Source organism: Ruegeria sp. HKCCA4812 (assembly GCF_013034245.1).
Taxonomy (GTDB): Bacteria; Pseudomonadota; Alphaproteobacteria; order Rhodobacterales; family Rhodobacteraceae; genus Ruegeria.
The window spans coordinates 1-55,956 of sequence record NZ_WQFQ01000009.1; the positions used below are offsets into that span (position 1 = coordinate 1).

At 53.5% G+C, this 55,956-nt stretch carries 57 protein-coding genes and 1 pseudogene (1 of these 58 only partly in view); 23 read left to right on the forward strand and 35 right to left on the reverse strand.

Going from position 1 to position 55,956, the window contains the following annotated elements:
- Positions 1–415, forward strand: a 415-nt coding sequence (locus GOW04_RS21815) for a hypothetical protein (RefSeq protein WP_217356953.1), incomplete at its 5' end; no start/stop codon positions are given.
- A gap of 37 nt (positions 416–452) precedes the next feature.
- Here the strand turns inward: GOW04_RS21815 and GOW04_RS18635 are convergent.
- Positions 453–737 (reverse strand): helix-turn-helix domain-containing protein, encoded by a 285-nt coding sequence (locus GOW04_RS18635; RefSeq protein ID WP_253286204.1) that lies wholly within the window; start codon positions 735–737, stop codon positions 453–455.
- 214 nt (positions 738–951) lie between these two features.
- On the opposite strand from GOW04_RS18635, the gene GOW04_RS18640 reads away from it, so the two are divergent.
- From GOW04_RS18640 to GOW04_RS18660, 5 genes are all read left to right on the forward strand, one after another.
- Positions 952–1,560 (forward strand): NAD(P)H-dependent oxidoreductase, encoded by a 609-nt coding sequence (locus GOW04_RS18640; RefSeq protein WP_171233591.1) that lies wholly within the window; start codon positions 952–954, stop codon positions 1,558–1,560.
- A complete protein-coding gene (locus GOW04_RS18645; protein WP_171233592.1) occupies positions 1,547–2,266 on the forward strand; it encodes a glutathione S-transferase family protein in 720 nt (239 codons plus the stop codon). Before GOW04_RS18640 ends, GOW04_RS18645 begins: the two co-directional genes overlap by 14 nt.
- Positions 2,267–2,269: 3 nt before the next feature.
- Entirely contained in the window at positions 2,270–2,923 is a 654-nt protein-coding gene (locus tag GOW04_RS18650) for a DsbA family oxidoreductase (protein ID WP_371814423.1), read from the forward strand.
- Positions 2,924–3,121: 198 nt separating this feature from the next.
- Positions 3,122–4,312 (forward strand): low temperature requirement protein A, encoded by a 1,191-nt coding sequence (locus GOW04_RS18655; protein ID WP_171233593.1) that lies wholly within the window; start codon positions 3,122–3,124, stop codon positions 4,310–4,312.
- Positions 4,305–5,264, forward strand: a complete 960-nt coding sequence (locus GOW04_RS18660; RefSeq protein WP_171233594.1) for an ion transporter — start codon at positions 4,305–4,307, stop codon at positions 5,262–5,264. The genes GOW04_RS18655 and GOW04_RS18660 overlap by 8 nt, the downstream gene beginning before the upstream one ends.
- Positions 5,265–6,055: 791 nt before the next feature.
- Here the strand turns inward: GOW04_RS18660 and GOW04_RS18665 are convergent.
- The 3 genes from GOW04_RS18665 to GOW04_RS18675 form a co-directional block, all read right to left on the reverse strand.
- Positions 6,056–6,592: a hypothetical protein gene (locus tag GOW04_RS18665; RefSeq protein WP_171233595.1), complete on the reverse strand. Its 537-nt coding sequence runs from the start codon at positions 6,590–6,592 to the stop codon at positions 6,056–6,058.
- Complete coding sequence (locus tag GOW04_RS18670; RefSeq protein WP_171233596.1) at positions 6,576–7,346, reverse strand: hypothetical protein; 771 nt, start codon at positions 7,344–7,346, stop codon at positions 6,576–6,578. Before GOW04_RS18670 ends, GOW04_RS18665 begins: the two co-directional genes overlap by 17 nt.
- Before the next feature lie 75 nt (positions 7,347–7,421).
- Entirely contained in the window at positions 7,422–7,937 is a 516-nt protein-coding gene (locus GOW04_RS18675; protein WP_171206323.1) for a DUF805 domain-containing protein, read from the reverse strand.
- Between the two features lie 556 nt (positions 7,938–8,493).
- On the opposite strand from GOW04_RS18675, the gene GOW04_RS18680 reads away from it, so the two are divergent.
- The 7 genes from GOW04_RS18680 to GOW04_RS18710 all read left to right on the forward strand — a co-directional run bounded on the left by GOW04_RS18680 (position 8,494) and on the right by GOW04_RS18710 (position 13,848).
- Complete coding sequence (locus tag GOW04_RS18680; protein WP_152456658.1) at positions 8,494–8,793, forward strand: hypothetical protein; 300 nt, start codon at positions 8,494–8,496, stop codon at positions 8,791–8,793.
- 364 nt (positions 8,794–9,157) lie between these two features.
- On the forward strand, positions 9,158–9,457 hold the full coding sequence (locus GOW04_RS18685; RefSeq protein ID WP_152456656.1) for a hypothetical protein: 300 nt from the start codon (positions 9,158–9,160) through the stop codon (positions 9,455–9,457).
- A 55-nt stretch (positions 9,458–9,512) separates the two neighbouring features.
- Entirely contained in the window at positions 9,513–10,127 is a 615-nt protein-coding gene (locus GOW04_RS18690; RefSeq protein ID WP_171233597.1) for a hypothetical protein, read from the forward strand.
- 53 nt (positions 10,128–10,180) lie between these two features.
- Entirely contained in the window at positions 10,181–10,486 is a 306-nt protein-coding gene (locus tag GOW04_RS18695; RefSeq protein WP_152456654.1) for a hypothetical protein, read from the forward strand.
- Positions 10,487–10,528: 42 nt separating this feature from the next.
- The gene (locus GOW04_RS18700) at positions 10,529–10,702 is read left to right on the forward strand and encodes a hypothetical protein (protein ID WP_170755412.1); all 174 of its coding nucleotides are present in this window, start codon (positions 10,529–10,531) and stop codon (positions 10,700–10,702) included.
- Positions 10,703–11,483: 781 nt separating this feature from the next.
- Complete coding sequence (locus GOW04_RS18705) at positions 11,484–12,917, forward strand: hypothetical protein (protein ID WP_171233598.1); 1,434 nt, start codon at positions 11,484–11,486, stop codon at positions 12,915–12,917.
- Complete coding sequence (locus GOW04_RS18710) at positions 12,907–13,848, forward strand: metallophosphoesterase (RefSeq protein WP_171233599.1); 942 nt, start codon at positions 12,907–12,909, stop codon at positions 13,846–13,848. The genes GOW04_RS18705 and GOW04_RS18710 overlap by 11 nt, the downstream gene beginning before the upstream one ends.
- Here GOW04_RS18710 and GOW04_RS18715 read toward each other — a convergent pair whose 3' ends face one another.
- A complete protein-coding gene (locus GOW04_RS18715) occupies positions 13,849–14,571 on the reverse strand; it encodes a hypothetical protein (protein WP_171233600.1) in 723 nt (240 codons plus the stop codon).
- A gap of 217 nt (positions 14,572–14,788) precedes the next feature.
- Here GOW04_RS18715 and GOW04_RS18720 point away from each other — a divergent pair, with 217 nt between their 5' ends.
- Entirely contained in the window at positions 14,789–15,721 is a 933-nt protein-coding gene (locus GOW04_RS18720; RefSeq protein WP_171233601.1) for an SdiA-regulated domain-containing protein, read from the forward strand.
- A gap of 166 nt (positions 15,722–15,887) precedes the next feature.
- Here GOW04_RS18720 and GOW04_RS18725 read toward each other — a convergent pair whose 3' ends face one another.
- The 5 genes and pseudogenes from GOW04_RS18725 to GOW04_RS22050 form a co-directional block, all read right to left on the reverse strand.
- Positions 15,888–17,381 carry a cryptochrome/photolyase family protein gene (locus GOW04_RS18725; RefSeq protein WP_171233602.1) on the reverse strand — a complete coding sequence of 498 codons (1,494 nt, stop codon included), beginning with the start codon at positions 17,379–17,381 and terminating at the stop codon, positions 15,888–15,890.
- A gap of 3 nt (positions 17,382–17,384) precedes the next feature.
- Entirely contained in the window at positions 17,385–18,629 is a 1,245-nt protein-coding gene (locus tag GOW04_RS18730) for an FAD-binding domain-containing protein (RefSeq protein ID WP_171233603.1), read from the reverse strand.
- On the reverse strand, positions 18,626–18,766 hold the full coding sequence (locus GOW04_RS18735; RefSeq protein ID WP_171233604.1) for a DUF2256 domain-containing protein: 141 nt from the start codon (positions 18,764–18,766) through the stop codon (positions 18,626–18,628). Before GOW04_RS18735 ends, GOW04_RS18730 begins: the two co-directional genes overlap by 4 nt.
- Positions 18,763–19,836, reverse strand: a complete 1,074-nt coding sequence (locus GOW04_RS18740) for an FAD-binding domain-containing protein (RefSeq protein ID WP_254430209.1) — start codon at positions 19,834–19,836, stop codon at positions 18,763–18,765. Before GOW04_RS18740 ends, GOW04_RS18735 begins: the two co-directional genes overlap by 4 nt.
- A 111-nt stretch (positions 19,837–19,947) precedes the next feature.
- A pseudogene (locus GOW04_RS22050) lies at positions 19,948–20,304 on the reverse strand (deoxyribodipyrimidine photo-lyase); the annotation flags it as partial.
- A 725-nt stretch (positions 20,305–21,029) separates the two neighbouring features.
- On the opposite strand from GOW04_RS22050, the gene GOW04_RS18745 reads away from it, so the two are divergent.
- Positions 21,030–21,482, forward strand: coding sequence for a thiol-disulfide oxidoreductase DCC family protein (locus tag GOW04_RS18745; RefSeq protein ID WP_171233605.1), 453 nt, complete (start codon positions 21,030–21,032; stop codon positions 21,480–21,482).
- Positions 21,483–21,657: 175 nt separating this feature from the next.
- On the opposite strand, the gene GOW04_RS18750 is transcribed toward GOW04_RS18745, so the two are convergent.
- The 3 genes from GOW04_RS18750 to GOW04_RS18760 form a co-directional block, all read right to left on the reverse strand.
- A complete protein-coding gene (locus GOW04_RS18750; protein ID WP_371814424.1) occupies positions 21,658–22,728 on the reverse strand; it encodes an ABC1 kinase family protein in 1,071 nt (356 codons plus the stop codon).
- Positions 22,729–22,983: 255 nt separating this feature from the next.
- Entirely contained in the window at positions 22,984–23,457 is a 474-nt protein-coding gene (locus GOW04_RS18755) for a DUF427 domain-containing protein (protein ID WP_171206335.1), read from the reverse strand.
- Between the two features lie 183 nt (positions 23,458–23,640).
- Complete coding sequence (locus tag GOW04_RS18760; RefSeq protein WP_171233607.1) at positions 23,641–24,765, reverse strand: pyridoxal phosphate-dependent aminotransferase; 1,125 nt, start codon at positions 24,763–24,765, stop codon at positions 23,641–23,643.
- A gap of 80 nt (positions 24,766–24,845) precedes the next feature.
- Between GOW04_RS18760 and GOW04_RS18765 the strand changes: the two genes are divergently transcribed.
- Positions 24,846–25,562 carry an N-acyl homoserine lactonase family protein gene (locus GOW04_RS18765; protein WP_174830501.1) on the forward strand — a complete coding sequence of 239 codons (717 nt, stop codon included), beginning with the start codon at positions 24,846–24,848 and terminating at the stop codon, positions 25,560–25,562.
- Positions 25,563–25,611: 49 nt separating this feature from the next.
- Here the strand turns inward: GOW04_RS18765 and GOW04_RS18770 are convergent, their stop codons facing one another.
- The 4 genes from GOW04_RS18770 to GOW04_RS18785 all read right to left on the reverse strand — a co-directional run bounded on the left by GOW04_RS18770 (position 25,612) and on the right by GOW04_RS18785 (position 28,799).
- The gene (locus tag GOW04_RS18770) at positions 25,612–26,340 is read right to left on the reverse strand and encodes an SDR family NAD(P)-dependent oxidoreductase (RefSeq protein WP_171233609.1); all 729 of its coding nucleotides are present in this window, start codon (positions 26,338–26,340) and stop codon (positions 25,612–25,614) included.
- Positions 26,341–26,653: 313 nt separating this feature from the next.
- Positions 26,654–27,919, reverse strand: coding sequence for a DUF2254 domain-containing protein (locus tag GOW04_RS18775; RefSeq protein ID WP_171233610.1), 1,266 nt, complete (start codon positions 27,917–27,919; stop codon positions 26,654–26,656).
- Positions 27,920–27,963: 44 nt separating this feature from the next.
- A complete protein-coding gene (locus tag GOW04_RS18780; protein WP_171171697.1) occupies positions 27,964–28,248 on the reverse strand; it encodes a coiled coil domain-containing protein in 285 nt (94 codons plus the stop codon).
- A 50-nt stretch (positions 28,249–28,298) separates the two neighbouring features.
- Positions 28,299–28,799, reverse strand: a complete 501-nt coding sequence (locus GOW04_RS18785) for a Dps family protein (RefSeq protein WP_171233611.1) — start codon at positions 28,797–28,799, stop codon at positions 28,299–28,301.
- Between the two features lie 259 nt (positions 28,800–29,058).
- Between GOW04_RS18785 and GOW04_RS18790 the strand changes: the two genes are divergently transcribed.
- Positions 29,059–29,229 (forward strand): hypothetical protein, encoded by a 171-nt coding sequence (locus tag GOW04_RS18790; RefSeq protein ID WP_170791963.1) that lies wholly within the window; start codon positions 29,059–29,061, stop codon positions 29,227–29,229.
- Positions 29,230–29,468: 239 nt separating this feature from the next.
- Here GOW04_RS18790 and GOW04_RS18795 read toward each other — a convergent pair whose 3' ends face one another.
- The 8 genes from GOW04_RS18795 to GOW04_RS18830 all read right to left on the reverse strand — a co-directional run bounded on the left by GOW04_RS18795 (position 29,469) and on the right by GOW04_RS18830 (position 37,492).
- Positions 29,469–30,443: an adenylate/guanylate cyclase domain-containing protein gene (locus GOW04_RS18795; RefSeq protein WP_171233612.1), complete on the reverse strand. Its 975-nt coding sequence runs from the start codon at positions 30,441–30,443 to the stop codon at positions 29,469–29,471.
- A 725-nt stretch (positions 30,444–31,168) separates the two neighbouring features.
- Entirely contained in the window at positions 31,169–31,810 is a 642-nt protein-coding gene (otnC, locus tag GOW04_RS18800; RefSeq protein ID WP_171233613.1) for a 3-oxo-tetronate 4-phosphate decarboxylase, read from the reverse strand.
- Positions 31,807–33,084 (reverse strand): 3-oxo-tetronate kinase, encoded by a 1,278-nt coding sequence (otnK, locus tag GOW04_RS18805; RefSeq protein ID WP_171233614.1) that lies wholly within the window; start codon positions 33,082–33,084, stop codon positions 31,807–31,809. Before otnK ends, otnC begins: the two co-directional genes overlap by 4 nt.
- Positions 33,081–33,878: an N-acyl homoserine lactonase family protein gene (locus tag GOW04_RS18810; RefSeq protein WP_152456633.1), complete on the reverse strand. Its 798-nt coding sequence runs from the start codon at positions 33,876–33,878 to the stop codon at positions 33,081–33,083. Before GOW04_RS18810 ends, otnK begins: the two co-directional genes overlap by 4 nt.
- Positions 33,875–34,162 (reverse strand): putative quinol monooxygenase, encoded by a 288-nt coding sequence (locus GOW04_RS18815; protein WP_152456632.1) that lies wholly within the window; start codon positions 34,160–34,162, stop codon positions 33,875–33,877. The genes GOW04_RS18810 and GOW04_RS18815 overlap by 4 nt, the downstream gene beginning before the upstream one ends.
- Positions 34,162–35,673: a tripartite tricarboxylate transporter permease gene (locus GOW04_RS18820; RefSeq protein WP_171233615.1), complete on the reverse strand. Its 1,512-nt coding sequence runs from the start codon at positions 35,671–35,673 to the stop codon at positions 34,162–34,164. Before GOW04_RS18820 ends, GOW04_RS18815 begins: the two co-directional genes overlap by 1 nt.
- Before the next feature lie 4 nt (positions 35,674–35,677).
- Positions 35,678–36,427, reverse strand: a complete 750-nt coding sequence (locus tag GOW04_RS18825; RefSeq protein ID WP_171233616.1) for a hypothetical protein — start codon at positions 36,425–36,427, stop codon at positions 35,678–35,680.
- 57 nt (positions 36,428–36,484) lie between these two features.
- A complete protein-coding gene (locus GOW04_RS18830) occupies positions 36,485–37,492 on the reverse strand; it encodes a tripartite tricarboxylate transporter substrate binding protein (protein WP_152456629.1) in 1,008 nt (335 codons plus the stop codon).
- A gap of 136 nt (positions 37,493–37,628) precedes the next feature.
- On the opposite strand from GOW04_RS18830, the gene GOW04_RS18835 reads away from it, so the two are divergent.
- The 4 genes from GOW04_RS18835 to GOW04_RS18850 all read left to right on the forward strand — a co-directional run bounded on the left by GOW04_RS18835 (position 37,629) and on the right by GOW04_RS18850 (position 42,521).
- Complete coding sequence (locus tag GOW04_RS18835; RefSeq protein ID WP_171233617.1) at positions 37,629–38,717, forward strand: isocitrate/isopropylmalate dehydrogenase family protein; 1,089 nt, start codon at positions 37,629–37,631, stop codon at positions 38,715–38,717.
- The gene (locus GOW04_RS18840) at positions 38,714–39,745 is read left to right on the forward strand and encodes a Gfo/Idh/MocA family protein (protein ID WP_171233618.1); all 1,032 of its coding nucleotides are present in this window, start codon (positions 38,714–38,716) and stop codon (positions 39,743–39,745) included. Before GOW04_RS18835 ends, GOW04_RS18840 begins: the two co-directional genes overlap by 4 nt.
- Positions 39,742–40,419 (forward strand): GntR family transcriptional regulator, encoded by a 678-nt coding sequence (locus tag GOW04_RS22305; RefSeq protein ID WP_171233619.1) that lies wholly within the window; start codon positions 39,742–39,744, stop codon positions 40,417–40,419. Before GOW04_RS18840 ends, GOW04_RS22305 begins: the two co-directional genes overlap by 4 nt.
- A 191-nt stretch (positions 40,420–40,610) precedes the next feature.
- Positions 40,611–42,521 carry a DUF3604 domain-containing protein gene (locus GOW04_RS18850; RefSeq protein ID WP_254430206.1) on the forward strand — a complete coding sequence of 637 codons (1,911 nt, stop codon included), beginning with the start codon at positions 40,611–40,613 and terminating at the stop codon, positions 42,519–42,521.
- Positions 42,522–42,729: 208 nt separating this feature from the next.
- On the opposite strand, the gene GOW04_RS22310 is transcribed toward GOW04_RS18850, so the two are convergent.
- Entirely contained in the window at positions 42,730–42,876 is a 147-nt protein-coding gene (locus GOW04_RS22310; protein WP_171233704.1) for an adenylate/guanylate cyclase domain-containing protein, read from the reverse strand.
- Positions 42,877–43,375: 499 nt separating this feature from the next.
- Between GOW04_RS22310 and GOW04_RS18860 the strand changes: the two genes are divergently transcribed.
- Complete coding sequence (locus tag GOW04_RS18860; RefSeq protein WP_254430207.1) at positions 43,376–44,686, forward strand: phospholipase D family protein; 1,311 nt, start codon at positions 43,376–43,378, stop codon at positions 44,684–44,686.
- Between the two features lie 106 nt (positions 44,687–44,792).
- On the opposite strand, the gene GOW04_RS18865 is transcribed toward GOW04_RS18860, so the two are convergent.
- From GOW04_RS18865 to GOW04_RS18890, 6 genes are all read right to left on the reverse strand, one after another.
- Positions 44,793–45,308 carry a CIA30 family protein gene (locus GOW04_RS18865; RefSeq protein WP_254430208.1) on the reverse strand — a complete coding sequence of 172 codons (516 nt, stop codon included), beginning with the start codon at positions 45,306–45,308 and terminating at the stop codon, positions 44,793–44,795.
- A gap of 50 nt (positions 45,309–45,358) precedes the next feature.
- On the reverse strand, positions 45,359–45,811 hold the full coding sequence (locus tag GOW04_RS18870) for a TspO/MBR family protein (RefSeq protein WP_171171727.1): 453 nt from the start codon (positions 45,809–45,811) through the stop codon (positions 45,359–45,361).
- Positions 45,812–45,824: 13 nt separating this feature from the next.
- Complete coding sequence (locus GOW04_RS18875; RefSeq protein ID WP_171233623.1) at positions 45,825–46,328, reverse strand: aggregation factor core; 504 nt, start codon at positions 46,326–46,328, stop codon at positions 45,825–45,827.
- Positions 46,329–47,049: 721 nt separating this feature from the next.
- Positions 47,050–48,030 carry a GTP-binding protein gene (locus GOW04_RS18880; protein WP_171233624.1) on the reverse strand — a complete coding sequence of 327 codons (981 nt, stop codon included), beginning with the start codon at positions 48,028–48,030 and terminating at the stop codon, positions 47,050–47,052.
- 14 nt (positions 48,031–48,044) lie between these two features.
- Positions 48,045–49,511, reverse strand: coding sequence for a guanitoxin biosynthesis MBL fold metallo-hydrolase GntH (gntH, locus tag GOW04_RS18885; RefSeq protein WP_216600366.1), 1,467 nt, complete (start codon positions 49,509–49,511; stop codon positions 48,045–48,047).
- A gap of 10 nt (positions 49,512–49,521) precedes the next feature.
- On the reverse strand, positions 49,522–49,755 hold the full coding sequence (locus tag GOW04_RS18890) for a hypothetical protein (RefSeq protein WP_217356955.1): 234 nt from the start codon (positions 49,753–49,755) through the stop codon (positions 49,522–49,524).
- Between the two features lie 99 nt (positions 49,756–49,854).
- On the opposite strand from GOW04_RS18890, the gene GOW04_RS18895 reads away from it, so the two are divergent.
- Positions 49,855–51,189 (forward strand): hypothetical protein, encoded by a 1,335-nt coding sequence (locus GOW04_RS18895; protein WP_171233626.1) that lies wholly within the window; start codon positions 49,855–49,857, stop codon positions 51,187–51,189.
- Between the two features lie 599 nt (positions 51,190–51,788).
- Here the strand turns inward: GOW04_RS18895 and GOW04_RS18900 are convergent.
- From GOW04_RS18900 to gyrB, 3 genes are all read right to left on the reverse strand, one after another.
- Positions 51,789–52,895 (reverse strand): alkene reductase, encoded by a 1,107-nt coding sequence (locus GOW04_RS18900; RefSeq protein WP_171233627.1) that lies wholly within the window; start codon positions 52,893–52,895, stop codon positions 51,789–51,791.
- Positions 52,896–53,017: 122 nt separating this feature from the next.
- A complete protein-coding gene (locus GOW04_RS18905) occupies positions 53,018–53,614 on the reverse strand; it encodes a TetR/AcrR family transcriptional regulator (protein WP_171233628.1) in 597 nt (198 codons plus the stop codon).
- A 110-nt stretch (positions 53,615–53,724) separates the two neighbouring features.
- Positions 53,725–55,956, reverse strand: the 3' portion of a protein-coding gene (gene gyrB, locus GOW04_RS18910) for a DNA topoisomerase (ATP-hydrolyzing) subunit B (protein WP_171233629.1). Its footprint extends 186 nt past the window's final position; the window shows 2,232 of its 2,418 coding nt (coding positions 187–2,418); its start codon lies off the right edge, out of view — the gene reads right to left on this strand; it ends in the stop codon at positions 53,725–53,727.

Genomic DNA, 55,956 nt, shown 5'->3' on the forward strand with positions numbered 1-55,956 from the left:
AAATTGGCCAAGATATTTCCTGCACCGCAGCAAACGCGCAAAGCCTGATCAGAAAAGCACTCGCGCTCTATTCAGCGCATCACTTTCTGCGTCAGCAACACGTTGTTTTTCAACAGAATCCGAACAAAGCGGGCGTTCGCTGCGGATGCGAGAACTTGATTTGGCAGAACTAGCAGTCTGCGGGCCGGCTGCTACGGCACGTGTCAGTCCAAATGTCATTGAACGGCCCCGTAGAAAGTCGTTCCAAAACACACTGCTGCACCAAAGCTTTGCTTTGGTATATTTCTATCATTTTTTGTCAAAACTGGCGCAATTAGCTTTCTTAAACAACAGTCTCGCGGAATTCTGTTCTGCGTCGCCAAGCCCCTTCATCTGCAGTGTTGAAGAAATTACAAGTTTGTCGCGGGGTCATTAAAAAATTAGGCTATAAGCTAAGAGCAAGCATTTAAAAGTCATCGCTGTAAATCGTTAGGCAGCTCTTCACTCCACTTTCTTAGCTCATCGAGGAATCCAAGGGCTGTGCTGCCAAACTCGGTGATGGAATATTGAACCGAAACAGGGGAAGTATCCATCACTTGTCTTGCAACCAAACCCTGCTCCTCAAGTTGGCGTAATCTCTCAGCGATCATCTTCTTACTAGCCCCACCGATCATACGCGATAGATCGTTAAAACGCACGGGACCATCTTTGAGGTGCCACAAAATCGAGCCGGTCCATTTTCCGCCAATGATCCGCATACCTCTTTCGATTGCGCATGGCTCCAGACAAGCCTCCGAGACCTGTCGACGGCGTTTGGCGTCCTCTTCAATCCGCGCTCGCATTGTCATCCTTCCGCTCAGATAGCCAGGTTACCAAAAGTATACTGGTTGATTTCTCATACCTACACTCTCAAATGCTCTCTGAACCCGGCGAAAGTCAAGGGTTCAGAGACTGCACAAATAGGATATGGACATGAGCAAAATCCTGATCGTGAATGGCACCCAGCCCTACGAATTCGCCCCCGGACAGTTGAATGCAAGCCTCGTTGAACGTGCACGGAATACGCTGACAGCAATGGGGCACGACGTGCGCGTGACCACTGTCGCTGATGGATATGACGCGAATGCAGAGGTCGACACGCACCTGTGGGCCGATACAGTCATCATGCAGTTCCCGGTGAACTGGATGGGCGTTCCGTGGATTTTCAAGAAATACATCGATGAGGTGTACACGGCCGGTATGGACGGCCGCTTGTGTGCAGGTGACGGTCGAACGACCGACGCGCCCAAAGTCAATTACGGTACCGGCGGCACGCTAAACGGTAAGAAATACATGCTGTCAGTTACCTTCAACGCCCCGAAAGAAGCGTTCGATGACGAGTCCGAGCCTTTCTTTGCGGGCGCCAGCGTCGACGACCTGCTAGCGCCGATGCACCTGAACGCAAAGTTCTTTGCCATGCAGCCTCTTACGACTTTTGCTGCATTCGATGTTATGAAGAACCCGGAAATCGAGGCCGATTTTGCTCGATTTGACGCACATCTGAAAACCACATTTGCCGAGGTTGAACATGTCCCAGCCTGATATTCACCTGTATACCGCAGGCACGATGAACGGCTACAAACCGGTCATTTTTCTGGAAGAGGCAGGTATCCCCTACGACCTGACCCATATCAACTTTTCCAAACACGAGCAGAAGGCACCAGACTATTTAGCGCTTAATCCGAACGGAAAGATCCCAACGATTGAGGACCGTTCGGAAGGCCGCGCGATCTTCGAATCCGGCGCGATCCTGTGGCATCTGGCCGAGAAATACGGAAAATTTCTGCCTTCGGACCCGGCAAAGCGGTCCGAGGTAATGCAGTGGATGCTGTTTCAGGTCGGTCACGTCGGGCCGATGATGGGACAAGCGATGTATTTCCAGCACATCGCTGCGCCTAATGGCCATGAAGAGCCCTTTTCAATCCGTCGCTACGTGGACGAAAGCCGCCGGTTGATGGAGGTGATGAATACGCGTCTGGACGGGCGGGACTGGATCGCAGCGGACGAATACACCATTGCCGACATGATGTTGTACCCGTGGGCGCGTGCTTATGTCTGGGCACGGGTGGATGTGTCGGACCTACCGCATCTGAACGCCTGGTTCGACCGTATGGATGCGCGACCTGCCGTCCAGCGAGCGCTGACCATCCCCAAGGCCAACCCACAGTTCTGGGATGCTGACGCAGATTCCAGCGCCTTTGCCAAGGAAAACGCGGCGCGTTTTTCCGGCGACGTGAGAGGAACCTGAGCCGTGCAAGCTGCTCTGCCTATTCGCGTCGATATCGTGTCAGACGTTGTTTGTCCTTGGTGTGTGATCGGCTATCACCAACTTGCCAAAGCCGCGCGCGACACTCAGACCGAACTGGATATCCATTGGCATCCATTCGAGTTGAATCCGCAGATGGCCGAGGGTGGTGAGAACCTGCGCGACCACCTGGCATCGAAATACGGGACGACGCTGGAAGGGTCGATCAAGGCACGAGCCCGCCTGACCGTGATGGGCGCGGCACTGGGGTTCACGTTCAATTACGCCGATGACATGCGGATGTATAACACCTTCCGCGCGCATCAATTGATTGACTGGGCCGCCGAACAAGGCAAAGGCCATGAAATGAAGCAGGCCCTTTTTTCGGCGTTCTTTACACGCCGCGAAAACGTCTCGGACATACAGGTTCTGGCCGATGCGGCTGCTGGCATCGGGCTGAACTGCGCGGATGCGCTGGACATGTTGCAAAGCCAAGATCGGGCCAATCACGTGCGCCAGAAAGAGCAATTCTGGATCAGCCGAGGAGTTCGGGGTGTGCCCGCAATGGTGTTCGACGAACGTCACCTTGTGACCGGCGCGCAGGGCAAGGAAAACTACGCCCGTATCCTGCTGCATCTACGAGACGACAGGGCCGCGTGACATCCGTGAATACCGGGCCCTTCCGGCGCAATACCCCCACGATCAGGCGGGTGTTGCCCGGCATGCCCTCGCTGAACAACAATTGTGGGGGTTGCATGACGAAAGTCTCCGCGACAACCTTCATCTTATAGTGAAACACAATCTGGGTGGCCGCTGGTCGGCCACTACAGCCTTTCAACCTTGAAGAGTTCCCAATTTATGGCATTGCATGACCACCCCATGTGGCGAAAGCCCCAACATCACCAGGACCTTGACCATGCACATGATCATGTCCACTGGGCCGAGCTGTTCTACGACCTGATCCATGTCGTGACAATCTTTCTGCTGGGCAATTACTTGTCGCATCATCTCGATCTGCATGGGTTTCTTGTGTTCGCTGGTATCTTCATCACGCTCTGGTACGCGTGGGGCGAACTCAGCATATTCAACTCGATCTTCGTCAGCACCGATTTCTGGCACCGGCTGATTATGGCCGTGATGATCTGCACGGTGATGTTCATGGCAGCGGCGATCCCGGCTATTGACGGCAAGGGTTGGGTTTTCTTCGCGTTAGGATTTGCAGCGAACAGGGCCATGCTCGCGGCGCTGTACTATCGCGCCCGGCGGGTCAATTCTTCAGGCGAGTCCATGTCGACGGCCCAGATCCGGAATTTTTCGGTTTTTGCGGTGATCTTTGTCATCACGGCATTTCTGCCAACACCCTTGGCCTATTGGGTGTTTGCTGCCGCAATGGCGGCCACACAGGCGATGTATATGATCCCAGGCCTCACTGTATTGCGCTTCGAACGTTTCGTCCCGCGCCTTGGCCATATGGCGGAACGGTTTGCTCTGCTGACACTGATCGTTCTGGGCGAAGGGTTCTTCAAACTCGTCGTTACTTTGTCCGAGAAAGGCATCTACAAAGTCTCACTTGATGTGCTTGTTAATTTCGTCATCGGTGGCGTTTCGATGTTCGTCATGTGCTGGATTTATTTTGACTTTGTCGGCAACGCCAAGCCCAACGACAAGAAGGTGTCGACGTTGGTGATCTGGTGGCTTGCGCATCTGATCTTGATGTTATGCGGCGTCATGGTAGGCGTGGCCCTAGCTGCCGAGGTCAAAGTCGGTTTTTGGGAGCCATACCCGACCGAATATGCCGCCATTGGCTGTTTCGGCCTTGCAGGATATATCGCCATGCTTTGGGTGCTCCAGAACGTTATTGAACACCGTCTTGCATCGGACTTTGGGCGCTGGGATGTAAGGGTATTTGGGATCGTTCTGGCTATTGCCTGTTTCTTCATCGTCCCCCATGTTCCCTCGTTGGTTGGCAATCTGATCTGGGGCACAGCCTTGCTATCGCAAATCGCGATCCCCCTGATGCGCGCCTGGACGCAGTTTCGACATGAGTGAGGCAGTTACAAATTCGGGCTATCTAAAAAGGAAAGTCTATTGGTGGCTCGAGCGCCCGGACAGGGCGGCCACCGGTCCATGGTTGCTTGAAATAGCTCTAATTGTCCTCATCACACTGAACGTGGCCGCCGTTATCCTGGAGACGGTCGACTCCATATATACCCGTTGGGGCCTGGCGCTGAACCTCTTTGAGGGTTTTTCTCTGTTCGTATTCGTAGTCGAATACGCGGCAAGGCTGTGGGTCGCCACCGAAAATCCAAGTTACAAAACGCGGGCTGCCTGGGCCGTCTCCCCGATCGCCATCATCGATTTATTAGCGATTTTACCTGCGCTGCTCTATTTGATCTTCCCGGTTGATCTGCGTCTGTTGCGGACCTTCCGTATGTTGCGGCTCCTCAAACTCACTCGGTACTCGCCTGCACTCGGCATGCTGCTCGCTGTGTTTGAGGAAGAGGCCGGCGCCTTTTTTGCAGGTTTTTTTATCCTGATGGTGATGCTGATCTTTGCTGCCAGCGGTGCATGGCTGGCAGAGCACGAAGCGCAACCGGAGGCATTTGGATCGATCCCAGCGGCGATGTGGTGGGCGATGGCAACGCTTACGACCGTTGGTTATGGCGACGTAACGCCCGTGACAGTTGCCGGTAAGATCTTCGGCGCTGCGATCACGGTGATTGGCATTGGGATGGCCGCATTGCCCGCAGGGATCATTGCCAGCGGCCTGAACGACCAGTTGCACCGCCGACGGGCCAGCCTGGAACGTGAATTTCGAAAGGCCTTGGAAGACGGCGATATCTGCGACGCGGACGAGGCCGTTATTGAAGCCGTTCGCAAGCAATTGGGTCTCTCGCGTCGCGCTGCCGATCATATCCGAAACCGCGTGCATGCTGAGACCATGTCACAAGCCGATCACTGCCCTACCTGCGGGCAAACTGTGCAAAAGGGCAAGCCCTAAGCGTGCGTAATTGGCCTGCCACTGATCAGGTGCCGAGCTCCCAACTGGATCACAGCAGATCTGTGAAAATGTGGGATTTCGAATAGAGTATTTCGCGTGCTTGGATGTTTCGCTGCTGTCCTTCGCGATCTGTGTTGTCGACGGCATCCACGCAACTTGCTGTCGATAGCACGATGGAACAGAGCAAGCTTTCTCAGGTTTTTGCGAGCTCAAGCCGGGGGTGAATGACCCAAGCCTGCTTTGGCTGCAATAGCCGCTTCTGTACCAACAGCCTTCCCTTGTTCCAGGGGCGCGACGTGTTGCGAAAACGGGAACTTGGTTTTTGAACATTGTGGAACCTACATCCATTCCCGTCCTTCCCAAAATCGGCAAGTTGCCAATGGCTGTGGTCTGGTCGCTGCTCGCGTGCCTTCCCTTCGCGCAAAGTCGCCCATGATCGCTGAATTGAAAGCCAGAAGAGCTGCCGATCAGCTCGATTAATACTGGTACCACCTGAGGTGTCGTGACGCAGAACTTGCGGGGAAGCACATGCTGAAGCTTCAAAATGCAGCGGGAGCCGACCACTCTGAACTGCTGCTTGTTGCCTCTTTGTCATCTGTTCTTTTGTCTGAGGTCGTGGGGATTTACCTGCGGTTGAAGCGTATAGGCCGCCCTGTGACTTAAGAAAAACCGCAGAACCTAACCCATAAATCTACGCGGTGTTTGGTCACAGCTTTCCCATAGATCTGCATGCCACAGAGAACCCCAGGAACAAAGGGTCCTCTGACACAGTTGCTAAACACAAAAACAGTTTACTCCCAGCTTCCAGAAGTCGAGCGCCAAGTCTTGGCTTCGGCATCCCAAACACTGGCGCTGACGCATGGCGTCGGATTTATTCCCTCGCAATCGGATCCATGGACGTCCGCAAGGACAATACGTTGGCTCCCAAAATCAACGACCGTCCAGCCTTGGTTGAGCAAGGAATGCACCTCTTCGCTAATCCAAAAGTGCGACATGCATCCGCCGGTACTACAGTAAAGGGATGCGGCGCTCGAACACGCAAAACCAGACTCATTCAGAACCCAGTCGCGTTGTAGATCTCCGTCGAGATCGACCCTTTCAACCGCGCCCCAGGCTATGTCAAACTGGCCGTCGTTGAACTCCGCGCAGGCTCGTGCCGCCAGATCAACCTTCGCCTGCAAACCGGGCGGAAGTTGCGATACATCAGCCGCGACAGCTGGTGAGGTCCAAACTAGTCCCGAAACAAGTACGATCCCGGAAACCAAATACTTCAGCTGGTGCTCTATTGGGGAAACTGATTGGAAGGCGGCGTCAATTGCATTGATCATATCTGAAGTCCCCGTATTCCAGCCAGTTTTCCGCGCCTTCGTTAAAAATCAGAAACTCGGACCTGTCTTCCCCAAGCAGGGCGACGACAAATCCGGCCGGCGGCTTAGAGTTTCCAAAATAACTATAGGCGGTCATGGCTCTGATCGACTCGCCATTGACCGATACTCGCGCGTCCCACTCCCCGTCCGGAGTGTCCAAAATTACGGGTTCGATCACGCGCTCTACCACTCCGCCACCACAATAGACGATGCCTTCAGGGGGTTCGTAGGAGGCCCCCTGGCTAGCACCTGAACCGCAGGCGGAACGAAGGGACTGAATTGCCGCGCTGGAACCTTTCAAGTCAAAGATTCCGTAGCTGACAACTTGATCAATCATGGACAGATTAACCAATGCATTGGCCGCAAGCTGGTCCAGTACAAAACCATAGTCCTCTTGACTATTGAAACTGACTTCGACGGGATAGTTGTCGACGATCTGCACGGCAGCGTTTTCTGCGCCAACCTGAAATGCCCCAACTTCGGTGGTGCCGTTCTTCAAAAATCGAATGGAAAGCCCCTGCTTCTGCACAATGTCCTGGCTGTCCTCATATCCAGCCGGAGCAAAGCGGATACGGTTACACTGAAGTTCCAGCGTCATGTTTCCGGTCTGAATAAATGCATTGGGACTAGGCCCGGAACTGAACGACCACTCCGCCGATGCTGTGGTTGCCATTGCCATCATCAGCGCTCCAACGGAAATCGGCTTGAAATTCATTCTTTCTCTCTCCACGGCGTTGCATTTGGCTCTTTCTTTCAGCAGAGCGTCGGGCCCACCGCCCGGGTAACCAGATCAGGAAACAGGTGCGCCGTATTCGTTTGCGCCTTCTTGAGAAGGGCGCGTTAGCCACCAGATCATCAGGATGGACAGAACCAATTGAAGAATTGAGAAAACAACAATGCCGGTTGCGCCCAAAACTGCCGCGGGTCCACGTAATGTATCGGGGTTTTCCGTTCCTTGCTCCAATACCGAAAAGAACGCCACCCCGCCCAGCATAACAAAAAGCGTTGTAATGCTAAGCGCCATCGGCAGCAGCAAATACCAGCCAGGTCGCCCTGTATCATGCAGCCTCCGCCAACCGGCGGCCAGCATGGGTATAAGAACGGCCAGTTGGAAAACAGAGGACAGAACCCGAGATCCCTGCCCCGTTTCGGGATTGGTTCCGAATATGATCGTATCCAGCACAGCTAATACGGCACTCACGAGAACCACGAACAAGAAGAACCACCAGTATTCTGATCGTAAAGCCCGACCCGAGAACTGGAAGTATTTCGAAAAACACGTTTTTACTGCTTCAACGAATCCCATGTTTTTGTCCCTTCGTCGTTTCTTGGCGGCGTCAAAAACGCTTGGCCGCGTAGGGAACACTCGCTCTTGCGAAAATCCCCACATTCTTTTTGTTTGAAAGCAAAAGCCTTTCGCACGAAAGATTAGGGAAATTTACGCGCGGAAAAAATATTGATTTATGAAAAATTAGATTCAAATATGAGAATTCGACGCAACTTTATTTTACCTCCGTTGTTGTCGCTGTCGCCCGTTTTACCGGGCCCTTCCGACTGTCGGAGTGAGTGCTGGCAGTCGGAAGGCGTTTTCAATGACCGAGCGTTGGGAGAACGCGATGCCAAGACTCAAAATACTAGCTCTTCTTCCAACATGCGCTCCAGCTTTTTCCAGTGCGGTCACGCGTTGTTGGCAGTGCATGCGATCAACGCAATATTGTTCTGCCGGCCAAACCTTGAATGGCGAGTCTTTTGAGAACGGCAGTCACCAGTTCGAGGTATGCACGATTGGCCGCTTAGGCGCTGGAGCTTCAAAACGTCGCCTCTAATTCAATTGAGATCAAAGAACCCAAAGGGAGAAGAAAATGACCAACAAAATGGTGATGGTTGCAGGCACGACATGTTTCGCACTGCTTGCGGCCTGCGACGATACGGGTACATCAAGCGCGTCTGCCGAGCTCACGCCCGCTCAGCAAGCGTGTTTGCGAGACGTAGCCAATACAACGAACAATTCGCAAGTCGTTGTGCTGTCGTCTGCTTTCAGCGAGGCGGGAACCCAGGTCACCGTCGGCGTTGGCGAGGATCGTGCCCCATGGAACTGTATTGCTTACAGTGATGGCGCCACAGCCGGTATCGAGTTCCTGGGCGACGAAGGCGCATTGTGACCTGTTTGGTGCGTGGCTGAACACGGCCGCGCAGCACTGGCTCGCTCTTCGGAATGCTCGACTTGGTGTGTAGAATAGCCACCATCGTATTCGCGATCCTTTACCTGTTGGCGTTGATTGCGTTCATGACGGGTACATTTGGTTGGTTGGGGCAAGAAAAAGACCCTTTGTCCGGGGTGTTCCTTTTGCCGTTGGCTTTGCCTTGGATACTTCTAGCGGACTTGGTCTCGGAGGCGACCAAACCTTGGTTCGCGGCGCTCGCACCGGTTTTCAATCTTTTGGCGCTGGTCTTGATTTGCAAATGGGTACGCAGTTTGCGGCAGTAGTGAACGCCGAACGCATTCTCACCAAAAGGGAGGAAAACATGGGAAAAGTGATCTTGGGTATCGTGATCGGGCTCGTCCTCGGCGTGGTTGGGGCAATGACCTTGGGTGGAGGTGCCGCGATGGGTGTCGGCGTTGCGACAGGCTTGTCCGCCGGTGTCTGCTCTACATTGAAAGGCGCACAAGCCGAGAACCTGATCACCGCCGAGCAAGCGGATCAGATCCTCAATCGCGTGAATTCCGAGATGGCATCACTGCAAGGAATTGAAACGACGGACGAGATCGTCGGCAGCGCACAGGCATGCGATGAGTTTCTGTCCAAGTTGCGGGAAGCGAAGTGAAGTTCCGCTTTGTACAGAAGAACACTGTAAGGATTAGCCAACAGGGGACAATCTGATGAAACTCCGTTTACTGAATCTCCTCACACCCATGCTTGCAATTTCGGGCACAGCTGCTCTTGCAATGTCGGAAGCCGATGACGCGTGTATCGATCATTTACGGCAACTTGGTGGGCCAGACGGTCAATCCGGTACGATTGAAAGCTCAGAGTTTTCCGAAGCTGGCACGCTGGTTATGCTACGTGACGCAGGTGGGACACTTTGGCGATGCATCGCGTACAAGGATGGAAGCATTGGAGAGATGTCGGTTGTCGAGGCGATGGATGATGGTGGTGGAGCTATGGCCGGCGCCGAAGGATCTACTGAAAGCCAACGCGTCAAATTTGATGCTGGTTCAACTGGCGCCGAACTCGTTGGCCAACTCGCGCCCGGAGCGTCCCAGCAATATGTCCTTGGCGCCAAAAACGAACAGTTCCTTTACGTTCGCGTTGCTCCGCGAAACGGCACATTGGACTACGTTATTCGGAACCCCGATGGTTCTGAACTGTTGGGATTGATGTCGGCGGACAATGAGTATCGAGGGCAGCTGTGGCAATCCGGTGATCATGTTGTCGAGGTCATCAACTGCGGCAACTCTTCCGTCGGCTACAACGTTATATTCGGTATTGAATAGGTGATCGACGGAAAACCCTGGAACGGCAACTCAAATCAGCTAGGAAAAAACAGATGAAATCCAAAGTCTTTTTGGTGATCGGTACAGTGTGTATTTCTGTACTCTCAGCATGCGACGAGAGTGGCGGGTCAGTGGATGCGAGTGCACCAACTGTGGGCAGCTCTAGCGATCTTTCGTCGTTTGAAGGGGCCAGAGCGGGTCAGGCTGAAATGGGCATCCAAAGTCTTGGGTTTGAACTTATCCGAAGCGAAGGGCTGACCTCTTACTGGTTTAACAAAGATACCGGCGCATGTGCGCGGATCACGACATCTGAAGGAAGGTATTCAGATGTAACTATGCTGCCATCAGGCGACTGCTGACACATTTTCATCAATCTCAAATCTGAAAAAAGGAGCTCTAGTTTGCATTTTGATCTGGCACACGCGGCGGTCATCGTTGTCGCTTTGATTATCACAAACCTGGCATTGAAGTCGGCCGGCGTGATCAACGAAGAAAACAAACACCAGTGGAATTGGAAAGTTGTTCTGGCCTACTTCGTGGTCGTCGTTATCATCAATCTGGTGTGGCCAATTTGAAGCTTCACGGCGGGACGCTAACCGCCACCAAAGATGTTTACGGTGAATGTGTCTCTCCGAGAGATTACCGGCTGGAAAAGTGTGAGCATCACGGGCTGAATACAGAAAGGAACACGCATGCGGTTTTTGACGTCACTCATATTCATTGGTGTTCTGGCAACCGCTGCGACTTCTGACGTCACCAGCCGAAACGGTGGCCCTAGCAACAGCCAAATGCTTTCAAAAAGTGGCGACGGAGGGGTCGATGGCGTCGCTTTCTTCCGCCCAGTCTTAAGCGGTGTGTTGTATCGATCCGGTTTCAAGGGCGGCGACAAGGATCGAACTGGCCTAAGCGAGGGTCAACGCGAAACTCTGTGCGGTGAAGGGTTTTCAACCGGGTTTTATGCCGACTTTGGCAAAAACACTGAATACGGTCGCACCAGTTGCGGAAACGGATCCTTTGACTATCAAAGTGCCAGATCCTCCCGACCCGGTGCCGTCATGGCTTCCATACACGAGGTGATTGAAAACCCTGGAAAAGGCCCTGTCCTGGTGCACTGCATGTGGGGCGTTCATTCCTCGGGTGCATTGTCGGCAATGGCGCTCGTTCAGTTTTGCGGTTGGACGGAGGAAAGGGCCAAGGAATATTGGAATGATGCCCGAAACGGTGCCCCATGTTCAGGCGGATGCGACAAGTGGATTGACGCAAAATTCTCCAACTTCAGTGTCGACCCCAACCTGAAGATTTCCGCCGAACAACGGGCTGCGATTTGCCCTAGATGATCTCCGGAGGACTATTCAAATGAAGTTCCATCTTCTGGGGTCTCTTGCTTTTATTGCACCCACCATCTTGTGGGCGAGCGACGATGTTCTGGGTGAAGCCACGACTTTTGATAGCCCTAACGGATTTACTGAGCGCTGTATTCGGATCGAGAAAATACCAACGGGCGCGTATAAGAAAAGCGATCTTGAGGAAGAAACAACCTATTGCGAGATTGATTTCTATGCCTCCGAAATTGCTGTTTGCCCAAAAACCTGGAGCACCAGCCCAGGAATGGGCGTCTACGATATTTCGGAAGGACCCTACGCCGGGAACCGTTCTGAATTCGAGAGAAACGCTTGCAAAGAGGGGAAGGCGGCAAAAGATCTGGCAAAGGACAGGGTGGCTAAATTCAAATCCACCATGAACCAGAAGGGTACAAGCGGAACGTTTTCAACCTCTTCGCTGCTCTACTACCATTTCTCCAGGTATTTCGACGCGACGGTGAACGTTCCGGTGGCGGTCTGGCGTAGCATGGACGCTCAGGCGCATCTCACCGAGGTCGCAGAGCCCGGCCTTGCGATTTCTGGTGGCTCTCATGGCGGGCGCATGAACCATGAAGGCTGGCGGGTATTCTTGGCTGCGGATGCCGATCCGAACTCGTACCAGCCAACCGATGATCTGTTCACCGCGGATCGAACGCAGATATACGGTGTCCTGCTTGACAGCCCCGGTCATCGCTACGGCTCGGAAATCAACGGCACCCGTAAATCCGGTTGGGGCAAAGGCCAAAACCGCGATTTTCAGGAAACACCCGCCTTCTTGGCCTTGCGGTCTTCAAAACCCTTGCCCGAGGCCATTGCAGAGGGTGTCAGGGAAGGTCGAAAGGATCGGCAGATCAACAAGGATCTCGGCCCCGATGTCAGCGACCAACAGATGGCATTTTGGATGCAAGAACTTACCGAGATTGTTCTGCTCGACTTCATCTTTAGCCAGCAGGACCGCGTAGGAAACATAGACTTCACACCCTATTGGTATTGGGTCGAAGACGGAGACCTGAAGCACAAGAAGGCCAAGCACCATAAGCCAAACGATGGAGATGTTCCAGCCGATGCATTATTGATCCGTCGCAGCAATCTAAACGACAACGATGCTGGTGGGCGTGTCGAATATGCCAACTTTGCGAAATCCACTCAGATGCTGGAGAAAATGCGACACTTTTCTCCAAGCACTTACCAGCGCTTGTTTGCTTTGAATAACGACCTTCAAACGCAAGGCCCGATTTATGACTGGTTGTCGCAAAGCTTTGGCCTGTCAGATAGGCAGATTGCGCAAGCCGTTAAAAATACAGCGCTGGCAACGTCCATTCTCCAGAGCAATTGTTCAAAAGGTGTTTTGATGTTCGACTTGGACCCCGTCGCATTCTTTTTGAAAAACGACACCGAGGTTGAGGCTGTGGACTGTTATGAACCGTAGGTGTTCTGCTCTTATTGCGGTGTTCATTTGGACCGCTTTGCTCGCCTGCAAAGCGGCGGCATTGGATGTCATCGTCATATCAGATCTGAATGGAAGCTATGGCTCGGTAAAATACGATGCGCGCGTCGACAAGGCAATTGAACGGATAATCGAGATTGATCCCGATCTGGTGGTTTCGACCGGAGATATGGTTGCGGGTCAGCGCATTCCCAACTTGTCAGACAAACAGGTCAGAGAGATGTGGAAGGCGTTTCACAAGGCGGTGTCAGACCCGCTGGAGGCTGCCGGAATTCCATTTGCGGTCACGCCGGGAAACCATGATGCCTCTGCCTACCGTGGTTTCGAACGTGAAAGAAAAATATACGCCGAGGAATGGGCGCCGAGAAAACCAGACGTCGATTTCCTGGTTTCGGATGACTATCCGTTCTTCTACGCGTTTGAGATGCAAGGCGTCACGTTTGCGTCTTTGGATGCCACGACCCTTGGGCCGCTATCCGGCGATCAGAAGGACCAACTTGAGGAGCTGGGGGCGAATGGAAACCCGATTGTCACTTTCAGTCACCTGCCGCTTTGGCCCTTCGCGATCCAGCGCGAACGCGAAATCATCGGTGACCCGACACTTGAGAAAATCTACCTGCAAAGCGGGGTCGTTCTGCATCTGTCCGGCCACCATCATGCCTTCTACCCAGGCTGGAAAGACGGTGTGGCTTATGTTTCCCAAGCTTGTTTGGGCGGTGGTCCACGACGGCTGATTGGTGATAATGTCAGATCACCTCACAGCTTCACTCATGTTACGTTCCAGCCGAACGGAGAGTTTGGGATAGCAGTATATCGAGGGCCCGATTTCGAAAGGTCGGTAAACTTCAAGTCGCTCCCGAAAGAGATCAGATCCCCGAATGCGGTGTTGAAACGATTGGACCTTGTGAAATAACTAGAGGCTGAGTTTCAACTCAACTTTTTCGGGGACCAGATCGTTTATCATCTCTTCGATCCGGGCTTCTGAAAGTCCACCCGAAGTAATGAAAAGCAATGAAACGCGAGACTTGCCAGGGACGTGGTGTTTTCTGACCAGCTTCCAGCCAGCGTCTGCGGCCATGGCTTGAATGGCGCCGCTGACGTTCAATGAGTGTTCTTCGTCTGAAGCTTTGAGCGAAATTTCCACGCCCTTGTTACGTCCACCGAGCCAAATGAAACACCAACAAACAACTGCCACCAGCGTGGCCATCAGCGGCAAGCCCAAACCGACCGCAAGACCAAGAACAGTTACGACTATCATTTCGACGGTGTCTACCGGATCATCCAGATTGGAGCGAAACCTGAGCAAAGCTCCGATGCCAAATATGACAAAACCAATCATTGATCCGTGCTGAACCACCAGGAATCCAACAGCCATGCCAATAAGAGCATAAAGGAAGAATAGCCTCGGCATGACCAAGTCGCCGATGCTTCTACGGGCTTTGCGTCTCACCGGATGATAGACGATCAAGCCAGCCAGAATGATCGTGACCACCACATCGAGAGTAAAGAAATACAGTTCCTGTTTGCCGCGAAACTGAGTCCATTGGCGTTCGATCAGAATTTCTGATTCCGAAGCTCCGGCCAACAACGTTGCAGGGTCGATTTGCGACACCGCAGCGCCTGGCAACAGCAGCATCAACAACACGGTTTTAAACGGGAATGTCGTATTCAGCTTTTCTTCCTTCCTGCTCAGGCCAAGGGCTTAGGCTTCACCACAGGCACATCGTGCCCCATTCAATTCAATCGCAACAAGCGGGATCAGGTAAAGAGTTCAATGAGCATTCTTCCGACATCGCATCTGAGTTGTGATAAGAACGCGATAAAGGGATGTGATCCACGGGCGAGAAAACTGAATGGCAGAAAACAAAGTGTTTCCGTCAAAACCTGAAATTTCACGGAGCTTCTTTATGCTTAGACGGCTCGCTTTTGCGCCCGGGTTAGTGGCGGCAGCCTTCCCGCTGTGGGCTGATCCTGCATGCGCCGAAAGTGCTGATCTGGTTCTGGTCGATAGGTTCAAGGTCGCAGACAAATCAGAAGGGTTTTCAGAGCCTTCAGGTCTGTCGCTTTCCAGCGCTGAAGGCTTCTTGTGGTCTGTCAGCGATGCCGAACCTAAACTGCATCTCCTTGGAATCGACGGGGCATTGGGAAACTCTTTCAAGTTGCCATCACTGAAGGGATCAGACCTTGAGGGTGTCGCTTCGCGAAAAGATGGATCTGTTTTGGTGCTTCAGGAAACTGACCGGTCAATTCTAGTCGTTCACCCAACCGACCCCATTCAACTTACAACGGTTCCACTTGCTACTCTCAAGGGTTATTCGGATGCAGCTGAAATGCTCGTCGGCAATCCATTGAACAAAGGGCCTGAGGGCATCACAGTCGATCCGGACACTGGGCGAGTATTCGTGGTCATCGAAGGGAAACCGCGGTTGTTGCTGGTATTGTCATCAGAGCTGACGGAGATCGAGGAAATCACCCCTTTGGATCGCGAATCTGGTTTTAAGTCTGACCGCGTAAATGACGATGAGCTGGATGTAAGCGGATTGGCTTGGTCTGCGTCCTCAGGTGTACTGTGGATTCTGAGCGACAAAGGGCGCCAGATCTTTTTGTACAATCCCGAGACGAGAACGGCAGAGACAATAGAACTAACTTATATGAAAAACGGCGACCGCAAGGTTGTGAAGCATCCAGAAGGGATCGCCCTGGATGAGCCCAATGGACTTCTCTACATCCTGACAGATGATGCCGAGAAATCGCGACTGTATGTTTTTGATATTCCCGAATTTTGATAGCTAGAAAACGAAGCTCACACCGCCACAATGGCTTCCGCAAGTTGTTGCAGCTTGCTTTGTACGCATCTACCTTTGTCCGCCTCAATCAGAACCTCCGTTGTAGTGTGGCTGGGACTAGGCGACCTTGATCCAGCGCAGGACATTGCGCGGGTAAATTTCATGTTCACGTCATACGTCGCAAAAAGGCTTCAGCCGTCGTGACATGCTTGTTTTTGACCTCTGGCGACATGCGCCCAGCCGTACGGCACATCATCGCCCAACGAGGATTGCCAGCAAGTCTATCGGTGTGTTTCAGGATAAAGCGCCAATAAAGCCCGTCCCAGATATCTGCCCAGGGCCCTTTGCCCCAATGGCTCATTTTTCGAATGTAGTTTGAGCCGGAAAAATACGGTTTGGTGGTGATCAACCCGCCATCGGCATGCTGGCTCATCGCGTAGGCATTGGGAACCATCACCCAATCATAGCTGTCGACGAACATTTCCATGAACCAGCGATAGACATGGTCTGGATCAATCTCACACAGAAACATAAATCCTCCTAGTACCATAAGGCGTTCAATGTGGTGGCAATACCCGGTTTCGAGCACCCTTTTGATCGTGTCGTCCAGCGGATCAATACCAGTGGTTCCGTTGTAGAAAGAGCGATGCATAGGGCGATGATGGCCCCAATGGTTTGTAGTGCGCATCTGCACACCAAGGTTCTCATAGGTAGCACGCATAAACTCGCGCCAGCCAATGATCTGGCGGATGAATCCTTCTACCGAGTTCAGGGGAATTCCCTTGCGATCAGCATGCGCCAAGGCAGCGTCCAAAACTTGCTTCGGCGTCAACAAGCCAATGTTCAAAGCAGGCGTAAGAACGGCATGCCACAGCCAGTTTTCCCCCTCGACAATAGCATCTTCATAGTCGCCAAAGTGTTCGAACCGCCGTTCCAGAAACTGCGCCAGCCAGTCGGATGCAGCTTTGTGTGACGTCGGATAAAATAGCGTATCCAGGCCACCCAATGCATCTGGAAATTCAGCGATAACGCTCGCTTTTGCAGCTTCATCAACTGCGTCATGGGCAGGCCAGTCGATCCAAGGCAGGCTGCCCAACAGCGCCTTGGGCACTTTTTTTCGGTTTTCCTCGTCAAAACTCCATTGTCCCCCGGCCGGTTGGCCGCTGTCCATCAACACGTTCAAACGGCGGCGTTGGCCCTTGTAGAACTCCGCCATGAACCAGCGTTTTCGACCGGCAGACCAATCCAGATTGTCGGCCCGCGTATTCATAAAGCCGGGGGATGGCTGGATATCGAGCGTGATGTCGGTATTGCCAGCCGCTGCCCGAAAACGTCTTTCTGCAATGAAGTCTACTGGATCAGCCATGATCACTCGGCTGACACCACGATCACGCAAGTTTTGAAAAAGTCGCAGACATGCACCCGCCTGCCGCTCAAAGGGCCAGATCGCAGCATCAAAGCCCTTGGCGACCAAGCCATCGCGATAGCGCGCCATTGAGGCGCGGTGCAGCCAAAGCTTTTGCTTGTGCATCGTGGCGGGATAATACGCGTCGCCAAAGAACAGCGGGTCTTCGAAAAGCACAACAGTATCGGGCCGGGCGGCCAGGCCCGGGTGTTGGGCAAACAATTGGTTGGGAAGTAAAAGGGCGGCAGTGGACATGGGCTATGGTCTTTGTTGGGTGGCCAAGTTCAATTGGCGTAGAAGCGACGGGATCTTCTTTCGAAGGCCGAAGAACCCGGCCTTCGCATGAGGCCATGTTATAGCGTCGTACGGCCGAATTATCCTGTTCAAAGAAAGGCCTGCGTCTCTCAATACAGGTTCCGCACGATCCAGCCGTGACCGAGTGGGACCGACAGGCGCATAGGCTGTTGCAATGGTCGTAACACCTGCATTCCGTGCTGCCTCGATCAACGTACCACACCAGTCCTCGGTCGATTGCCCGAGTTTTCCGTGGGGTTCCAAAGCGTTGCTCATCGCGCCCTTGGCAAAATCCTGTACAACATCTCCCATCTGGTTTGGGGATCGACCATGCGTCGCCAAAAGTCCGATCTTGGCAACAGGCGATGTCGGCATCAATTGATGAGCTGACAGATCATCTTCTGTCAACAGCAACAGATAAGGGCTGTCTGAGGGCATGTGCGGACTTGAAGGGGGAACGAGCGGGTGTTCTACCGGCTCGGTCAGCGGTTCCGCAAATTTGGCCAGGCCTTTCGGTTGAAACCGTCCTTCAGTGTATTTGGCAATATTGTCAGGGCGCGCGAGGTAAGTTTTGCCTTTCGTGTGCAATCCGCCAACCCAGCGCCAGCTCAGCGTGTTCGATGCGGGATCGCCATCCAGCAAATGTCGCAAAAAGAAATCTGCACCAAGCTGCCAGGGTAAGCGAAGTGTAAAAATCCAGATTGATGCAAACCACATGCGCGCATGGTTATGAAGGTAGCCTGTCGCCACCAGTTCCCGCGCCCAATGGTCGAAACAGTCGATGCCGGTATTGCCGTTCACTGCATCATTGAAACGGGTCTTTAAGCCCTCATCATCTCTTAATCGCTCACAAGCGCTCAGCAAATCCCGCTGATACAGTGACCAGACGCTAGGCCTTTGTTCCATCCAACCCTTGAAGTACGTGCGCCAAAAAACTTCTTGCACGAATTTCTCCGCCGCGTTGAAATTATGCGACGCTAAAACCGTTGCCAGTACTTCTTTCTCCGTTATCAAACGGTGGCGCAGCCAAGGTGACAAACCCGAAACATTGCTGCGACGCTCAGTCCCAAAATCGTAGTTTCGCGCACTTGCGTAATGGCGTCCGGTGCGTCCCACGAACTGCGTCAGCCTTATAAGACCGTTGGTCCTTGTGGGTTTGAAATCAAACGTCTCTTTCGCTTCATCAAGTTCTGAAAACATCTCGATCATGCAGCCGATCTGCATTTTTTTGAGCAGTATTTCACCTCATCCCAAACGTTTTCCCATTTCTTGCGCCACGTGAACGGGCGCTGGCAGACCGGGCAGACCTTCTGGGGTAAGTCGGCTTTCTTGCGCATCTTCATCATTGATCCTCCAGAGGCAGGCTGAGTTGCTTTTGATTTTGAGACGCCCGCGCGACTTTGCGAGGATTCCGCCGATTCTTTCGGCTGGCGTGTTTTGTCACGATGGCGTGTGCTTCGGAACGAAACTCCGCACTTCGGCGCACGCCCCAAACCCGCTCGCGCGCGGCCTTGGCTGCCGCTAGATGGTCAAAAACACGCTCTGGATAAAGCGTTCCAATGATGTCTTTCGCGTTGTGAGCTTTCCAGGGTTCATGGATATGCTGATCTGCAATTTGGGACAATTCCGGCAACCATGTCCGAATGAACAACCCTTCTGGATCCTGATCATAGCCCTGCTTAACCGGATTATAGATGCGCACGGTATTGATGCCAGTGGTGCCTGATTGCATCTGCACCTGACTCCAGTGAATGCCCGGCTCATAGTCGGTAAACATGCGCGCCAAATGCTCACCCGGGGCCCGCCAATCCAGCCAAAGATGATAACTTGCAGTGGCCATCACCATTGCGCGCATCCGAAAGTTAAGCCAGCCCGTTGCCCGCAATGACCGCATGCATGCGTCCAGAAATGGATATCCCGTTTCTCCGTTGGACCATGCGGTCAAGAGCTGGGCATCTGGCGCTTTCGGTCGAAGACCATCGTAGAGCCGATGCAGATTTTCAAATTCAATCCGGGGTTCATCCTCAAGTTTCTGAATAAAATGGCAATGCCAATGCAAACGGCCCGAAAACGAGCGAAGCGATTTACGCCAATCCTTTGCCTGCGGCGGCAACCGGCGTCTCTGATTTTCAGTAGCTTGCGACACCTCGCGCATCGAAAGCGCACCCCAAGCCAGATAGGGCGACAGCCGCGAACACGCAACGGCCCCCTCCAAGGGGCTGGACATTTCGCGTTGGTATCTTTTGCCACGGTGGGTCAGAAAACTGCTCAGACGTTCCAAACCCACAGCTTGTCCACCGGCTTGACGACCAACACATGTATCATCCCGCAAGCCAAGGTCGCGCCCCGTGGGAATATAGCCCGGTTCTACGTCGATATGCTTAAGCGCAACTGGTGAAGCAACGGGCAAAGCCATAAACCGATCCCAACGTTCCGCCCAGCCATCGCGAGACCTGAGCCTGCGAAGAACGCCATGGTTTTGTACTTCGTGCCACCGCACGCCGTGGTCCCTGCACCATGCAGCTACCTGACGGTCCCGCTGATAAGTCCAATTGTTTCCTGTTTCTTCATGTGACCAAAGTACGTCTATCAGACCACGATCTTTTAACTTGGAAAGGACCGCCAAAATTTGTCCCGTGCGCAAAATGAGTGGTTGTCCCAGTTTCCCAAGGTCATCACGCAACTCAGCGATTGTCTCAGCAACAAACTTCCACTGCCGTGTTGACGCGTCAGGTTGCTGCCAAAGCTCAGGTTCAACCACATAGAGTGGCAGAACTGGCCCGACCTCAGACGCTTGCGCCAGTGCCTGATGATCATTTACCCGTAAATCCCGTTTGAACCAGACGACCTGCACGATACCTCCGTTTTCAAGGTTTGTACGCATGGCCACTAGAAATGGATCTATGTTCCAGTCTTCCTCGCATTCCGCTAGGACGTGGTTTTTTGCAGAGAAGCCATTGGCCTTCGGTACATGAATGTCGGAAGCGCTCGCGAACCCAACCAAGGCATGTGTCCAAGAGAAAAAGACCCAGACAAAGGTGACATTGGTAAGTGATCGCTCTGGGCCCTAAACCACCAAAAAAGGAGCGGGTTAGCCCATCTCTGTCTTATTTGAATTTCTGAGAAAAGGATAAAGAGACCAGCCCGTCGATTTGAACGCTACCAGGCACGGTTTGCAACGGACCTCAGAGCATCCACCCCGAAAGCTCTGTAAACGCAAGAGGGAGGTATTCAAACGGGACCATCCTGTTTGCGCATCGAAAGCAGAAGCTTGACTTATGCGGTATCAAGCCCCGTGGATCATGAGCTGCGCCAACCGCTGAGCTTGTGAGGCTGAGCTTGTGAGATTGCAGTAGTCATCTTCTGGTAGGGCAACTTTTCAGTGCCTTTCGAAAAACAGCGAGGTACCTACAAACCCCTCACCTTATTCAACAAAATTGCCCGCACGCCTGCTATTCAGGCGACGCAATCGCTAAAATTTGGCTAGCATCATCACAAGTTGCGGCCTCATAACGCATCTGTATGTCACTGCTGAACCCTCGTTTCTTCGGTATCTGCGCTAAGTCTTGCAACGGGACGGATGAAGCCCACAAGACGAGGTCAAACAAAATGGACAAAACGGACAAAGCTGAGGTTGCGCTCACATCTGATGACGCCGCAACCCATCATTCGTTTGCTACGGTTTATTACGACGGATCTTGCCCGCTTTGCTCCGTTGAGATCGAACACTATGCCTCCTGCGAGGGCGCTGAACGCCTGAGGTTTGTCGACGTTTCCAAATCCAATGTTCGAATTGATGAAGATCTAACGCGGCAAGAAGCTATGGATCGTTTCACTGTACGTCGACCAGATGGAGAACTAGTATCCGGTGCACGCGCGTTTACGGAACTCTGGGGCACTTTACCTAAATGGCGTTGGCTGGCACGGGTGGCAAGCTTGCCGGGGATAACGCCTTTGCTAGAGCTTGCATACCGGGGCTTCCTGCCCCTAAGACCGATGCTTTCGAGGATCGCGTCTTGGGTCGGAGCGAAGTCGGCTAACGGGACAGGTTCGTCGACATGATCAATCTGGACGATGGTCGTTTTCAAGGACTGGTTTGGCTCGTCAAACGGGGGCTCGAACCCGCACTTGGCATCACTCGCATCATACTCGCGCTTTGTTTTGGGTTGGTCACGCATATAGGTGCCGCGGGTTTTGCTATTGCTCGGTTTGCTGGGTTAGGAAGGATGGAGGTCGTTCAGATGACATACTTTGCAAGAAGCGCCTTTACAGGCAGCGAGGCACTCAATCGCGTGGCCAACAAGAATATCCCCCCAATCTTTCGCTGAAGGTAAAGAATATCCATTGGCATTGGGGGCGGGATATACCCGGCCCGGGCCAAGGCCATGCCTTCCTTTTTCAGGTGGTTAGAGAGCGTTCGGTCAGAAAAATCAAATTCATTCGCGGACAGGATTGCGTCGAAGACACTGCGGATCATTCCGAGGATCCGGTCGTCGAACGGGCCATCACCTTCAACAAGCTTCAATTGGATGGCAGCGTTGCGAAGCTCTTCGTCAACTTCCCGCAGGCCTGCACGCAGCAGATGCATATACCCATCAATTGCCGATGGTTGCAGTGCTCGGGCCGCACCAAAATCCAAGAGGCTGATCTTCTCATTTGCCGGGTTGTATCGGTAATTGGCAAAATTTGGATCGCTTTGCATGATACCGAACTCGAAAACCTCGCGCAGCGTGAGATCGACCAAGGCTTCTGAGACTCGATTGCGTTCCTCTCTGGTCGCATCACTCACGGTCTCGATAGGGCGACCTTCCAGAAAGGACATCGTTAGAACTTCGGGAGTGCTCCAATCCGGAAAGAACTCCGGAATTTCGAAGGCTTCATCACCCTGCAAGAGGTCAGCAAAGTGGCGCATGTGCCGCCCCTCGCGTTCATAATCCGTTTCTTCATGTAATTGACTGCGCGCCTCTTGGATATACGGCCCCAGATCAAAGCTTTTGGGAAGTAGACCGGACATTCGAACCAACGCGGCCACATTGGCAATATCGCTGTCGATACTGCGAGCGATACCGGGATATTGCACTTTGATCGCCACATCGCGCCCGTCTTTCAAAGTTGCACGATGTACTTGCCCGATACTCGCCGCCGCAATGGGCCTTACATTGAAAGTTTTGAAGGATTTGCGCCAATCTGTACCCCAGGTTCGGTTCAGGACGTCACGCAATTGCTTCGGTGGCATGAAATGCGCCTGATCTCGCAAACGTGCCATGATGTCAGCCAGCTCAGGTGGCAAGACCTCGCCTGCATCCATCGAAATCAGCTGACCCACCTTCATCGCTGCCCCTCGCATGCGCGAAAGCTGATCCGCGATCCGTGTCACGTTACCTGGGGACATCAACAAACCACGCATATCGGGTCGCGCACCGCGACCGATCTCTCGAAGGGCGCGTACTGCCACGTTTCCTGCAATGCCTGCCGTCATGCTGCTTAAACCGGCAACACGGACCAAACGGCTTGTCGGAACTGCCAAAGAGGTTGGTGAGGATTTAGGGTCAGTCATACATCCTCACCAAAGTTCCGTGCCCGGAGAGCCTTTGATGCGACCTTTCAAATTCTCGGTGACCCAACCTCCATAAAAGTCCCCGGGTTGCGGGATCACGCGATGCTTGCCAACGAAACAACCGCCCATAAGCCCGGCGAAAAAGGCGACATAGCCCTTTATCTGTTCAAACCTGGTGGTTGGTTCCTCGTAACTCCATGCGGCTTTTGTGGCCTTGGCCGCCCCGCTCTGAACGTCCCAGTAACTCGCAACGCCCTTCCATTCGCAGTATGACCTGATCGAGGTTTTTGTCAGAACGGCATCAATGTCATGCGGTGGGATGTAGTACGTTGGGGCGTGGTGGGTCTCGAGTACCTGAAACGCCTGATCGGTTTCTACGATTGTTCGACCGCCAAACTCTATCCGCACGTTATGGGGCACCTCCCGCAGCGCAGGTGGCCGTGGATAGTCTTGCACGTCTTCAATTGTCAAAGCTGTCATTGTCGGACCGGATTGTGTATTCGGCTGTTCCTTCTGCGAGATAGCGCGCCGACAGCGTTATTCTAGCGAAAGAACTTTCAACACAAGGTAGGCGAACTTGAACCACAATTGGGCTTAGTATCAGCTTTGATCGGGCTGTTCTGTTAGACCGACTTTGCAGCCAGAACCGTTAAAATGAGTGTCTTAAGTCTGCCAGTTCGCCAACAGTTCGCCCATGCGCTCTAGGCCAAGGTCGAGATTGGCAGCAGCACCTCCTCCGACGCCTAGTCGGACGTGGTTCTGCATCCCGTATGACGAGCCCGGTAAAAGAAATGTCCGATACGGATCGGCGAGCAAGCGTTTGGCGAAAACATCGCCATCAATCCCGTCAAGCCGCGCCAAACCAATCAATCCAGCCTGAGGTTTGACCCAATCGAGGCGGGGTTGTTCGGCAACAAACCGATCAAGGCGTTCCAGTGTTTTCATGCCAGCTGCGCGCGCAGTTTTCATTGACTGATTGTATCGGTCAGGCCTCAAAGCGATTTCGGCAATGACTTCGCCGAGTATGTTCATTATCTCGCTGGAGTTTTCCCGCAGAATTATGGCATCCCAGATCAGATCGGGATCACGGCAAATCATCCAGCCGGTGCGCAGCCCCTGGAGCCCCATTGCTTTGGAAACGCTGCCCGTCGTGATACCCCTCGGATACAAACCGGCAATCGAAGGGGCACGGGACCCGTCCCATTCCAATCCTGCGTAAACTTCATCAACAACCAGCCATGCGCCGACACGGTCTGCAATTTGCACATGCCTTTCCAGCTCTGCCCGGGTCATCAGGCGGCCGGTTGGGTTATTGGGGTTGGTGACAAAGATGAGCCGCGTGCGTTCCGTTACTGCGGCTTCAACTTCGTCCAGCGGCAATACCCAACCAGCGCTCTCTTCTCGGTCTACAACTTTGAGAGTCGCGCCAACAGCCTCTGCCAATACGCCCGCTTGCGGCCAGCCCGGGCGTTCTGTTACGATTTCGTCACCCGGTTGGACCAATTGCATGAATGCAAGATAATTGGCTTCCGCAGCGCCTGCGGTGATCAGAACATCGTCTGGTTTGCAAACATCAGACAAGCCTGCGCGGTCCAAGACATGTCGTCGTAAGGCAGGCAGGCCCCGAAAGCTTTTTTGGTTCCAATCCAGCGGCAGTGCTGGGTCCAGCGCATCCATAAACTCACCCAAACACGGCGACTCTGACAAGGAAAACCCAACGAAAGCTTCTGGATCCGCTTCGGTGGTATCCAGCAGGTACTGAAAAAGTGTGTGTATCTTGACTTTCATGCTGTACTCAAAATCCTTGTAGTCAATCAGGGAGAGAGTCTGTGCAAGCAGAAGGATTTGTCAAAGGGCGACCGAGTGACTTGGCAGTTCTGGACTACGGGCTGTTCAAGGTCCATTCCACCGGCCGCATTATTGGGATCTGCGGGTTTCTGATCCGGACGGACTTAGGAGAAGCAATACTCATCGACACTGGGTTTCCTGAAAAATACGCGACCGATACCGACGCCGCAGTCAAAGAAGATCGATTGGACGAGTTCGGCGAGGTCCTGAAGTGTGAACCAGACAATCTGCCACGCGCACAACTGGCAAAACTCGGACTGACTCCGTCAGACATCACATTGCAGATTTGTACGCACACTCATATCGACCATATCGGCGCATTGGGCGACTTTCCAAGCAGTCCAATTCTTATCTCTTCCGCGGAGCGAGCCTTGCCTCGCCCATTGTATTGGGGCGATATACGGCCTTTGGAATGGCCCGCTCAGGATTATCTCTTGGTTGATGGCGACGCAGAGATTGGACCGGGCATCTTCGTTTTGGCCTCACCCGGTCATGCGCCTGGCCAGATCGCAGTAATGGTCGATCTTCCTTCGGGTGCAATTTTGTTAACGAGTGATGCGATATCCCGACCGGCAGAAATCGACGAGAAGTTTGCAGGCTCATGGGACGCAGATGCCGCAATTGCCAGCGCAGACAGGTTGATGCGTCTAGCATCCGAGCGAGATGCCTTTGTAATCTATGGGCATTGTCCCAAGCAGTGGCCCGTTCTGAAGAAAGCACCAGAAGTCTACCGTTGATCCCAACCTGTGGCTCACTTTTCCCGAAAAGTGATGTCGCGCCTGCCAGTTATCTGACGTCGCGCCCTTGATTCAGAATAATCACGTTCCCGCTGGAAACATCACCGGCCGGCGAAATGAGAAAACTGACCCAAGAGGCGATTTGCTCGGGTAGCATCGCGCGACCATGCGGCATAGCATTAACGGCTTTCTCCAAGACTTCCTCGGTCAAGACATTGAACAAAGGTGTCTCGGTCATGGCAGGTGCCAAAGAATTTACACAGATTTTTTCCTGCGCGTATCGACGGGCAAGGTCTTTCGTAAGTGTATCCATCGCCGCTTTTGACGCCCGGTAGTGCGGAGGGTCGAAAACATCGAAATTGTAAGCTCCGTTCGAAGAGATACTTACAATCTTTTTGATGCCTTCGCGTTCCAACATCAACTGAACCGCCTGCTGGCAACAATGGAACGCAGAGTTAAAGTTGATTGCCATCTGTTTTTCGAGTTCCTCGGGCGGAATGTGCGGGAAGTCGGACATGAAGCAGGTGCCCGCGTTGTTTACCAAAGCATCCAGACCGCCGTGCGCTGACTTAATGCCATCAAACGTCTGAGCGATAGCCATGGAATCCGTTAGGTCAACGGAGATCGACTTGAAATCTGGGCCTAATTCAGTTGCCAGTTCGCCCAGACCCTCTTCATTAAGGTCCAGTCCAACGACGTGGAACCTATCTGCCCGCAATTGGCGGCAGATGGCCTTCCCCATCCCTCCCGCGGCGCCAGTCACAACCGCTGTTTTCATAGCAACTCCTCCCACCTTGGCATGAATTGGGGTACTTCGAATTAAAGAAGGAAACTCACAACCCTTTTATCTGAAAGCTGGGAAAGTCAATTCTGCTTGAATTCAGTGCCCGCCCGTTTTGGGCTTTATGTGGTCATTCCCTGCTATCTGCTTTTTAGCTGCTTGGCAGTCAAAACTGCCGTCTGCCTTCATCACCTGCATGCCGTCTTTTTGAACTTGAAGGCAAGCCCGGCACTCAAGTACTTCTCGATATCACTGCGGATGGCCCAAGCACTTCTCCCCGGCAGAACGGGACTACACGCGTAAGGGATGTTTAACTAAGCCTTCGCATTGCCGTTTCGATTTGACCACAAAACTTTTCAATATCGCGCTCCAGCATATCGCTTTCTCGGGTCTCATCTCTGACTGCGGTTAGTTCATCTACAACAGCCCACGCTTCCTTTTCTGGAGCCGCTTCAGCAATGCGCACCAAAGCTCGAATAAGGGCGGCCGTCACGAGGCCATTGCCCCGAGCGGCGCGTCTTAGAGCTGGCATCGAGTCGTGAAACAACGACTCTGCCGTGATGGATGGGTAAACCACCCGCACGGCTCCGTCGTCATCTCGATATACACCCGTGCAGAGCTTGGACGACCACGCACGGGCCAGAGAGGCCGATAGACGGTCGATGCAGACAATTGCGGTGAACGTGTCGTTGACACCCGGCGATAATGCCCGAAGTGCGATTTCAACGAGAAGATGGACAGAAAAACGGATATCTCCGTTAGGGTCTCGCGCGGGGATCAACGGAGCTGCCGCTTGCACCAGATCATTGAGGCTCTCATCACAATCACCATGAACATTGGCCAAAATGTCCGATGGAACCATAAAGTCACCAGGCTGCACATCAAAAACGACGACTGCTCCTGCTTGTTTGGCCGCACGCACCAGTTCTTCGGTGTTGATCGAGTTCACATAACCAGTTCCGGAAGCCGGGACCGGGCGCTTGTCTCCCTTCTCGGGGATTGCCTCTGAGGATGGAATATCTGCACTGTTTTCGATCGCGGTGCTCACTTGACCATCCAAAGCTTCAGAAATCCGCGCCGCCTCCTGATCAATGGTTACGCGCGTCGATACTGTATGGACGAAGAGCAGCAGCAATAGAACTGAGACGATTGAATAGATTATGCCAACCACCACGGCTAAGTTCACTGATGTGTCATCGCGTACCAACCACAAGATCATCAAGCTGTATAAAAACGTTGCTCCAAGTGAACCAACTGCAACCTGGTTTACCCTGTCTTCGCCGAAGCGCTGCAAGAGCCTGGGCCCAATAGATCCTGCCGCCAAAGTGTAGACCAGAAGAACAATGGAATAGACCATGACCAATGCGGACATGGATGCTGCCGAGATTGCGCTCAGTACATCGCTCGCAGTGCGATTCGAAACGCTGAGCCAATCGGAAGCGGACCAACCCCACTTCACAAGCGCTTGCTCGGTCTTGAAGACAATCCCAGCCACCACAAGACCTGAAAGACTTATGGCGGCAGGGATGGTTAGGAACCCGCGAAAGTATCTCACTAATTCTCTGGGTGTTTGCATTCCAGTCCCCATTCCCAACACGCGCTTTCTTAACGAACTCTGCTTTACGCGAACCGGTCGGCCGCTTTTTTCAAAGCACTCTGCATGTTATTCCATGCAGCCTCGTAGCCCTCTTTGACGTCTTCCCAGGCCTCGTCGCTGGTCGACTTCAACTCTTTCAGCTGAGCTTCTGCGTCAGACCTTACCTTGTAGAGCTTGCTGAGTTGTTCCTCGAGCTCGATCTTGGCATCCGCTTCCGCCACTTTCAGCTTGGCTTCAAGAACATCAATCTGGGCATTCCAACTATCCAGTTGCAGCTGTGCCTTTTTCTCGTACCCAACACGTGTCATGAGTTTTCCTTTCTTCTCAAACGGTGGTTCAGATCGACGGGAGCCGCCCACTAGGCCGCAACAATCGCCTTGAGCATCCAGACTGCTTCTTCATGCTTGGCCATCCTGGCGTTCATCAGATCCTCTGTAGCCCCATCGCCATAACGGGCGGCGGTCGCGGCAGTCTCACGCAGGTTTCGGGCGATCGCTTCATGGTCTGCAACCAACTGCTTGATCATACCTTCTGCGTCTTTGACCGTTTCTTCTTCGGTCAACTTTGCCTGGCTAACCATGTCAGTGAACGAAATCGGTGCCACCTGACCCAACGCGCGCACGCGCTCGGCCAATTCATCAGTGGCCTCAAACAGGTCACGATACTGACGCTCTGTCAGCTCATGAATCGGCAGGAAAAGCGGGCCGACGACGTTCCAATGCGTGCCTTGCGTTTTCACCATCAGGATCATTGTATCGGCCAGTATTTCCGTCACCGCGTTGGCGATCCACGCATTTTTGTCGATGCCTGTATCGTTCGTTTCTTCCTGAACTTCAGACTTCAAAATTTGCTGTATCATTTTCACTCCATTTCGCTTCTTACCAAGTAGAAACTAGGGAGAAGATGATACATTTCAAATAAAATCATATACTTACTATAGGTATACCACGCATAATGAGGCGCTTAATGATCATGGGTATCCAGCCCAACATGCCAACATTGATGTAGACACACAGGCCCATTGCCATACATGTTTGGAGTAACTGACGTAAGCTACTGAGGTCATGCCAGTGTCTGATCAAAATCGACCACCAAAGCGCACTGAAAAACTGCAACTAATGCTCGACCTCGAAGAGCTTAAGGCCATCGATGATTGGCGGTTCGAGAACAGACTGCCATCCAGAGCGGCCGCCATTCGTGAACTTATCCGTCGCGGCCTGATTTCCAATGAGTTCGAAGAACCACCTACTGACGCGCCATCCGGTGAGTTTCGTGTCGTGGACGAGTGATAGAAGCATCCACAGCGCATTTCGTCTTTGGAAGGACGTGACACTGAACCAACCGAACGTTCCGGCGCGCGAGAAATTGTATGCTGATCTTGTTGCATACTACACACGTGACAGTAGGGCGATAGCCGCAATCCACCGGAGTATTTTGGCGATTTTCTGTACTATGCAACACAGTGCTTTGTACCCACCTGCTTCGCGAGGGAACCATTCGACCTGTCGAGTTAAGGTGAAGTCAACGCTCAATTATTCCACTGGAGCCGATATAGTACGTGGTGGCCACGGAGCCCTTTGAGCAATCTTGGTTCTAGGCCGGAAAACGAAAAACCGGTCTGTCCGGCAACCATGGCGCGGGTCACATCTGAAACGAGTATTTCACCTGCCACACCAGCCGTTGTAATGCGTGACGCCTTGTTGACCACGGTACCGAAAAAATCTCCACGTGATTGCACGACATCGCCAGTGTGAATTCCAATACGAATTCCGAAAAACGGCTCTTCGGACACCGACGCAATGGCCTTCTGAATTTTGACGGCAGCCGCTAATGCTTCTTTCGCAGACGGAAAGACAGACAACGTTCCATCTCCAAGGGATTTTACGAACTGGCCATGATGCTTTTCAATGATCGCCGACAAGACCCGGAAATGGTTTTCAATCAGCACCGACCAACGCTGATCACCCAACGCCTCTGCCAATGCAGTACTGCCCTCCACATCAGTGAAAAGTACCGAAGCTAAACCTTCGGTTTGGGTCAGCTCGGGCCCTTCATCGCGTGCGGCATCAATCAGTTTTTGGATGGCCAGCTGTTCCTTACCCACAAGTTCAATATTCGGAGTGGGTACTGAAGCGTGGCGATTGATAATCTTCCAGGCCGCTCCCTCCAGGACAAAAATCAGGACGGTGCGATAGAAGACGGCTTCATCAAAGCCGACAAACTGAATCTTATGGACAAAGGATGACCATCCCGTTTCTCCGTTTTCGAAGGCTTCCGCTTCAATTTCCTCGAAAACGACCGGTGCCGGGATTTCCGAAAAAAAGCCGCTAACCCCATCACGAACAGCTTGCCCGCTCCAATACTCGCCTTCGCCGGTTCCAACGAACCGAAGTTCTTCTGCTTTCGACAGAAAGTTCCGCAATTCCTCAGTATTCTTTTTGGTTCTGAGAATCTCGTACCAACGCCTGGAAACCGCCAGCAGTTCAGGTGAGGAACGTATCATCGCAAGCAACCCGAGACGCTACATGGGAAGAAACTAAGAATGCCTTGCAAACGGTATCCCCATTTTTCGAACAACGCAGGTCAATGCTGCCGCCGGGATTTGGTCAGATCAAGACTTTTGTGTTTCTTCAGGACATGACCTGAGCCCGCAAGTCTCCTCCAGTTTTGCGTAGAGTCTGGTCAACTAAAGGACGGACAAGTGCACGTGGGATTCATCGGCGAACAGATCATTCAGATGATCAACGAACAAGAAGCCTGCGAGAAGATGGGGATGTTTACTAGCGCTTTGGGATCAGCCAGAGCACCTTCCACAAATACAAATCGAAGTATGGCGGCATGGAACTGTCTGACGAGAAGCTGCGTGCTTTGGATTCCGAGAACCGGTGGCTGAAGAAGCAGCTAGGCCGCAAGTTCCGCCCACAGTTCATCAAAAACACTCCTGTATTTGAACCGCACGCTCCGCCGAAATCTAATTTTTGTCATCTAAACTGAAGTCCCGGTCACCCGTGAGAAATGAGACATTGAGAACATAAGCGTTAGTCGGAGACCGGTGCAGTATTTGCATTCGGCCAGCAAAGAACGCCCGCAATTGATAAGCCACACCGGGCTTAGGTGCCTCAAAACGCGGCTTTCTTGCCATAGATTCCGTTCATTAAACTCAAGTTTAACGCCCATAGCCCTGCACGATTTGCCCAAAAGTCTGCACAGTCAGTATTTTGCGTTGGATTAGTTCCCTCCGAATGTCTCTTTGAGTTCTGCGACTTGTTCTGCATCCAACGTTCGGGTTGGCATACCCCGCAGTGCCACGAGCAACTTGGCCGTTTCTTCCAACTCTTCTGCTGCACAGACCGCTGAGAAAAGATCCTTTCCCGAGACGACGGGTCCGTGGTTGGCCAACAGTACAGCACTGTATTTACCGCTCAGTTCGCGGATCAGGTCACCAGATTTCGGATCACCCGGCTTGACGTATGGAACAAGTTTGACCGTGCCGACGCGCATCACCACGTACGGCGTCAGCGGAGGAATACAATCATCTGGATTGGTGTCTTCCAGACACGACAGGGCGGTGGCCCAGGTCGAGTGCAAATGAACCACCGCGCCCGCTTCTGGTCGAGTCTCATAAAAGGCCTGATGCAGAAAAACCTCTTTGGTCGGCTTGTCGCCAGAGACGTGGTTTCCATCCAAGTCAATCTTGGCGATGCGCTCGGGGTAGATATCTCCTAAAGTTGAGTTGGTTGGAGTCATCAGGATACCGTCGTGTAGACGTGCGGAGACATTGCCCGCAGTGCCGACGGAAAATCCACGCTCAAACAGCGAGGCACATAACTCCGACATCTGCTGCCGCAATACCAATTCTTCAGATTTCATGTGCCTGCCTCCATCATTCTGAGAGCTTTCAAAAAGAAGTTCGGAGCGCCAAAGTTTCCAGACTTCAACGCCAGCGCGATGGGTTCGGTTTTTCCAACGCTCAGGACCGGCACGCCCGGGTCAATCTCTGGCCCAACCGACATGGCAGGAGACCCCAGTGCCGCAGACACAGCCTTGGCGACAGCGCCCGACGTCTCCCCTCCTGCCACCACCAATCGCTTGTACCCTGTCAGGACAAGTTCTCGCGCGGTATCTGCAAAGAGATTGTCCAGCTTTTCCGCTACTTCTTCCTGACCAAATTGGTTTTGGATCGCGCGCACATCTTCCGGGTTTCCCGACGAATATGCGAGCGGCGCCTGACCCAAGTGCGTTTCAAAGAATTCCAAAAGCGTTTGCGTGGTCACATCTCCGCACATGACGCCCGGAACATCAATTGCGAAGGTCGGATGGGAACTCGCATGAACATCGATCTGCTCACGAGTAGCGCCTGAACAAGACCCCGCAAGGATCGCCTCGGGCCCCGTGATACCAGGGAGCACACTTCCAGCACTATTGGGTGAAGCCCCTCTCAAGAAGTTTCTTGGTAACCCCAGTGCTATGCCCGATCCCCCAGTAATGAGCTTGGCATCCTTTAGAGTTTCGCCCCAGACCAACAAATCTTCATCCGAAATCGCATCGCCAATCACAAATCGTTCGTCGGCGTTCTGCAAAGCAGCAGCAATCGCCTCGGATCCTTGCTTCACGGCGTCAATGGGCACCAACCCGACCGCTTCTTCGGTCTGACGCTGCAACCATCGCCGGATGTTTGCATCCGTCATCGGAGTAAGAGGGTGATTTTCCATCCCAGACTCGTGCAACAGCTTGCCGTGCACAAAAAGATGTCCCTGATAGACGGTACGCCCCGTGGTGGGAAAGGCCGGACAGAAAACCACCTTTTGCGCACTCAGTTCATTGGCCAACGCTTCCGCAACGGGGCCGATGTTTCCCGCCAACGTGGAATCGAAGGTCGAGCAATACTTGAAAATGAACTGACCGCATCCTTGATCCGCGAGCCAGCGCAGGGCGCGCACGCTATCTGCAATGGCTTCATCGACGGGTGCAGTGCGGCTTTTGAGAGAGATCACACCCGCTTCGATCGCCTCGTCCGCCGGGGTAGTTGGAATGCCTGTAAACTGAGCCGTTCGTAACCCACCTTCCGGCTCAACGCCCTTTGCCAAGGTGTTCGCAATATCACTCGCACCAGTGAAGTCGTCCGCTATGACGCCGATCTTCATAATTTGATGTCCCTCGTCGGCCCTGGATCCAACCTATGGATATGCGGTGCTGCTCCGATGGGATAAACCTCGCGCACAAGTGGATCATGGCCGGGCACTATGAGTCGAGGATGCGAAGCCAACCTCTCGAGCGTCTCGAAACCATCCATCATGTCCTGCAGGTCGACGACGATGGGAAAAGCTTTGCGCGCCATGAAATTCTCGTAGTAATGCGAGGCGTCCGAGGCCAGAACCATCCACCCGCCTGACGTCCTTACCCGAACGCATTGCAACCCGCGCGAATGCCCCCCGATGCAGTGCACCGTGACCCCATCAGCTATCTCGGCTTCTCCGTCGTAGAATATGACGTGGCCTGAATAGAGACGCTTTACGACCTCGCAAATATGGCCCGCCGAGAAAGGCGCACGCAGATGATCGTGGCACATACAGGGGCCCGTGGCGAAGGCCATTTCCGCCGATTGCATATGCAACTTCGCGTTAGGGAACATATGCAGCCCCCCCGCGTGGTCATAATGAAGATGGGTCACGATGACATCGGTCACCGCTTCGGGCGAAATACCTAAGGGCCGCAAAGCCTCGCGAGGGTCCATCGCGATGGGACGACCCCGGGCAGTGGCCTCGCCGCTATCGTAACCAGTATCGACCAGAATGACTTTGTCGCCACGTTTGAGCACCCAAACGAAATAATCCATCGCATGAGGCGCGTCGTGATTGTCATCCAAGATGAAGCTATCGCGCCGAGTGCGGGCATTGCGATCTGCATATTTGACGGCGTGGATTTCCCAATCGTTCATCGGATGACCTCGGAATACTGGTGAACAGCTTTGGCTTCTATCATATCAGCCACCGCAGCATCGAAGGACTTGAAATGCGGGCTTTCGAGGTGAACGCCGAACGCGGCAGCGTCCTCATAAACCTCGTAGAGGAACACTGTCTCGGGATCGTCACCGAGGCAAACGTCAAACTGATGGCATCCGGGTTCTTCACGCAAAGAGGTTGAAGCGTTTTCGACCATCAGCGGTAAAAAGGTGTCTCTCGTACCGGGCTTGAGAGTGAAGGTGACAGTAACCGCAAACATCAGACAGAAATTCCTTTTAGGCGTGAGAAAGCGCGCTTTGCGACAGGCAGTTGGCTGAGGATCAAACCAATGTTGAGCAGCAGCAGAATGGTCGCACCGGGTCGAGAAAAGAAGACCGAAAGATCCCCATCCGACAGAAACAGCGACCGGCGGAAGGTTTCGTCAAACAGGCCGCCCAGAATAACACCAATCACCAACGGGGCGATTGGGTATTTCATCAGGTTCATGAAATAGGCAACGGCACCCACACCAAGCATCAGATAGAGATCATTGATGCCCCCACCAACGCTGAAAGACCCAATTGTTGTCAAAACCATAACGACGGGCAAGAAGATGGTCTGCGGGATGGCGAGTATTTTGATAAAGACCCGAGCGGTGAAAAGCCCCATAAGGAACATCGTCAGTGACGCCAGCACTAAAATTGCAACCACGCGCAGAATGATCTCGGGGTCTATCGTGGGTCCTGGGATCACGTTGTTGATCTTGAACGCCCCCATCAAAGCCGCGGCGGGTGGCGAACCGGGAATGCCCAACACCAAAAGAGGGATCAGAGCACCACCAATACAGGCGTTGTTTGCAGTCTCAGAACACAGCAGACCCTCCAAAGAGCCTTTTCCAAACTTGTCGCCCTCGGCAGATACGGTCTTGCCAACACCGTAGCTGACCCAACCGGCTACATCTTCGCCAACTCCGGGAAGAGCTCCTACCCCGGTTCCAATCACACCTGACCGGCCAATGGTGGGCAGGTAGCGTCGAATTGAGCGAAGGTTTGGAAGAATACGGCCTTTCAGGGCTAGGACTTTCCCAGTCTCAACATGCCTCAAGCCGTCGATAATTTGGGGGATGGCGAAGGCTCCCATCAAAACTGGCACAACCTGAAATCCGCTCATCAGGTAAGACCAGCCGAAGGTATAGCGTGGTTCAGACAACAGCGGGTCGAGCCCCACCATGGACATCGCAAGCCCGATCAGACCAGCGATCCATCCCTTGATCACCAGGTCTTCGCTCATCAAAGTGCCAGAAAGCAGAATGCCGAACAGGGCCAACAATGCTTTCTCCGGGCTTGCGATGTTCTTTGAAACCAAAAGCAGCGCCCAGACGAAAATCAAAAGCGTGATGGTCCCGATTACTGTGCCGATGAAACTGGCCGTCGTGGTGAGCCCTAGTGCTTCGCCCCCTCGACCCGCTTTGGCCAGAGGGTAGCCATCCATTGCCGTCGCCGCGCTGGCTGCTGTGCCCGGAATGTTCAATAGAATTGAGGGGTAAGAGCCGCCATAAATCGCGCCAACATAGGCGCCGAGCAATGCGATGAGCGAATAGTCCAATGGGATCTTGTTGCCAAAAAATCCCGTCAGGATCGTCACTGCCAGCGTTGCCGTAAGTCCGGGCAATGCTCCAAATGCGATGCCCAGGAATACGGATGCGACCAAGTACAGATAGGTCAGCGGGTCCACTGCCAGGCCCACGAAAGCGGCCCCAAATCCAGCCAGTTGCGAAAGGATAAAGTCCATCCGGTCAGTCTTTCCAAAGCGGACGAAGCGTCACGTAATAGTGGTATTCGATTTGCTTGAAGATCAGTCCGCCGCGCGCGGGCACGTTCTGCCGGAATACAAAGGCCATCGCGCTTACAAGGATGAGCGGGGCAAGTATCGCCACCACTGGAACGAACCGCAAAACGCGTTCAGTAACCGCTTTGGTCAACACCACAAGTGTAAGCGTGACCCAAACGGCCAATGTAAACCAATCATCACCGTGTTCATTCCAATCCGCCTGAGCAGGAAACACGGCGAACGCAAACAAACCGGCAGCGACAACTGCGACACAGGCCACCAAAGCACGCCGCGCATGACCCCCGTAGTAGCCGTAAGTCAAAGCCGTGATCAGCAACCCAGAGCACAGAATGAAGTCCACTCTGGGAACCAGTCCGACGACATATGCAAGAAGGATCAGGCCTATTGTTGAAGCACGGTAGGCTTCGCACTTATCCCATCCAATCCCCAAGGCACTGAACGCGTTTTGAGCTCCGCCCGAACGGACCGAAATAGCCAGCAAAACGAAGGAAAGGACAAGTAACCCGCCGAAGATGAATAACGGTACAATTGCAGCCGAGTTGTACCAATCAGATCCACTTACACCGGCGCGGTTTTCACCCCAAAGTGGAATGTCCAATGTCTTCCAAAGGAAAAAGAGGGACACTGTGATAAGAGCAATCGATGCCCAAAAATCGCGCGTCCGCAGGATCAGTGTTTCGTCAGGTTTGTCCATGGCCTGCCTCCTTCAGGAAAGGGCGCGATCGAACGCGCCCTTTCAAAATTGATCGGATTAGGGCTTCTCGATACCCAGCGAGGCCGGATCGACAGTGGCAGCACCAAGGTCCTGCAAGGTATAGGCAAAGGTAGCCTCAAGGTTCGCAAACAATTCTTGAGCTTCTTCGCCGTGCTGACCGCCGACATCGTAGTTGTTTGCCGCAGCCCATTCAGCGACGGTGTCGGACGCAATCGCCTGCTCGAACGCATCGCCAAGCGCAGCCTTTACGTCATCTCCGGCTGAACTGTGAACTGCAAACCCGATGGCCTGTTTGAGCGGCAGATACTGGTCGAGCCCGTCATAGATGCCAAAGGCAGATGGCACTGTTGTGCCAGCAATCTGCGCATCTTCGGGCGTCAACATCGCAAGCGGTTTCAATTGGCCACCCTCGATCAACGGGGCCTGTTCAGCCAGTGAAGTCACAACCAACGCAACTTCACCCGCTATCGCCGCTTCCTGCCCGGGTGCTGAGCCTTTGTATGGAACAAATTTGAATTCCGCACCGGACCCTTTTTCGATGGCCAGAAGGTTCAAGTGGTGGATCGAACCTGCACCGGACGCCGCTGCTGGAATAGTACCCGGAGCAGCTTTGGCTGCGTCGACCAGTTCTTCCAGCGTATTGTAAGGGCTGTCCGCTGGAACCGAGATCAGATCAGGCGATCCGCCGACAATAAACGGATACCAAAAATCAAATTTCTTGTCCCACCCCCCCTGCACAGCGGCCGTGACATTCGATTCTGACAGCCCGACCAATGTATAACCATCGTCTGGTTGGTTCATGACATAGACCATGCCGTTGGAGCCTGCGACCCCGCCAGTTTGATTGATCACGTTGATCGAGACCGGAAGGTGTTTTTCCATCTCGGCCATGATCATTCGGTTGATCGTGTCCGTGCCGCCACCGGCCCCCCAGACCACAGCTGTGGTGATATCACGATAGGGATAATCCTGCGCGGCAGTTGCCCCTGCGATCCCGGTCGCCATCACGGCTGCGGCCGCTAACCGCCCTAGCTTTAGTTTCATTTCCAAGTCCTCCCAAAACAACTTCGCGTTTATTGTTGCATTTATTTGCGTATACATTAAAGAATGCATTGTCAACGGACTGTAGTGGAAGCTGCTATCGCGCTATGAATGCAAAACGGGAAGGAAGCGGGCCAAAATGAAAAAGACTTACGATATCGCGGTTTTCCACGGGGACGGGATCGGCCCGGAAATTATGGCGCCTACGCTTGAAATTTTGCGCCATCTCTCTCGCGGCAATCCCACCTACGACCTGGCGTTTACAGACGCACCAGCAGGCGCAGGCCACTACGCCAAAACTGGAGAATCTTTCCCAACAGGATCACTCGAAATTGCACGCAAGGCCGACGCGATTCTGCTATCTGCAATGGGTTTGCCGGATGTTCGCTACCCTGACGGAACCGAGATTTCACCGCAGATTGATTTACGAAAGCAACTGGGACTCTTCGCTGGTGTACGGCCAGTAAAGGTAAGCAGCGGACAAATGACCCCCTTGGCGCTGCCTCCCGGAAAAGAGATCGACTTTGTCTTGATCCGTGAAAGCACCGAAGGGTTGTTCTTCACCCAAGGAACGGGTGAAGTCACAGAAGAAGAGGCCCGCGAAACCCTTGTGATCACCCGAGAGGTATCCGAAAAGCTATTCTGCTTTGCGTTTGATCTCGCCAACAACCGCAAGGCGTCCGGTCGCGGCCCGGGACGAGTAACCTGTGTCGACAAAGCCAATGTATTCCGCGCCTTTGCATTCTTCAGATCAATCTTTGACGCCGAGGCCGCACGCCATCCCGATTTACAAGCAGACCATGCTTATGTCGATGCGACCGCCCTCTGGATGGTCCAGAAGCCTTGGGAATTCGATGTTTTGGTAACTGAGAACATGTTCGGAGATATCCTCTCTGACCTTGGTGCAGGTCTTATGGGCGGTCTTGGACTGGCTCCTTCAGCAGATATCGGATTGAACCACGCCGTGTTCCAACCCTGCCACGGCTCCGCTCCGGACATTGCGGGACAGGGTGTTGCCAACCCTTTTGCAATGTTCCTGTCCGCGGCAATGATGCTTGAATGGTTGGGTTTGACCCATGATCACCCGGAACTGTCCAGCGACGGCGCTCGATTGCGCGAGGCCGTAGAAAAGGTGGTGGCGAACGGTCAAAACCTGACGCGAGACTTGGGCGGCAAAGCTGGAACTCAGGAAGCAGCCTCAGCGGTATTGGAAGCATTGCCGGCATGAGTACTAAAGAAGCCATTCGGGTCGCGTGTGTAGGTGCGGGATACTTCAGCAAGTTCCACTACGAAAGCTGGTCAAGAATGCCTGGCGCTGTTCCAGTTGCATCCTGCAACCGTGATATCAAAAAAGCGAGGGAAACAGGACTGGCGGCTTATGATGATCTGTCGAAAATGTTGGAGGCAGAAGAACCGGATCTCGTGGACATCATCCTTCCTCCTGTCGCGCAGGCCGAGGCCATCCGCACGGCACTGCGGTTTGGTATCAAGTGGCTGATCTGCCAAAAGCCATTCTGCTTGTCTCTGGGTGAAGCGGAGGAGGTTGTTTCCGAAGCAGATGAGGTTGGCGCAACTATTGTTGTACACGAGAACTTTCGTTTCCAGCCTTGGTACCGCGCAATCAAGGAAGCGATGGCTGAAGGTCGAATTGGAACGCCTCTTCAAGCGACTTTCCGGCTTCGGCCCGGCGACGGACAGGGACCACGCGCCTATCTTGACCGGCAGCCCTACTTTCAGGACATGCCGCGTTTCCTCGTTCATGAAACAGCGGTTCACTGGGTAGACACGTTCCGTTTTTTGTTCGGGGCGCCCAGCGCGGTTTATGCCGACCTGCGTCGAGTGAACCCCGTTATCGCAGGCGAGGACGCAGGTTACATCTTGTTTGATCACCCCAACGGCTTGAAAGCTCTGTTCGACGGGAACAGGTGCCTTGATCACAGTGCCGAAAACCTGCGCCAAACCATGGGCGAAGCGCTTATTGAAGGAACGATAGGATCGCTGGTTCTTAACGGCGACGGTTCAGTTGAACTCCGCGCTTTTGGAAAACAGGAGCGACAGCAGATTCTACCTCCGAGCGATCACGATGGATTTGGAGGAGACTGCGTCCACGCCTTGCAAAGTCACGTCATTTCGGGCCTTCTACAGGGCACGCTGTTGGAAAACACGGCCCGAGAATATTTGGATGTGATCCGCATAGAAGAGAAAATCTATCTCTCGGCTGCGGAGGGACGAAAGATCAACCTGGAGACGCCGTGAAGGATCAGGACGCAAAAACTCTTTCCAATACACAACGCGCTGTAAGGGATTTGCGGCGGATGATCCTATCCGGCGAACTTGCGGCCGGAACTGACCATCTGGAATCGGAACTCGCCGAGACCCTTGGCATGTCCCGCACCCCGATACGGGAAGCTGCGCTGATGTTGGAAAGTAAGGGTTTGCTGGAAATGCGGCCCCGCAAGGGTGTGCGGATACTGCCTGTTTCATCAGATGATATGCGTGAAATTTACGACATATTGACGGAACTCGAGAGTCTCGCAGCACAGCGCGCTGCCGAAGCAGGTTATTCAGATGATGAACTGGCGATACTTGCTGGATCAATTGCAAAGATGGACCAAGCCATCGAAGCCGAAGACCTGGAAGCCTGGGCCGAGGCCGATGAGCTGTTTCATCAGGAACTCGTGCGTTTAGGTGGCAACAAACGGGTCGAAGCGATTGTGGCCATGATGAGCGACCAGGTTCGTCGCGCACGCGCAACGACACTGTTTATCAGGCCGCTACCAGTCAAATCCAATGAGGATCATCGTGTTGTTTTCCAAGCGATAAGTGAAGGTCGGCCGGATGTGGCGCGCGAACGCCATCGAGAACACAGGCTCCAAGCCAAGACTATGCTTTGTGGGATACTCGAGAAGCATCGGCTCAACAGCCTTTGAACCACTTGCACGGCTCTTCGAAAGTTCATTAAACCGCTAGGACCACGGGATAATTTGCTGCGCCCGGCTCGTTGCAGCCATTTGGTGAAGTTCACCGAGGGTCTACTCCTCAAGTGCAGAAGACATTTATTCTCGGCCGGAAAACTCCGTACCGGTGTTGTGTTATGATGCCTCCAATTATGGAGGAAAAGTTGTTTCGCTATGTTTTGCCTCTCGCTCTCATTTTGGGGAACCCAATCCTTGCTCAGGATGCAATAAACCCGTCTGGGCTTTCTGGACCTTCTGGTCGCCCTTATTCACCTTACGCTGAGCGTGCGTATCCAACTCAAGTCTATTTTGGAGACACCCACGTTCATACTGGACTGTCCGGGGATGCTGGCGGCGGCGGGACACGCCTGATGCCGCGAGATGCTTATCGGTTTGCGCGTGGCGAAGAGGTAATCTCTAACACGGGTCAACCAGTAAAACTTTCGATACCTCTCGATTTCTTCATGATTACAGACCATTCGGATGCGATGGGAGCAATCACCGACATAATTGGGGGTGCACCCAACATCCTGGCGGATGAGCAAGGCAGATATTTCCACGAGGAATTCAACAAAGGTGGGGAAGCCGCCTTGGCAGCTGCACTTGAGCTTACCGCGGCATTTGCTCAAGGACAGGTTTCCCGTGCGCTGAACTATCAACCCGGCAATCCCGCTTACGCCCGTGTTTGGGACGACATTATTGATGCCGCGGAGGAGTACAATGACCCCGGCGTGTTCAGTACCTTCATAGCCTATGAATGGACTTCTCTGGTTGCAGGGAACAATTTGCACCGAAACGTGATATTTCGCGACGGTCCTGAGCTCACAAGGCAGATACTGCCTTATACAACGACGCCCCCGGTAGGCTCACCAAACCCTCGTGATCTTTGGAAGTGGTTGGAAAACTATGAGCAAACAACCGGCGGGCGTGTGCTTGCTATTCCACACAATGGAAACTTATCGAACGGCTGGATGTTCCCGCTCGTTGACGATTTTGCAGACGGGGTACCGTTAGATCCCGCATACGCAGAAGCGCGAAACAAATGGGAAAGGCTATATGAACCAACCCAGATAAAGGGGGACGGTGAGGCCCACCCGTTCCTTTCACCTGACGATGAATTTGCTGACTTCGAAACGTGGGACTTCGGTAACCTTGATGCTTCGGTTCGAAAAGAGGCGGATATGCTGCCCGGCGAATATGCCCGATCCGGGTTGCTTCGCGGCCTGTCGCTTCAAAAAATTTTAGGGGTGAACCCTTTCAAGTTTGGTTTGGGTGGGGCCAGTGACACGCACACAGGTTTGACCGCCCCTGACAACGACAATTTCTTCGGAAAATTTACCGGCTACGAGCCCAGCGAAGAACGGAGCCAACATGTCAGCAAGACGTATGCTGACGGGACGGTTGCGCTGCGGTCGTCGCAATATATTACTGGCGGTCTGACAGCAGTATGGGCCGAGGAGAATTCCCGCACAGCCATCTGGGATGCGATGCATCGGCGTGAAACTTACGCAACAACAGGTCCCCGAATGCGCGTCCGTATGTTCGGTGGATATACTTTTACCGAAGAGGATGCCTTGCGGCGGGACTTGGCGCTTGTAGGATACACCAAAGGTGTGCCGATGGGTGGCGATCTTGGCCCTGGGGAAGGCTCTCCTACTTTTCTGGTATACGCGCTTCGTGATCCGATGGGAGCAAACTTGGATCGAATCCAGATCATAAAGGGTTGGTTAGATGCAGATGGAGAGCAACGGGAAAAAGTCTACGATGTGGCCTGGTCCGGTTCCCGCGAACCAGATGCCGCTGGTAAGCTGCCATCCTTAGGCACCACAGTTAACCTTTCAATCCCCTCGTGGACCAACACGATAGGTGCTTCTGAGTTAGGAACCGTGTGGCAGGATCCCGACTTTGATCCGTTAGAAAGCGCGTTTTACTACGCCCGAGTGATTGAAATTCCGACACCCCGCTGGACGGCGTATGATGCCGTTAAGTTTGGAATACAAATGCCAGACAATGTCCCATTGACAGCGCAGGAACGCGCATACACTTCGCCAATTTGGTACGCACCTGACCAATAGTCCGAACTTGCTGACTGTTCTGCTTTTCGCTCTAGGCCCTCATACACTGCGTCGAATACTTCAAGTATTTCAGCCTTTTTATGAGGTCGCTCGATTGGTCATAGCGCATGGATGCCGAATGGATCGGAGAAACCCTTGATCATGATTCCACCAAATGTCTCCAACACATTGCCCCCACCGTCAGATCGAAGATTTCTTGATCAATCAATTAAAGGCTTCCGGTTTTGTGCGTCTCTGTCCCAAGGTAAGCAGCAAGGTTTACGGTCGATCCGATACAAGTATACGTCGCCCAATTATCCGTACCGGCATAGCCCGCGACGACTTCGCCAGTCGCTATTCCGATGCTGATTTTCAGGTCACTTTTCCCTTCTGAGCGCCGTGCGTGTACTTACATCTCAATCGTGTTATGCATTTCATACCCTTCCTACACTGAGCTTTGCGCAGAGTTCGGCGGCGGCTGCGGAACTCCAAAAAGAGCCATCAAACCGTCGCCCGGCATCAGACTGACAATTCCGCCATTGCTGGTATGCGAAATCAACACTTACAAACGAAACAACCTCAGGCGTCATAGAACAAACTTGCAATCGCATGGTCCGGCGTAGTCACCTAGGGCATACGGTTGGAGGAAGCCTATGGCGCAATGGAAGTTCGTGATTGGGTTTTGTTGCGCGCTGTTTCTTGTCGCTTGCGCTCCAAAATCCCGTACATATGAAAAGACAGCATCGGCTGCGCTGCCGGCGAATTCGGGCACGGCTCTGGGCCAGGCGGCCGATCGCCTAGGGGACCCCAAAGACGGTCGGTCAGGCATCAAGCTGATCAGTGATGGAGAAGAAGCGCTTGTTTCACGGCTGCTGTTGGCGGCTGCTGCCGAGCGAACGATAGACGCGCAATACTACCTTCTGCACAACGACCCAACAGGTCACCTTTTTGCAGCCAGTCTTTTGCAGGCAGCAGATCGGGGTGTTCGTGTCCGATTGTTGCTGGATGACATGGACACGTCCAGCTATGACGCGATGACGGCCGCGTTGGACAATCACAAAAATATTGAGATCAGGCTATTCAATCCATTTTGGCGAGATCAGAGCCTTTTGATTGCGGGTATCACAGATTTCAAACACATCAATCGAAGAATGCACAACAAGTCCATGACGGCAGACAATGTGTTCACGATTGTGGGTGGAAGGAACATCGGTGCCGAGTATTTTCTGGCCCGGGAAGAAATGAACTACGCTGATCTGGATGTGCTGGCCGCAGGCCCCGTTGTGCGCGAGGTGTCGCGTAGCTTTGACTCTTACTGGAACAGCGAGTTCGCCGTTCCGGCGCGTGCGGTCGTTGGGGAACCCGAAGAATTTGACCTTAGCGATGCGCGAGGCAGGTTGAAGGAACTGGTCGAAGAAGCGAAGCAAACGCAGTACGGCGCCGCCCTCAGAAAGTCAGCACAAGAGAATTTTGCAGATGGAGCCCTGTCACTGGATTGGCTGCCTGCGAAACTATATGCTGATCCGCCTTCAAAAGCGGCGGGTCTGGATAGTTCAGACCCCGTTCTGGCATCTCAATTGCTTCCGTATTTTGAGAATGCCCGCAGTGAGGTGAATATCGTGTCCGCCTATTTTGTGCCGCGCAACAACGGTGTGAAATGGTTGACCGAACTCGAGAAGCGCGGGGTCGACGTAAAGGTCGTAACCAATTCACTTGCATCTAACGACGTCGCACCCGTTTACGCACACTACGCTAAAAAACGCCGAGCACTTTTGCGCGGTGGAGTAGAACTCTACGAACTGCGACCCGACGCTTATCAAGTTCAACGCCGCGGGATTAACTGGGCTCAATCGCGATCAGGCCTACACTCCAAGGCATTTGCGGTTGATGACCGATACTTGTTCGTAGGGTCGTTCAACTGGGACCCCCGGTCTGTCAACATCAACACCGAGATGGGAATTCTGATTGACTCGCCAGCATTGACTGCACAGACGATGGGTGCCCTGGACGACGTGCTGCCCGCATACACATATCATGTCACACTCGAGCAAGCTGGCCAGCTTAAATGGACGACAAGAGATGATGATGGCAACGTCCTTGAATATGAATCCGAGCCGACAGGATCAGCCTGGGATCACATAGTTTCCGGTTTCCTAAGTATTTTGCCAATTGGGTCGCAGCTTTAGGTCTTTTTGACAAATAATCTGATGGCGTGTCGCCCTTTTTTGGGGGGCGCGGCTACACCGAAAGGGGGACGCCCGGACGTATTTTGGGCCATCGCCCGGGCGACCTTCAGTAAAACCCAATCTCGCTGACATCCACACTGGCCGCGTGATCGCGCCCATAGGCTACAACTCCAACCGAGGTGATTTCGTCAGCGACGGGAATAGCGCGCAACATGGCACCTGAAGCCTTGAAGGCTGACAAAGGCAAAGAGACTTCGGTCCAGTCTTCTGAAGTTGGAAACTCGGCCTGATAGTATTGCCAAGGAAGCACGGTGCCACGTGTCCTGAGGTGAACAAAATATTGCTCGCCGTTACCCCGAACCAACAGCCTTACGCCCGATACGCCCGCATCGGGCCGATCAGGCAACTTGTGTCGGAACTGGATGAAGCCGCCGTTGTTTTTTGTACTGACGGTTCCGGTCAGACGCGCGAATGCGACATCACCTTCCGAACGAAACTGCACTTGCCCTGAAGAGACGCCTCCCATGACTGTGTCCGCAACATAGTCCCAACGCATCTCCGGAGACTTGGAAAAGTCCTCAGCAAGGTTTTCATCAGCCTGTGCCATTGTAGATCCGAGCATAACAAGCCCCGAAAAAAGCCCAAAGAAGTTGGCACGCATGTTGTTCCTTCTCAGTTCAGTATCGCAATAGAAAGATTAAGCGCCGTGGCAAATGCGACCCATGCACAATACGGCAGGAAGGCCAGCGCGGAGACTGGATCCGAGTTCCTCACCCGAGCGATGAACACGAAGATGACAGCCAGCAACGCAACAATGACCACAAAGGCAACCCACGGCATTTGCAGTACGAAAAAGGTTGGGGACCACAAAAAGTTCAGCCCCATCTGCGCCCACCACAACTTCATGGCGGCCGAGCTCCGGTCTGCTTCGAACTGGCGCCAGCCCGCCATCGCGATCAATACATAAAGCGCCGTCCAAACCGGGCCAAAAATCCAATTTGGTGGATTGAAAGCAGGTTTAGAAAGTTGCGCATACCAATCACCGGGTGCGGTTAGTATCCCGATCAGGATGCCGCCTCCGAGCATGAGCGCAAGAAATGCTATGCGGATCAACCAGTTCGACATTGCCGGGCAGCTCTCAGCAATCCTTGGTCATCACGTTGACGAACGCTTCGGAAGAGAAGGTCGCAGTATTGGTCTCATCCGAGGCAGTATATGACACCATGGCGCCCTCGATCTCCGACCCAGAAACAGTGATTTCGCGTTGCCCAATGGTGTCATCTACATCGATGGTAAAAGCGAGTTGTTCCCCTGCCGCGAGGGAGGCGATCTCAAGTTCAATTGTATTTTGCCCGTCCACGACCGACGGAAGCTGACGCAGTGCGTCAGCACCTTCAACGAATTCGAGAGGTTGAAAAACCTCCACGCCAGCGCCTTTTTCGGTAACGTCGAAAATCAAGCGTCCGGCAGATTGCGACAAGTCAATTTTGACGGTCGAGGCTACGACGTCGCACGTTCCGACATTTGTCAGAACAAAACGATCCTTTGGTGCGCCCTCTACGAAGCGAATTTGAACACCAGCTTGAAGCGATGTGGCTGCGAAAAACCCAAGGGTCGCAGCGATAATGCCGGGTGGAAGCATTCTTTTCTCCTTGTTAAGAGGTACTTGATAAATACGCCTCGGCGGGTGTCTTGGATCAGATTAATGCCTTTTGCCTATCGTGGTTCAGCCAATAATTGCTTTCGAAGTTGCGGCTACAATCGCGCCTCGGAGATCAAGTGCGGCCTCGATGAAATGCAGGTGGCCAATAACTTCGACTGCCACGGGTGGATCGTCGGAATCGCTCCCAAAGTCCCTGATAAGAAGCTCCGCACGCAATTCACCGGGAACATTGACGGGCAACACTGACGCGCAGTGCTTTGTTCCGACCTCGCCTGACTTTGTCAAAACACTGACGTCACCCGCTGCATGGCTTCCAGATTTTCCTCGGTTGAAAAAATATAGGCATCCTGTCTTTGCCCCTAGAACCCCAGAAAAGGAGACTTGCGACCCGAGGTAACGCCTCGGGCCCGTGGAAAGCAGAAAACAACTCGGCATCTTGTCCTCCGGCTGTACTCGGCAATCCGGGTTCCGGGGCTGCATCGTCAAGTTCTGGACCTGAGACGTCCTGCGCGCATACAGCCGTGCCCGATAATACAAACGCAGTGGCAGGTGCGGGTCATGTGATCGCTTGAACCAATTTCCCAATCTGTTTCAGCAATCAGGTGTTTCTCCTTATTTGGTCCTTGGCGCTGCGGGTTTTCGAGCGGTTACGAGTTGGAATTTAAGAATCACACGCAAGCAAGTTTGGTCGAACTTGCCGCTATACGGTCGCCAACAACGCATCGGAAAGCTCGTATTCTGACAGGGCACCCGGTGCACCTATTGCAACAAGCCTTGTTTCGCGTTTTCGGTGGCCCCATACCCCATCCCTTGCGATGTCCATACGTTTTCCAACGACCTGAACGAGAATGCGATGATCCGGGTCCTCCTCGCTAAAAACAAAACCCTTGAGGCGATAGACATCGCCCGGAAGCTTCCGAATTGCGTTCCGGAGAGAAGATAGGCTTATCGGGCGTTCAGCTTTCATCATGGTTGTTGAGAAACTGTCCGAGTGATCAGAGTGGCGGCAACCACAATCTGGTCCATGTTCGTGATGATCGGGTATCGTTGTTTCGAGCTGTTCGGCGGCAAAGCGACCAACGGAAAGGAGTATATCCAGTGGGACGTCGGCATTGACAGCTTCGACCAGGCGATATCGACGGAAGCGAGACCCAAGCCAATCGTGCACCTTCTGAACAGCTGCCCTGTCGACGAGATCGACCTTGTTTAAAATAACCATGTCCGAGAACGCGATTTGACGGAGCTTCAGTTCCATTTGTTCCGGCGCAGCAAATAGCTGTTCCGCATCGACAAGACACATTAGGCTGTCCAAGCGGATCATGTCCCGAAACTTCTGATCGGTAAATGTCATCGCGATTGACGACGGGTCCGACACACCACTTGCCTCAAGGACGATGTATTCCGGCTTCTCAGGCCGGGCAAGTACGGCTTCCACCGTTTCGATCAGGTCATCTCGTATCGAGCAACAAACGCAACCATTAGCCAGGCTCATCACATCATCTTCGAGGCCGACTACAAGATCGGCATCGACATTGATGGATCCAAAGTCATTTACCAGAACCGCAACCCGCAACCCGTGATTGCCTGTCAGGATGCGGTTCAAAAGTGTTGTCTTACCGGCTCCTAGAAAGCCGGTAAGGATCGTCACGGGGATCGCAGAAGTCGAACCAAATTCAATCATCGTTCGATCTCCTCTCAGTCTTCATCACGCGTGCCGATTACATCCGAAACTTTGATGGTAAAGTCCTGCGGCCAGTCCCCGCCGGGTGCTCGGAAAACGTCAGTTGGGTAGTACTCGCGTGGATCAATCTCCATATCTCTGTACTTCTGGTCTTGCTGATCTGCTCGGGTGAGCCTCGGGTTCGGTAGTGTGATTTCATCCGGAAGCTCAATACGTCCGGCCTCGGCTGCCGCAGCCAGTTCCCGGAATGGCGGAACGGTACCGGATTTTCCGGGCAGTGCAGCTTTCCTGTACCAAATTGCATCCTTGGTCACGTTCACAACGGCTACATCGAGACCCCATTGGAACAGACCGTCGTAATGAGCGCGAATACCAGCCAGCATTTCAGCGTCGATGTCTTCGTCCTGGGTATAGTGTGTCACCATTCCCAAACGCGGCCTTGTGTCAGCAAAGAGCTTACCCACGGCATAGTGGGAGGTGTGATGCGTATCGATGGTGTAGTTAAAGAGATCCTGTGGGATACCATATTTGTAGGTCATCAGCTGACCAATATCCTGTCCCGACATTTCGGTTACAAAGACATCAACACCTTCGCCGTATTTACGTGAAAGCTCATCCGGGCGACCATCGCCGGTCCATACAAAGCTCAGCCCGTTCCAATCGAGCCGATAGCCAACCGCACCGTCCTTGGCGTGGCTTCGTGGCCAGGACCGAACAGTCACGCCATCTTCGTCATAAACGATGCCGCCTTCCTGACGGAAATCGAATTCGTTGACTTCGATCTCGTAGCCGTCCCCAATCGGGAACACATCAAAGGCCTCCAGATGCCATTTGAGCATCTGTTGCATGCCTTTGACCATTCCGGCTGTCCCAAGTTCCGGTGTCCGACCAGAGGGACCGTGAATGCGCAATGGCGTGTAGCCACCCGACCAGGCACGGAACGGGTAAATATACGGAATGTCGGCATAGTGGTCGACATGCAGGTGAGAGATGAAGATGTCGTTGATCAGTTGCCCCGGTACTTGCATGGCAATGATGTTGCGGACACAACCGGATCCAAAATCGAAGAAGAACCGTTTTCCATTCCCCAACTCCACCATGATACAAGTACCCGCCTGATCTTCGCGCGGTGGATACGGTGTTGAACCACAGAATGAGATGCGCATCTCATCTGGCCCCAACTCCTCACTCAGTGGAAAATAGTTCGCGTTTGAACCGGTCATGTACTTCGTCGGGCGGAAGTACTCTGGCAATGATATGCCGCCTGCGGGTCGACCGCCATATGGGTTCTTGAGTGTTTCTCCCAGGGGGCCGTCTCCTTCGTGGGCCTCGGCACTTCCTGCCGCAAACCCAGCTGCCCCTGTCGCAGCCGCTCCAGTGGCCAAACCCTTTAGAACACTCCGCCGCGACGGGTCTTCGATTTGCTCTGTTGGTTGCCCCTGTTTGTTGTCCAGGTCTTTCCCAGTGTCTTCCTTAGTCATGGACCAGTCCTCAGTTAGAAGTGTTGCGAAGGCTTCGCTTCACCATCCGGCGAAGCTCGTTGATCAGCTCAGATTTGATGTGGGTCCATTCCGCGCGCTCTGGGGCTGGTATCGATGTGTCATTCAACAGTGCCGATACTTTCTTCAGGTCTTCGATTGCCTCGCTGAGCAACGCATCCGTTTCGTTAAACCCTGAAAGCGCATCGGAAAGCTCTGGAAGCTCGTCACTCAGTTCCCAAGTCACTGGATTATCCATGGTTCCCACTATCTATTCTCAGATCAAGATGAGTGCGGTTGACGAAGCAGGCCAAGTGAGTCACCGTGAGTTGGGGGTGAGTTTGCTTTGAACCAAGCTAATGAATTGCCGATAGATCAAGATATTGCACCGCCATCGCCGGAGCTTGTCCGACAGGCACTTCAGAGCGTTGTTTCAAGCGTCGCGTTCCAGGCTTCGCCGCGACTCCAGCAATTTATTACTTACGTGGTCGAAGAAACTCTCGCTGGTCGCGGCGCCCAAATCCGTGGCAAAGCAATCGCAGTCGAAGTTTACGGTCGAAGTATTGATGGCACCGGTGGCCGAAATCTCGTTCGCGTTGAAGCCAGACGGCTGCGTCGACTGCTTCATGAGTTTTACGAAGATCAATGGAACGGCAAAGGGGTTCGCATTTTTGTTGATCCGGGTGGATACAAGCCACGGTTTTCGCAAAAAAATACGACAGCATACGACACTTCAGAGGTACCGAGTAGCGATGTGCTAGCAGAACATCCGCGTTTGCGAAAGTTGCTGCCGCTTGGACTGGGTTGTCTTGTATTGATTGCTGGACTTGGCTTTTGGCTGGCTCAAGATAGCAATGTGGTTTTGCCCCCAACCCAATCCCTAGGACAGGCTGAAAGAGCAGCGCTTGGTGAGCAGTCCTTGACGAGACTTCAGGCGGCTAACCTTGCGGATCAAGCCAGAGGAATGTTTTTTCCTGTTTTCGATGTCAAACGACAGCAAATAGCATTGGGAATGTTCCAACATGCCACAGAGTTGGACTCGGCACTTTCCGATGGCTACGCCGGATCGGCACAAGTTCTGGCGACTTTGGCTATTTTGTCCCCGGACACAGCGCAAAGAGATGACCTCATCAGCAAGGCTTCGGAGATGTCGGGAAGGGCGCTTGATCTGTCTCCGACAGATGCCTGGGCAAACGGCGCAAATGGTTGGGTATTGGCTGCCCAAAATAATCCAGTCGAGGCTAAAAAATATGCAAGAATGTCCGTCGAACTTGCTCCGAATGATGGTCATATCCTGGATCTTGTCGGCATCACAGCCATCCTGGCTAACGCACCGGAACTTGCTGCCGAGGTTAGCAATCCCGAAAGACTAAGGTCAGGATCGGGCCGCTTTGGCGCACGTAATATTTGGGGTGTATCGCAGCTTATGCTCGGGAATTACGAAAAGGTTGTCGAAGCATTTCAAGGCGCGCCCGCTGCCGGTGCGCCCGTGAGTGCTCCGTCGCTCCTATTTCAGGCCGTTGCGCAGGATCAGCTGGGACATTCGAAAGAAGCACAACGACTGGTCACTGAAATGCGCAAAACGTGGCCTGAGTTTCCATCGGAGTTTCTCGCCGGCAGGATCTTCCACAATGATGACACAACGCGGCAAGCGATACTTGATACTCTGGCTAGATACTGATCAAACACGTCGTATCGCAGCCGATGCAAAGTGTTCGAGTTTCAGTATTTGACTTCACATTCAAAGTTACAATGCGACGTTGAACTCGAATGATTGGTCTTGGTCCGAGGGCTTTACAGCGTTGAAAGCCATTGAAGATTGCAAGAATTGACGGATCCGGACGGCTCTGCACAGCCCGCTTTCTGCGCATCGGAGACATTTGCGAAAGTCCAAGCAAGAAAGGCCGTATAGAACCCAAGGTTCCTAAGGAGGACCTTTGCGGGATTCAGCAACGCTAGGGGCCGTAACCGCAAAGACTACGCCAAAAGACTGAATTGTTTTGCACGATTTACTTGCGACACTGCTCGGCTCGAGAAACGCGTTCAATTGATTGTAGTCACCGCACATCTTCCTCAACTAAAACCGGGCGCCTCTCAATCAAGGATGCATCCTGATTGGATACATTCAACCCTGATCATATGGCAGCAGTTCATTTGCAGGCTGGTGATAGGCCCTCGCCTTAAGAATAGAGATCTCCGTAGTTGCTGGGTGAGCGCGTCCAAGCCGGCGCGCTCACTTTGCTTGGCATAGCCCGTCGCTAAGGGGTTACGAGCGATGTATCACTCTGCGGCGACCGCTTCCTCTTCCAGTGCCGGATAATCGGTATACCCTTTTTCATTGCCGCCGTAGAGAGTGGTTGGATCGAGCTCATTCAGTTCGGCGTCTTTCTCCAGCCGGTTGACAAGATCCGGGTTGGAAATAAACGGCCGACCAAAGGCCACCAGGTCGACGGCGCCGGTCTCAACTGCTTCAATCGCCATGTCTCGGTCATAAGCGTTGTTGCCCATTTTCACTCCGTCAAACAATTCATAGAGCGCCTTTAGGTCACCACCTTCAGGAATATCGCGCGGGCCGCCGGTCTGCCCTTCTACGAGATGGAGATAGGCCAACCCATAGCTATTCAACAATTTGATCGCATGCGAGAATGTCGCCTGTGGATCGCTGTCGAAAATGTTGTTAGCGTCCGAGAACGGGCTGAGGCGGACACCGACGCGGTCGGCGCCCCACACGTCGACAACAGCGTCCATCACCTTTTTCAAGAATCGCGCTCTATTCTCAACAGGACCACCGTATTCGTCTTCACGCTTGTTCGACCCGTCGCGCAGGAACTGATCGATAAGGTATCCGTTGGCTGCATGGACCTCTACACCGTCGAAACCAGCCTCTTTGGCGTTTTCCGCGGCCCTCCGGTAGTCCGCAACAATGTCAGCAATTTCTTCGATGGCCAGAGCTCGCGGTTCGGAAGTTTCAACAAACTGCTCACCATCAAACGTCTTGGCCTTAGCGCCAATTGCGGATGGCGCGACAGGGGCTTCACCACCCTCCTGCAAGCTGTAATGCGAAATCCGTCCGACATGCCAAAGCTGGATCACGATCTTCCCGTCTTTGGCATGGACGGCCTCAGTCACTTTTTTCCAGCCGTCGATTTGTGCTTTGGAATAAATGCCGGGCGTCCAGGCATAGCCTTTGCCTTGGGGCGAGATTTGCGATGCTTCCGTGATGATCAGACCAGCAGCTGCCCTCTGCGCGTAGTACTCGGCCTGCAATTCATGGACACTGTCATCCTCAGCTCTTGCCCGGTTACGGGTCAGTGGCGCCATGACAATGCGGTTCTTCAGCTCGATTGCACCAGCTTTGATGCCCGAGAACAGTTTTTCATCAGCCATTGCTGCTTCCTTCTTTGGTAGACTTCGTTCAGATATTATTGGACCAACTAGTCCAATATTGCGCTCACTGTCTCTTGTTTGAGTTTGTGTTAGGTTTCATTTCGTTATGGTGGCGGGAGACCTTATGGCGAAATCACCAACCGGGCTTGTTTCAGGGTTTGCGATATCTGCTCAGCGGGAACGCCCGCCTTACGCAAGGCTAGCGTGCCAATGGCAAGGGAGGCATAGGCGCGCGCCCTGTCGAGCGCCAGACCCGGATCTGAAGGCTCAAGTGCTTCCGCAATAATTTTGTCAATGCTCTCCAAATGTTGGCGCCCGAGATCGGCCACTTCATCATCATGCGGGGCAAGCTCGGTAAGGCAGTTGATCAGCATGCAGCCGTCACGACCTCCTTGCGGATTCGCCAAGGCTTCCATTATCGCGCCGACGGGGTCATGTCCGCCCGCGTCCGCAACGTCGCGCAAAGCTTTCAAACCACGTCTTGAATAGTGGCTGAGGGCTTTGCGAAACAAAGCCTGCTTGTTTCCGAAGGTTCCATAGAAGCTGGAACGGCTCAAACCCATGGCCTTGGTCAGATCGTCCACCGACGCGGCCTCGTAGCCCTTGTGCCAAAATACGCACAAGGCTTTTTCCAAAGCATCGGCTTCGTCAAAGGCACGAGGCCTACCCGGGCCTGCGGGCGACTTGATGTCGGCAATTGGAAGGATTTCTTTGTTCATGGCATAGATGTGGAATGATCAGTCCAGAATTTCAAGGGACCAGTCAGATAAAGCTGTTCATCCGACTTCATTCGCAGGTCTGTTCGGCAAAGGAACTTGCTACACCATGATCAGAAATCCAGATTCTCAACACTCAAGGCGTTTTTCTGGATGAACTCCCGACGAGGTTCCACGACGTCACCCATCAACTTGGTGAACAGATCATCCGCCTCGACCATGTCATCCACGCGCACTTGCAGTAGTGTCCGCGCATCCGGATCCAGTGTCGTTTCCCACAGCTGGTCAGGGTTCATCTCACCCAGGCCTTTATAGCGCTGCAAGGACAAGCCCTTTTCACCCTCTTCCAGAATGGCGCGCAACAAGTCCAGCGGACCGTGGATCATCTGGCTGCGATCACGACGGTTCAAAGTGGCCGGAGAGTTGTAGATCTCTTGCAGGCTTTGCGTAAAGCTACCGGTCTTGCGCGCCTCGCCCGAGCGCAGCATCGGGCCATCCAGCGTGCGAACCTCTTCAACACCGCGCAGGATACGGGCCAGCCGGATGCCGTGATCCTGTGTGATCCGACCCTGCCAACCGCGTTCGTATTCCAACGCGATCAGATCCAGCCGTGCGGCGACTTTGTCAGCCACACCTTGCAGATCGGCGTCCACCGCACCCGGCACGAAAGCCCCAGCCACGGCGGCCTGTTCCAGAATATGACGCGGGTAATGCGTTGGAAACGCGTCCAGCACACGTTTCAACTGGCGCGCTTCGTCCACCACGCGGGTCAGATCCTGACCGACGATCTCTTCGCCCGAGCCCAGTTTCAGAACCGCGCCTTCGACGCCCTGATTGATCAGATAGTCATCCAGAGCGGCCTGGTCCTTCAGGTAAACCTCTGACTTTCCGCGGGAAACCTTGTACAGCGGCGGTTGCGCGATATAGAGGTACCCGCCCTCGATCAGCTCAGGCATCTGCCGATAGAAGAAGGTCAGCAACAGGGTCCGGATATGCGCGCCGTCCACATCCGCATCGGTCATGATGACGATCTTGTGGTAGCGCAGCTTTTCGATGTTGAATTCATCGCGGCCAATGCCAGTGCCCAGCGCCATGACGAGGTTGCCAATTTCCTGAGACGATAGCATCCGGTCGAACCGGGCGCGTTCGACGTTCAGGATTTTCCCCCGCAAGGGCAGAACCGCCTGCGTCAGACGATCCCGGCCGGTCTGGGCGGAACCACCAGCCGAGTCACCCTCGACCAGGAAGACTTCGGTTTTCGACGGATCTTTCTCGGAACAATCCTTCAGCTTGCCCGCCAGATAGTTCACATCCATCGCCGTCTTGCGCCGGGTCAGCTCGCGCGCCTTCCGCGCAGCTTCCCGGGCCAACGCAGCCTCGATGATCTTGCCGACGATATTCTTGGCCTCGTTGGGGTTTTCTTCGAACCACTCGGCCAGTTTTTCATTCATCAGACCTTCGACAGCCGGACGGACCTCGGAGGAAACCAGCTTGTCCTTGGTCTGGGACGAGAATTTCGGGTCGGGCACTTTCACCGACAATACGCAGGTCAAACCTTCGCGCGCATCGTCACCGGTGAAGCTGACCTTTTCCTTTTTCGCGATCCCGCTGGACTGCGCATAGTTGTTGATCGTCCGGGTCAAAGCCCCCCGGAACCCAGCCACATGGGTCCCGCCGTCGCGTTGCGGGATGTTGTTGGTGAATGGCAGCACCGTTTCGTGGTAGCTGTCATTCCACCACATGGCGATCTCGACACCGATATCGTCGCGCTCGCCCTTGATATAGATCGGCTCGGGCATGGCCGGCGTTTTGGATCGGTCGAGGTACTTGACGAATTCCTTTACGCCGCCCTCGTAGAACAGCTCGGTCTCCAGCCGCTCGGCAGGGCGTTCGTCGATCAGGATGATCCGCACGCCCGAGTTCAGGAAGGCCAGTTCGCGCAGCCGTTTTTCCAACGTCTCGAACGAGTATTCGAGGTTCGAGAACGTGTCGGTCGACGCCAGAAACCGCACTTCGGTTCCCGTACGATCGCCGCATTCGCCGACTACCTTCAGATGCTCTGCCGTTTCACCGCCCTCAAATCGCGCCACGTGCTCTTTGCCCGCGCGCCAGATGCGCAGCTCCAGCCAATCCGACAGGGCGTTTACCACCGAAACACCCACGCCATGCAGGCCGCCCGACACTTTGTACGAGTTGCTGTCGAACTTGCCGCCCGCGTGCAGCTGGGTCATGATGACCTCTGCCGCTGAAACGCCTTCTTCCGGGTGGATATCTACCGGAATTCCGCGGCCGTTATCGCTGACCGAAACGCTGGAATCCGCGTGAATTTTCACGGTCACATGGTC

What these genes read in the sequence shown, in the direction of transcription:
- GOW04_RS18725 (WP_171233602.1), bottom strand. Translation starts at nt 17,381, where the DNA reads ATGTCCACTGCCGCCCTTTTACTTCCCAACCAATTGTTTGCCCAACAC.
- GOW04_RS18705 (WP_171233598.1), top strand. Translation starts at nt 11,484, where the DNA reads ATGAAGTTCCATCTTCTGGGGTCTCTTGCTTTTATTGCACCCACCATC.
- GOW04_RS18785 (WP_171233611.1), bottom strand. Translation starts at nt 28,799, where the DNA reads ATGATACAGCAAATTTTGAAGTCTGAAGTTCAGGAAGAAACGAACGAT.
- GOW04_RS18810 (WP_152456633.1), bottom strand. Translation starts at nt 33,878, where the DNA reads ATGAACGATTGGGAAATCCACGCCGTCAAATATGCAGATCGCAATGCC.
- GOW04_RS18815 (WP_152456632.1), bottom strand. Translation starts at nt 34,162, where the DNA reads ATGTTTGCGGTTACTGTCACCTTCACTCTCAAGCCCGGTACGAGAGAC.
- GOW04_RS18685 (WP_152456656.1), top strand. Translation starts at nt 9,158, where the DNA reads ATGGGAAAAGTGATCTTGGGTATCGTGATCGGGCTCGTCCTCGGCGTG.
- GOW04_RS18780 (WP_171171697.1), bottom strand. Translation starts at nt 28,248, where the DNA reads ATGACACGTGTTGGGTACGAGAAAAAGGCACAGCTGCAACTGGATAGT.
- GOW04_RS18865 (WP_254430208.1), bottom strand. Translation starts at nt 45,308, where the DNA reads ATGCTCGGATCTACAATGGCACAGGCTGATGAAAACCTTGCTGAGGAC.
- GOW04_RS18735 (WP_171233604.1), bottom strand. Translation starts at nt 18,766, where the DNA reads ATGATGAAGATGCGCAAGAAAGCCGACTTACCCCAGAAGGTCTGCCCG.
- GOW04_RS18660 (WP_171233594.1), top strand. Translation starts at nt 4,305, where the DNA reads ATGAGTGAGGCAGTTACAAATTCGGGCTATCTAAAAAGGAAAGTCTAT.
- GOW04_RS18695 (WP_152456654.1), top strand. Translation starts at nt 10,181, where the DNA reads ATGAAATCCAAAGTCTTTTTGGTGATCGGTACAGTGTGTATTTCTGTA.
- GOW04_RS18840 (WP_171233618.1), top strand. Translation starts at nt 38,714, where the DNA reads ATGAGTACTAAAGAAGCCATTCGGGTCGCGTGTGTAGGTGCGGGATAC.
- GOW04_RS18675 (WP_171206323.1), bottom strand. Translation starts at nt 7,937, where the DNA reads ATGGGATTCGTTGAAGCAGTAAAAACGTGTTTTTCGAAATACTTCCAG.
- GOW04_RS18750 (WP_371814424.1), bottom strand. Translation starts at nt 22,728, where the DNA reads ATGGATGCAGGCGAGGTCTTGCCACCTGAGCTGGCTGACATCATGGCA.
- GOW04_RS18875 (WP_171233623.1), bottom strand. Translation starts at nt 46,328, where the DNA reads ATGCTTCCACCCGGCATTATCGCTGCGACCCTTGGGTTTTTCGCAGCC.
- GOW04_RS18900 (WP_171233627.1), bottom strand. Translation starts at nt 52,895, where the DNA reads ATGGCTGATGAAAAACTGTTCTCGGGCATCAAAGCTGGTGCAATCGAG.
- GOW04_RS18835 (WP_171233617.1), top strand. Translation starts at nt 37,629, where the DNA reads ATGAAAAAGACTTACGATATCGCGGTTTTCCACGGGGACGGGATCGGC.
- GOW04_RS18665 (WP_171233595.1), bottom strand. Translation starts at nt 6,592, where the DNA reads ATGATCAATGCAATTGACGCCGCCTTCCAATCAGTTTCCCCAATAGAG.
- GOW04_RS18825 (WP_171233616.1), bottom strand. Translation starts at nt 36,427, where the DNA reads ATGGACAAACCTGACGAAACACTGATCCTGCGGACGCGCGATTTTTGG.
- GOW04_RS18635 (WP_253286204.1), bottom strand. Translation starts at nt 737, where the DNA reads ATGCGGATCATTGGCGGAAAATGGACCGGCTCGATTTTGTGGCACCTC.
- GOW04_RS18795 (WP_171233612.1), bottom strand. Translation starts at nt 30,443, where the DNA reads ATGATACGTTCCTCACCTGAACTGCTGGCGGTTTCCAGGCGTTGGTAC.
- GOW04_RS18670 (WP_171233596.1), bottom strand. Translation starts at nt 7,346, where the DNA reads ATGAATTTCAAGCCGATTTCCGTTGGAGCGCTGATGATGGCAATGGCA.
- GOW04_RS18745 (WP_171233605.1), top strand. Translation starts at nt 21,030, where the DNA reads ATGGACAAAACGGACAAAGCTGAGGTTGCGCTCACATCTGATGACGCC.
- GOW04_RS18715 (WP_171233600.1), bottom strand. Translation starts at nt 14,571, where the DNA reads ATGCTGCTGTTGCCAGGCGCTGCGGTGTCGCAAATCGACCCTGCAACG.
- GOW04_RS18775 (WP_171233610.1), bottom strand. Translation starts at nt 27,919, where the DNA reads ATGCAAACACCCAGAGAATTAGTGAGATACTTTCGCGGGTTCCTAACC.
- GOW04_RS18680 (WP_152456658.1), top strand. Translation starts at nt 8,494, where the DNA reads ATGACCAACAAAATGGTGATGGTTGCAGGCACGACATGTTTCGCACTG.
- GOW04_RS18720 (WP_171233601.1), top strand. Translation starts at nt 14,789, where the DNA reads ATGGCAGAAAACAAAGTGTTTCCGTCAAAACCTGAAATTTCACGGAGC.
- GOW04_RS18730 (WP_171233603.1), bottom strand. Translation starts at nt 18,629, where the DNA reads ATGATCGAGATGTTTTCAGAACTTGATGAAGCGAAAGAGACGTTTGAT.
- otnC (WP_171233613.1), bottom strand. Translation starts at nt 31,810, where the DNA reads ATGAAATCTGAAGAATTGGTATTGCGGCAGCAGATGTCGGAGTTATGT.
- gntH (WP_216600366.1), bottom strand. Translation starts at nt 49,511, where the DNA reads ATGACTAAGGAAGACACTGGGAAAGACCTGGACAACAAACAGGGGCAA.
- GOW04_RS18770 (WP_171233609.1), bottom strand. Translation starts at nt 26,340, where the DNA reads ATGAAAACAGCGGTTGTGACTGGCGCCGCGGGAGGGATGGGGAAGGCC.
- GOW04_RS18690 (WP_171233597.1), top strand. Translation starts at nt 9,513, where the DNA reads ATGAAACTCCGTTTACTGAATCTCCTCACACCCATGCTTGCAATTTCG.
- GOW04_RS18740 (WP_254430209.1), bottom strand. Translation starts at nt 19,836, where the DNA reads ATGGCTTTGCCCGTTGCTTCACCAGTTGCGCTTAAGCATATCGACGTA.
- GOW04_RS18710 (WP_171233599.1), top strand. Translation starts at nt 12,907, where the DNA reads ATGAACCGTAGGTGTTCTGCTCTTATTGCGGTGTTCATTTGGACCGCT.
- GOW04_RS18790 (WP_170791963.1), top strand. Translation starts at nt 29,059, where the DNA reads ATGCTCGACCTCGAAGAGCTTAAGGCCATCGATGATTGGCGGTTCGAG.
- GOW04_RS18830 (WP_152456629.1), bottom strand. Translation starts at nt 37,492, where the DNA reads ATGAAACTAAAGCTAGGGCGGTTAGCGGCCGCAGCCGTGATGGCGACC.
- otnK (WP_171233614.1), bottom strand. Translation starts at nt 33,084, where the DNA reads ATGAAGATCGGCGTCATAGCGGACGACTTCACTGGTGCGAGTGATATT.
- GOW04_RS18760 (WP_171233607.1), bottom strand. Translation starts at nt 24,765, where the DNA reads ATGAAAGTCAAGATACACACACTTTTTCAGTACCTGCTGGATACCACC.
- GOW04_RS18655 (WP_171233593.1), top strand. Translation starts at nt 3,122, where the DNA reads ATGGCATTGCATGACCACCCCATGTGGCGAAAGCCCCAACATCACCAG.
- GOW04_RS18755 (WP_171206335.1), bottom strand. Translation starts at nt 23,457, where the DNA reads ATGACAGCTTTGACAATTGAAGACGTGCAAGACTATCCACGGCCACCT.
- GOW04_RS18820 (WP_171233615.1), bottom strand. Translation starts at nt 35,673, where the DNA reads ATGGACTTTATCCTTTCGCAACTGGCTGGATTTGGGGCCGCTTTCGTG.
- GOW04_RS18870 (WP_171171727.1), bottom strand. Translation starts at nt 45,811, where the DNA reads ATGTCGAACTGGTTGATCCGCATAGCATTTCTTGCGCTCATGCTCGGA.
- GOW04_RS18880 (WP_171233624.1), bottom strand. Translation starts at nt 48,030, where the DNA reads ATGATTGAATTTGGTTCGACTTCTGCGATCCCCGTGACGATCCTTACC.
- GOW04_RS18645 (WP_171233592.1), top strand. Translation starts at nt 1,547, where the DNA reads ATGTCCCAGCCTGATATTCACCTGTATACCGCAGGCACGATGAACGGC.
- GOW04_RS18640 (WP_171233591.1), top strand. Translation starts at nt 952, where the DNA reads ATGAGCAAAATCCTGATCGTGAATGGCACCCAGCCCTACGAATTCGCC.
- GOW04_RS18905 (WP_171233628.1), bottom strand. Translation starts at nt 53,614, where the DNA reads ATGAACAAAGAAATCCTTCCAATTGCCGACATCAAGTCGCCCGCAGGC.